Origin of the sequence: Salinicola sp. MH3R3-1 (assembly GCF_001937155.1) — a bacterium.
Lineage (GTDB): Bacteria > Pseudomonadota > Gammaproteobacteria > Pseudomonadales > Halomonadaceae > Salinicola > Salinicola halophyticus.
The window spans coordinates 228,193-285,356 of record NZ_MSDP01000001.1; the positions used below are offsets into that span (position 1 = coordinate 228,193).

At 61.6% G+C, this 57,164-nt stretch carries 52 protein-coding genes, 1 tRNA gene and 1 pseudogene (1 of these 54 running past the window's edge); 15 read left to right on the forward strand and 39 right to left on the reverse strand.

Annotated features, from left to right (window positions below; genetic code table 11):
• The first annotated feature begins 635 nt into the window (after positions 1-635).
• The 3 genes from betT (at position 636) to BTW08_RS01065 (ending at position 5,098) form a co-directional block, all read left to right on the forward strand.
• Complete coding sequence (betT, locus tag BTW08_RS01055) at positions 636-2,699, forward strand: choline BCCT transporter BetT (protein ID WP_075560646.1); 2,064 nt, start codon at positions 636-638, stop codon at positions 2,697-2,699.
• 160 nt (positions 2,700-2,859) lie between these two features.
• Positions 2,860-4,485 (forward strand): sodium:solute symporter, encoded by a 1,626-nt coding sequence (locus tag BTW08_RS01060; RefSeq protein WP_075560647.1) that lies wholly within the window; start codon positions 2,860-2,862, stop codon positions 4,483-4,485.
• Positions 4,478-5,098 (forward strand): hypothetical protein, encoded by a 621-nt coding sequence (locus tag BTW08_RS01065; protein WP_075560648.1) that lies wholly within the window; start codon positions 4,478-4,480, stop codon positions 5,096-5,098. Before BTW08_RS01060 ends, BTW08_RS01065 begins: the two co-directional genes overlap by 8 nt.
• A gap of 18 nt (positions 5,099-5,116) precedes the next feature.
• Here BTW08_RS01065 and BTW08_RS01070 read toward each other — a convergent pair whose 3' ends face one another.
• From BTW08_RS01070 to BTW08_RS01080, 3 genes are all read right to left on the reverse strand, one after another.
• A complete protein-coding gene (locus BTW08_RS01070) occupies positions 5,117-6,091 on the reverse strand; it encodes a sugar kinase (protein WP_075560649.1) in 975 nt (324 codons plus the stop codon).
• 98 nt (positions 6,092-6,189) lie between these two features.
• Positions 6,190-7,104: a nuclease-related domain-containing protein gene (locus BTW08_RS01075; RefSeq protein WP_075560650.1), complete on the reverse strand. Its 915-nt coding sequence runs from the start codon at positions 7,102-7,104 to the stop codon at positions 6,190-6,192.
• Between the two features lie 43 nt (positions 7,105-7,147).
• The gene (locus BTW08_RS01080) at positions 7,148-8,233 is read right to left on the reverse strand and encodes a diguanylate cyclase (protein ID WP_075560651.1); all 1,086 of its coding nucleotides are present in this window, start codon (positions 8,231-8,233) and stop codon (positions 7,148-7,150) included.
• An 85-nt stretch (positions 8,234-8,318) separates the two neighbouring features.
• Here BTW08_RS01080 and BTW08_RS01085 point away from each other — a divergent pair, with 85 nt between their 5' ends.
• Positions 8,319-9,236 carry an NAD-dependent protein deacetylase gene (locus tag BTW08_RS01085; RefSeq protein ID WP_075560652.1) on the forward strand — a complete coding sequence of 306 codons (918 nt, stop codon included), beginning with the start codon at positions 8,319-8,321 and terminating at the stop codon, positions 9,234-9,236.
• Between the two features lie 25 nt (positions 9,237-9,261).
• On the opposite strand, the gene BTW08_RS01090 is transcribed toward BTW08_RS01085, so the two are convergent.
• The 9 genes from BTW08_RS01090 to BTW08_RS01135 all read right to left on the reverse strand — a co-directional run bounded on the left by BTW08_RS01090 (position 9,262) and on the right by BTW08_RS01135 (position 18,393).
• Entirely contained in the window at positions 9,262-10,254 is a 993-nt protein-coding gene (locus BTW08_RS01090; RefSeq protein WP_075560653.1) for an aldo/keto reductase, read from the reverse strand.
• Positions 10,255-10,442: 188 nt separating this feature from the next.
• Positions 10,443-10,826 (reverse strand): YbaY family lipoprotein, encoded by a 384-nt coding sequence (locus tag BTW08_RS01095; RefSeq protein WP_168170619.1) that lies wholly within the window; start codon positions 10,824-10,826, stop codon positions 10,443-10,445.
• 159 nt (positions 10,827-10,985) lie between these two features.
• The gene (locus tag BTW08_RS01100) at positions 10,986-11,360 is read right to left on the reverse strand and encodes a translation initiation factor Sui1 (RefSeq protein ID WP_075560655.1); all 375 of its coding nucleotides are present in this window, start codon (positions 11,358-11,360) and stop codon (positions 10,986-10,988) included.
• 179 nt (positions 11,361-11,539) lie between these two features.
• Entirely contained in the window at positions 11,540-12,220 is a 681-nt protein-coding gene (locus BTW08_RS01105; protein ID WP_075560656.1) for an HAD family hydrolase, read from the reverse strand.
• A gap of 774 nt (positions 12,221-12,994) precedes the next feature.
• Positions 12,995-13,981 carry a D-glycerate dehydrogenase gene (locus BTW08_RS01115; RefSeq protein WP_075560658.1) on the reverse strand — a complete coding sequence of 329 codons (987 nt, stop codon included), beginning with the start codon at positions 13,979-13,981 and terminating at the stop codon, positions 12,995-12,997.
• A gap of 250 nt (positions 13,982-14,231) precedes the next feature.
• The gene (gene msrQ, locus BTW08_RS01120; protein WP_075560659.1) at positions 14,232-14,870 is read right to left on the reverse strand and encodes a protein-methionine-sulfoxide reductase heme-binding subunit MsrQ; all 639 of its coding nucleotides are present in this window, start codon (positions 14,868-14,870) and stop codon (positions 14,232-14,234) included.
• Positions 14,870-15,901 (reverse strand): protein-methionine-sulfoxide reductase catalytic subunit MsrP, encoded by a 1,032-nt coding sequence (gene msrP / locus BTW08_RS01125; protein ID WP_075560660.1) that lies wholly within the window; start codon positions 15,899-15,901, stop codon positions 14,870-14,872. The genes msrQ and msrP overlap by 1 nt, the downstream gene beginning before the upstream one ends.
• 167 nt (positions 15,902-16,068) lie before the next feature.
• A complete protein-coding gene (locus BTW08_RS01130) occupies positions 16,069-17,448 on the reverse strand; it encodes an SLC13 family permease (RefSeq protein WP_075560661.1) in 1,380 nt (459 codons plus the stop codon).
• A 75-nt stretch (positions 17,449-17,523) separates the two neighbouring features.
• Positions 17,524-18,393, reverse strand: a complete 870-nt coding sequence (locus BTW08_RS01135) for an EamA family transporter (protein WP_075560662.1) — start codon at positions 18,391-18,393, stop codon at positions 17,524-17,526.
• A 185-nt stretch (positions 18,394-18,578) separates the two neighbouring features.
• Here BTW08_RS01135 and BTW08_RS01140 point away from each other — a divergent pair, with 185 nt between their 5' ends.
• Complete coding sequence (locus BTW08_RS01140; protein WP_139313550.1) at positions 18,579-19,403, forward strand: sugar phosphate isomerase/epimerase family protein; 825 nt, start codon at positions 18,579-18,581, stop codon at positions 19,401-19,403.
• Between the two features lie 39 nt (positions 19,404-19,442).
• Here the strand turns inward: BTW08_RS01140 and BTW08_RS01145 are convergent, their stop codons facing one another.
• From BTW08_RS01145 to BTW08_RS01175, 7 genes are all read right to left on the reverse strand, one after another.
• Positions 19,443-20,384, reverse strand: coding sequence for an AEC family transporter (locus BTW08_RS01145; RefSeq protein WP_075560664.1), 942 nt, complete (start codon positions 20,382-20,384; stop codon positions 19,443-19,445).
• A gap of 138 nt (positions 20,385-20,522) precedes the next feature.
• Positions 20,523-22,022: a sodium:solute symporter family protein gene (locus BTW08_RS01150; protein WP_075560665.1), complete on the reverse strand. Its 1,500-nt coding sequence runs from the start codon at positions 22,020-22,022 to the stop codon at positions 20,523-20,525.
• A gap of 2 nt (positions 22,023-22,024) precedes the next feature.
• Entirely contained in the window at positions 22,025-22,261 is a 237-nt protein-coding gene (locus BTW08_RS01155; RefSeq protein WP_075560666.1) for a hypothetical protein, read from the reverse strand.
• Between the two features lie 228 nt (positions 22,262-22,489).
• The gene (gene shiA / locus BTW08_RS01160) at positions 22,490-23,791 is read right to left on the reverse strand and encodes a shikimate transporter (protein WP_075560667.1); all 1,302 of its coding nucleotides are present in this window, start codon (positions 23,789-23,791) and stop codon (positions 22,490-22,492) included.
• Between the two features lie 191 nt (positions 23,792-23,982).
• Positions 23,983-25,029, reverse strand: coding sequence for an ABC transporter substrate-binding protein (locus tag BTW08_RS01165; RefSeq protein WP_075560668.1), 1,047 nt, complete (start codon positions 25,027-25,029; stop codon positions 23,983-23,985).
• On the reverse strand, positions 25,026-26,459 hold the full coding sequence (locus BTW08_RS01170; protein WP_083627614.1) for a sensor histidine kinase: 1,434 nt from the start codon (positions 26,457-26,459) through the stop codon (positions 25,026-25,028). The genes BTW08_RS01165 and BTW08_RS01170 overlap by 4 nt, the downstream gene beginning before the upstream one ends.
• Entirely contained in the window at positions 26,456-27,148 is a 693-nt protein-coding gene (locus BTW08_RS01175; RefSeq protein ID WP_075560669.1) for a response regulator transcription factor, read from the reverse strand. Before BTW08_RS01175 ends, BTW08_RS01170 begins: the two co-directional genes overlap by 4 nt.
• Positions 27,149-27,334: 186 nt before the next feature.
• Between BTW08_RS01175 and BTW08_RS01180 the strand changes: the two genes are divergently transcribed.
• Genes BTW08_RS01180 through BTW08_RS01190 form a run of 3 tightly spaced genes read left to right on the forward strand, consistent with a single transcriptional unit; the run spans position 27,335 to position 30,288 of the window.
• On the forward strand, positions 27,335-28,324 hold the full coding sequence (locus BTW08_RS01180; protein WP_075560670.1) for a tripartite tricarboxylate transporter substrate binding protein: 990 nt from the start codon (positions 27,335-27,337) through the stop codon (positions 28,322-28,324).
• Complete coding sequence (locus tag BTW08_RS01185; RefSeq protein WP_075560671.1) at positions 28,321-28,779, forward strand: tripartite tricarboxylate transporter TctB family protein; 459 nt, start codon at positions 28,321-28,323, stop codon at positions 28,777-28,779. The genes BTW08_RS01180 and BTW08_RS01185 overlap by 4 nt, the downstream gene beginning before the upstream one ends.
• Complete coding sequence (locus tag BTW08_RS01190) at positions 28,780-30,288, forward strand: tripartite tricarboxylate transporter permease (RefSeq protein ID WP_075560672.1); 1,509 nt, start codon at positions 28,780-28,782, stop codon at positions 30,286-30,288.
• A gap of 205 nt (positions 30,289-30,493) precedes the next feature.
• Here the strand turns inward: BTW08_RS01190 and BTW08_RS01195 are convergent, their stop codons facing one another.
• From BTW08_RS01195 to BTW08_RS01205, 3 genes are read right to left on the reverse strand one after another with little or no spacing between them, the layout of a single operon-like run.
• Positions 30,494-31,618: an ABC transporter permease gene (locus BTW08_RS01195; protein WP_075560673.1), complete on the reverse strand. Its 1,125-nt coding sequence runs from the start codon at positions 31,616-31,618 to the stop codon at positions 30,494-30,496.
• Between the two features lies 1 nt (position 31,619).
• Positions 31,620-34,355, reverse strand: a complete 2,736-nt coding sequence (rbbA, locus tag BTW08_RS01200; RefSeq protein WP_075560674.1) for a ribosome-associated ATPase/putative transporter RbbA — start codon at positions 34,353-34,355, stop codon at positions 31,620-31,622.
• Positions 34,352-35,422: an HlyD family efflux transporter periplasmic adaptor subunit gene (locus BTW08_RS01205; RefSeq protein WP_075560675.1), complete on the reverse strand. Its 1,071-nt coding sequence runs from the start codon at positions 35,420-35,422 to the stop codon at positions 34,352-34,354. The genes rbbA and BTW08_RS01205 overlap by 4 nt, the downstream gene beginning before the upstream one ends.
• Positions 35,423-35,760: 338 nt before the next feature.
• On the opposite strand from BTW08_RS01205, the pseudogene BTW08_RS19310 reads away from it, so the two are divergent.
• The 3 genes and pseudogenes from BTW08_RS19310 to BTW08_RS01215 form a co-directional block, all read left to right on the forward strand.
• A pseudogene (locus BTW08_RS19310) lies at positions 35,761-35,903 on the forward strand (transposase); the annotation flags it as partial.
• Between the two features lie 16 nt (positions 35,904-35,919).
• On the forward strand, positions 35,920-36,087 hold the full coding sequence (locus tag BTW08_RS01210; protein ID WP_210403165.1) for a hypothetical protein: 168 nt from the start codon (positions 35,920-35,922) through the stop codon (positions 36,085-36,087).
• Positions 36,088-36,283: 196 nt separating this feature from the next.
• The gene (locus BTW08_RS01215) at positions 36,284-37,015 is read left to right on the forward strand and encodes a transporter substrate-binding domain-containing protein (RefSeq protein WP_075560677.1); all 732 of its coding nucleotides are present in this window, start codon (positions 36,284-36,286) and stop codon (positions 37,013-37,015) included.
• Between the two features lie 196 nt (positions 37,016-37,211).
• On the opposite strand, the gene adhP is transcribed toward BTW08_RS01215, so the two are convergent.
• The 14 genes from adhP to atpD form a co-directional block, all read right to left on the reverse strand.
• Complete coding sequence (gene adhP, locus BTW08_RS01220; protein ID WP_075560678.1) at positions 37,212-38,258, reverse strand: alcohol dehydrogenase AdhP; 1,047 nt, start codon at positions 38,256-38,258, stop codon at positions 37,212-37,214.
• Between the two features lie 220 nt (positions 38,259-38,478).
• Positions 38,479-39,408: a carbamate kinase gene (gene arcC, locus BTW08_RS01225; protein ID WP_075560679.1), complete on the reverse strand. Its 930-nt coding sequence runs from the start codon at positions 39,406-39,408 to the stop codon at positions 38,479-38,481.
• Between the two features lie 19 nt (positions 39,409-39,427).
• Positions 39,428-40,426, reverse strand: a complete 999-nt coding sequence (gene argF, locus BTW08_RS01230) for an ornithine carbamoyltransferase (protein ID WP_075560680.1) — start codon at positions 40,424-40,426, stop codon at positions 39,428-39,430.
• Positions 40,427-40,451: 25 nt separating this feature from the next.
• Positions 40,452-41,672: an arginine deiminase gene (gene arcA, locus BTW08_RS01235; RefSeq protein ID WP_075560681.1), complete on the reverse strand. Its 1,221-nt coding sequence runs from the start codon at positions 41,670-41,672 to the stop codon at positions 40,452-40,454.
• 49 nt (positions 41,673-41,721) lie between these two features.
• The gene (gene arcD / locus BTW08_RS01240; protein WP_075560682.1) at positions 41,722-43,215 is read right to left on the reverse strand and encodes an arginine-ornithine antiporter; all 1,494 of its coding nucleotides are present in this window, start codon (positions 43,213-43,215) and stop codon (positions 41,722-41,724) included.
• A 309-nt stretch (positions 43,216-43,524) separates the two neighbouring features.
• Positions 43,525-44,442, reverse strand: a complete 918-nt coding sequence (locus tag BTW08_RS01250; protein ID WP_075560684.1) for a F0F1 ATP synthase subunit gamma — start codon at positions 44,440-44,442, stop codon at positions 43,525-43,527.
• Positions 44,442-46,094, reverse strand: a complete 1,653-nt coding sequence (locus BTW08_RS01255; protein ID WP_075560685.1) for an alternate F1F0 ATPase, F1 subunit alpha — start codon at positions 46,092-46,094, stop codon at positions 44,442-44,444. Before BTW08_RS01255 ends, BTW08_RS01250 begins: the two co-directional genes overlap by 1 nt.
• Entirely contained in the window at positions 46,091-46,870 is a 780-nt protein-coding gene (locus BTW08_RS01260) for a F0F1 ATP synthase subunit delta (protein ID WP_075560686.1), read from the reverse strand. The genes BTW08_RS01255 and BTW08_RS01260 overlap by 4 nt, the downstream gene beginning before the upstream one ends.
• A gap of 3 nt (positions 46,871-46,873) precedes the next feature.
• Positions 46,874-47,164 (reverse strand): F0F1 ATP synthase subunit C, encoded by a 291-nt coding sequence (locus BTW08_RS01265; RefSeq protein WP_075560687.1) that lies wholly within the window; start codon positions 47,162-47,164, stop codon positions 46,874-46,876.
• Positions 47,165-47,207: 43 nt separating this feature from the next.
• A complete protein-coding gene (locus BTW08_RS01270; RefSeq protein WP_075560688.1) occupies positions 47,208-47,909 on the reverse strand; it encodes a F0F1 ATP synthase subunit A in 702 nt (233 codons plus the stop codon).
• A complete protein-coding gene (locus BTW08_RS01275) occupies positions 47,900-48,235 on the reverse strand; it encodes an ATP synthase subunit I (RefSeq protein WP_075560689.1) in 336 nt (111 codons plus the stop codon). The genes BTW08_RS01270 and BTW08_RS01275 overlap by 10 nt, the downstream gene beginning before the upstream one ends.
• A complete protein-coding gene (locus BTW08_RS01280) occupies positions 48,228-48,575 on the reverse strand; it encodes an AtpZ/AtpI family protein (protein ID WP_075560690.1) in 348 nt (115 codons plus the stop codon). Before BTW08_RS01280 ends, BTW08_RS01275 begins: the two co-directional genes overlap by 8 nt.
• Positions 48,572-48,976, reverse strand: a complete 405-nt coding sequence (locus BTW08_RS01285) for a F0F1 ATP synthase subunit epsilon (protein WP_246837615.1) — start codon at positions 48,974-48,976, stop codon at positions 48,572-48,574. The genes BTW08_RS01280 and BTW08_RS01285 overlap by 4 nt, the downstream gene beginning before the upstream one ends.
• Positions 48,957-50,426 (reverse strand): F0F1 ATP synthase subunit beta, encoded by a 1,470-nt coding sequence (atpD, locus tag BTW08_RS01290; protein ID WP_075560691.1) that lies wholly within the window; start codon positions 50,424-50,426, stop codon positions 48,957-48,959. Before atpD ends, BTW08_RS01285 begins: the two co-directional genes overlap by 20 nt.
• Before the next feature lie 366 nt (positions 50,427-50,792).
• Here atpD and BTW08_RS01295 point away from each other — a divergent pair, with 366 nt between their 5' ends.
• The 3 genes from BTW08_RS01295 (at position 50,793) to BTW08_RS01305 (ending at position 52,869) form a co-directional block, all read left to right on the forward strand.
• Entirely contained in the window at positions 50,793-51,506 is a 714-nt protein-coding gene (locus tag BTW08_RS01295) for a Crp/Fnr family transcriptional regulator (RefSeq protein ID WP_075560692.1), read from the forward strand.
• A 349-nt stretch (positions 51,507-51,855) separates the two neighbouring features.
• Positions 51,856-52,635, forward strand: a complete 780-nt coding sequence (locus BTW08_RS01300) for a Crp/Fnr family transcriptional regulator (protein WP_075560693.1) — start codon at positions 51,856-51,858, stop codon at positions 52,633-52,635.
• A gap of 144 nt (positions 52,636-52,779) precedes the next feature.
• Positions 52,780-52,869 (forward strand) — tRNA-Ser (locus BTW08_RS01305).
• 68 nt (positions 52,870-52,937) lie between these two features.
• Here the strand turns inward: BTW08_RS01305 and BTW08_RS01310 are convergent.
• Genes BTW08_RS01310 through BTW08_RS01320 form a run of 3 tightly spaced genes read right to left on the reverse strand, consistent with a single transcriptional unit; the run spans position 52,938 to position 56,144 of the window.
• On the reverse strand, positions 52,938-53,891 hold the full coding sequence (locus tag BTW08_RS01310; protein ID WP_083627615.1) for a DMT family transporter: 954 nt from the start codon (positions 53,889-53,891) through the stop codon (positions 52,938-52,940).
• Between the two features lie 13 nt (positions 53,892-53,904).
• Complete coding sequence (locus BTW08_RS01315) at positions 53,905-55,083, reverse strand: phosphoglycerate kinase (protein ID WP_075560695.1); 1,179 nt, start codon at positions 55,081-55,083, stop codon at positions 53,905-53,907.
• The gene (locus BTW08_RS01320) at positions 55,080-56,144 is read right to left on the reverse strand and encodes a glyceraldehyde 3-phosphate dehydrogenase NAD-binding domain-containing protein (RefSeq protein WP_075560696.1); all 1,065 of its coding nucleotides are present in this window, start codon (positions 56,142-56,144) and stop codon (positions 55,080-55,082) included. The genes BTW08_RS01315 and BTW08_RS01320 overlap by 4 nt, the downstream gene beginning before the upstream one ends.
• 264 nt (positions 56,145-56,408) lie before the next feature.
• Here BTW08_RS01320 and BTW08_RS01325 point away from each other — a divergent pair, with 264 nt between their 5' ends.
• On the forward strand, positions 56,409-57,164 hold the 5' portion of the coding sequence (locus BTW08_RS01325; protein WP_075560697.1) for an aconitase X. 213 nt of this gene lie beyond the right edge of the window; 756 of the gene's 969 nt are visible here — the first part of the coding sequence; its start codon is at positions 56,409-56,411; the stop codon falls past the right edge of the window.

Here is a 57,164-nt window from a genome sequence, read left to right on the forward strand (position 1 = left end):
CCCGATGATACTCACGTCGGGCTAAGGTTCCGCATGGTCGCTCTCGATGCGCCGGCGGTCGTGGCGGCGTGAGAGTCTGAGCACGGCTGTTGAAAGATGATCCATAACGCCGTATTTTAATTGAACGCTCAATCAATAAAAAATTGCGCCATCGGTAGTGTCGTCGATACCGATTGGCGTCGACGCGATAGTGCGTCGAAACCGCTTGCCGAACCAAAGGCGTGTCGAGCGTGTGACGTCGATGATCATGGCGTCGGCAGCACGGGATCGACCGGCATCAAATAGCGCTCGCTTTTGCGTAACAATGGACCATAGTTCAAGCGTTGGGCCGCTGCAGGTTTGGCCCGCAGCGGGTGCTCGAGGAATCGGCAAGCTTAAGGCTCTCTTCTAGAATTGCTTGGCACGGCATCACGAGGTGTCGGAGAAGAGAGAAGGATCGAGGCTTCCGTTGAAGGCATGACTGGATTCAACGGCCGAAGTCGATTTAACTCGATCAGAGGTCTCGCGACCTCGCGGCGGGAACACGGAAACGAGTGAAGAGCCATTATCGCTCAGCGACCCCTGGCGGCAGCTTTGTCGATCAGGGCGCTCTGCTCACTCGTCAACGAAAACTATCTACGATTGATGGGAGCCGCATGAGTACAAGCCCCGATAATAATTCCAGTACCCAAGATAGACTGAATCCGGTCGTCTTCTATGGGTCGGTCATTGGCATCGTCGCCTTTTCGCTGTGGGCGATGATCGCTACCGAGCAGGCAAACGGCATCATCAACGCGCTGCTGGGCTGGATCGCCAACACCTTCGGTTGGTACTACTTTCTGACCGTCGTCATCTATCTCGCCTTTGTGCTGTTCGTAGGTTTCTCTCGCTTCGGCAAGATTCGCCTCGGGCCCGAGCATTCGAGGCCTGATTTCAATATCTTTTCCTGGTCAGCGATGCTGTTTTCCGCCGGTATCGGGATCGGGGTCATCTTCTTCGCCCTGGCCGAACCGCTGACCCAGTTCTACAACGCGCCCAACGCGCCCGAGGATCAGGTCGCGGCCGCGCGTTATGCGATGCAGCTGACCTTCCTGCACTGGGGCCTGTCGGGTTGGGGGATCTATACCTTGGTCGGGATGTCGCTGGCCTTCTTCAGCTATCGCCACAACCTGCCGCTGACCATTAGTAGTGCGCTTTACCCGATTTTCGGCAAGAAGATCTACGGGCCCATCGGCCACGTCGTCGACATCGCCGCCGTGCTGGGCACGGTGTTCGGGATCGCGGCCAGCCTGGGTATCGGCGTCATCCAGCTCAACTACGGTCTGAACTTCATGTTCGGGATCGCGGAGAGTGCCTGGACCCAGACCATTCTGGTGCTGATGATCGTTCTCTTCGCCACGATTTCCGCAGTGACGGGCGTCGAGAAGGGCATCCGTCGCCTTTCCGAGTTCAACATTCTGCTGGCGATCGCGCTGCTGCTGTTCGTGCTGTTTGCCGGCAAGACGGTGTTCCTGCTCAATGCGCTGGTAATGAACATCGGGGATTATCTGTCCAGCTTCATCTCGATGTCGTTCAATACCTATGCCTTCGATCGCCCGACCGAGTGGCTGAACGGCTGGACCCTGTTCTTCTGGGCCTGGTGGATCGCCTGGGGCCCGTTCGTCGGTCTGTTCCTGGCGCGTATTTCCCGCGGTCGCACCATTCGTACTTTCGTTGCCGGCACGCTGACGCTGCCCATCGCCTTCATGATGATCTGGATGTCGATTCTGGGTAACAGCGCCCTCGATATGGCGATGAACGGTGCGACGGACTTCGGCCAGCAGGTCATGGATACGCCGCCGGCAGGGATCTACCTGTTCCTGCAGCAGTATCCGTTCCCGGTGTTCTCGACCATTGCCGTCAGCATCCTGGCGATCGTGTTCTTCGTCACCTCCGGTGACTCGGGCGCGCTGGTACTGTCGAACTTCACGTCCAAGCTCAAGGACGTCAACAGCGATGCGCCTATCTGGATGCGAATCCTGTGGTCGGCGGTGATCGGGGTTCTGACCTTGTCGCTCTTGCTGGCCGGAGGGTTGTCGACACTGCAGAGTGCCGTTGTCATTACCGGTTTGCCGTTCTCGATCGTGCTGTTTTTCATGATTGCCGGTCTTTACAAGGCGTTGAAGGTCGAAGCCTTCAAGGAAGATAGCCACCGCCTGAGTCTTTCCGGTTCGCTTTCGGGTCGCATGTCCTCAGGTAATCGCGACAGCAATCACGACTGGAAGACACGTCTCAAGCGTGCCATGTCGTTCCCCAATCGTCAGCAGGCGCAGCAGTTCCTGGAGGAGACGGGCCGACCCGCGATGGAAGCGGTGCGCGAGGAGCTGTTGAAGCAGGGTGTGCAGGTCGATATCAACGACGGCACACAGAACGACGACAACTATCTGTCGCTCTACGTCGACCTTGGCAGCGAGCAGAATTTCGCTTACCAGATATGGACGCATCCGTTCTCCACGCCGTCCTTCGCCATGCGCACGCCGCGTAGCAGCAGTCGCTACTATCGGTTGGAGGTATATCTGCTGGAGGGTAGCCAAGGCTACGACCTGATGGGCTATACCCGTGAACAGGTCATCGACGACATTCTCGACCAGTACGAGCGTCATCTACAGTTCCTGCATCTCAATCGTGAGGAACCGGGCAGCATCAATATGCCCGATAGCCCGGAACAGCCGCCAGGCTGATCTGACGCCAGACGCATTTTGCTCTGTCATTTTGCTCTACCTTGCCCCGGCCTCTGGCCGGGGTTTTTCGTTTTGGCACGCCAAAAGCTCGCTCAGAGGCATCCCGGGGACGACGTGCTACGCTCAATTTTGTCGATAACAAAAAAGAGAGGGCACGGATGTGGGAGCTTTCACGTGGTGGGACACCGCTGTTCTGATCGTCTACGTCGTGGGGATTGCCTGGGTGGGCGCCCGTTTCGGCAAGGATCAGGAGAACACGCAGGACTACTTTCTGGGCGGTCGCAAGATCCCTGGCTGGGCCATCGGTCTTTCGGTCATGGCGACCCAGGCCAGTGCGATCACCTTCATCGGCGCGCCCGGCTGGGGGTTCGAGGGCGGCCTGGAACGCCTGGCGACCTTCATCAACGTGCCGCTAGCGATGGCAGTGCTGATCGTGGTGCTGGTGCCGATCTTTCACCGCGCCGGTATCTACAGCATCTACGAGCTGCTCGAACGCCGCTTCGGCGCACTGACGCGGTCGCTGGCGGCGCTGCTGTTTCTGGTTGCTCGCGGCCTCGCCACCGGGGTCGTGCTCTATGCGCCGGCACTGGTGCTGTCCGTGGTCACCGGCTGGGACGTCAACCTGACCATCGTGCTGATGGCGGTGATCGCGGTGAGTTATACCGTGCTCGGCGGCATCAGTGCGGTGATTTGGACCGATGTGATCCAGATGTTCGTGCTGTGGCTGGGCGCTATCCTGAGCATGGTGCTGATGGTCTCGAGCCTGCCTGGCGGCTGGGGCGACGTGTTCGCCTACGGCGCCGCCAACGGCATGTTCGATACCATCGATCTGTCGCTCGATCCCACCGTGACCTACTCGCTGTGGGCCGGGTTGATCGGCGGCATGGTGATGCATGTCGCCTACTTCGGTACCGATCAGAGCCAGATCCAGCGGGTGCTGACCAGCCCGTCGATCGCCGAGGGCCAGCGCTCGCTGCTGATCGGCGGTTATCTGCTGGTGCCACAGATGCTGCTGTTCCTGTTCATCGGCGTGATGCTGGCGGCCTACTATCAGCAGCACGGCCTGACCGCGCCGGAGAACCTCAACGAGTTGTTCCCGCGCTACGTGGTCAATGCGTTCCCGGTCGGCGTCACCGGGCTGGTGATCGCCGGGGTCTTCGCGGCCGCGATGTCGAGCCTGGATTCGGCGCTCAACTCGCTATCCGCGGTGACGGTACGCGATTTCTACGCCCGTTACGTCAAGCCCGAGGCCGACGAAAAGCACTACCTGAAGGCGTCGCGCTGGGCGACTATTTTCTGGGGGCTCTACGCCACGGCGTTCGCGTTTTTCGCGGGCAATCTTGGGCCGGTCATCGAAGCGGTCAATCGTATCGGCTCCTGGTTCTACGGCGCACTGCTGGGCACGTTCCTGCTGGCAGTTCTCAGCCACCGCAGCAACGGCCGCGGGGCCGTCGCCGGTATTGTGCTCGGTATGGCGTCGGTGTGGGCCGTGTCGCAGACCGATGTCTCCTGGCTTTATCAGAACTTCGTGGGGCTGGTGGTTTCGGTGGTCGTCGGCTACGTGGTGAGTCTGACGGCGCCTGCGCCAACCCCGGAGCAGCTGTCGGACGTGGTGATCGACGAGACGGCGCCCGATATGCAGGCGATCCTCAAGGGGCGCAGTGGCAATGCCACCGAGATCGGCCGCGATGCCCGGCTGACGCGGCGTCGTTGTCTCGGCCTGATCCTCTGGTTCTTTGTTTCGCTCGCCGCGCTGGCGCTGCTGCAAGGATGGGCCAATGGCTGAGCGACAGGGAATAGGAGAGCCAAGGTTCGAGAGGGAACGCCAGGATGACGCGCAGGCATCGATATCTTGGCTGCCGCGGCGGCTGGATGCTGACGCCGCCGAACCCAAGCTGCGTCGGTTCGGCGCCGAGCGCTTCGAACCGGCGAGGCTGTCGCTGTGGGCCATGGCGATCGGGCGCGACCCGGAAAGACCGCTGGCCTGGCTGCTGGCTGCCGATCATCTGCCGCGGGCACTGCTGATAGCGGGGGCGCTGGATCCCCGACCGAGGCAGGATGAAGAGGCCCTCGTGCTCGACGGCGGGCGTCAGCCAACGCAGGCGCAGTTCGAGCGCTGGTGGCTGTGGGAACGGCTGGCACGGCCCAAACGCTGGTCGCTACGCGTACAGCCAGCGACGTTGCGGGCCGTCGCACTGCCACTGTGGCTGGGATATTCGCGGGGACGGTCGGGCGCGGGTCAGGAGCGCAAGACACGGCTCATCGTACTCAGCGGGCTCTCTGGCGAGGCGCTGGGGGCGCTGAAACCGGCGGTGCTGGCGGGGCTTCGCGAGCGGACGAAGGCGCAAACGGATGCCTTTCGTTCAGGGGTACCCGAGGGAACCCCTGAACCGGGTTAGATCGCCTTGCCGTCGGGTTTAAATCGGGTCACCGCTGCGCTCCATGGCGACCAGCTGTTCCCGACTGGGCAGGCCTTCCATGTCGCCGATCACCTGGACCTGGCGGGCGCCGATCAGATTGCCGCGGTGCAGCGCCGCCGGCCAGTCCAGGCCGTCCAGATAGGCGCTGACGATGCCCACCGCGAAGCCGTCGCCGGCGCCCACGGTATCGATGACCTGCTTGACGGGCGAGCCATTGACGGTGCCTTCACGGTCGGCGGTGCGGAAGTAGCTGCCTTCCGGCCCGAGCTTGATCACCACGGCCCTGGCGCCGCGGTCGAGATAGTCACCGGCGATATCGTAGGCCGTTTCGCGGCCGGTCAGCAGGCGGCCTTCGCTCAGACCCGGCATCACGATATCGGCCTCGGCGGCCAGCGCATTGAGAGTCTCGATCATCACCGCTTCGCTCGGCCACAGGCCGGGGCGCAGGTTGGGATCGAACGAGATCGACAGACCGGCGCTACGAGCTCCGCGCAGCAGATGGAACGACAGCTCGCGCGCCGAGTCGGAAATGGCCGGCGGGATGCCGGTGGCGTGCAGATGGCGAGCGGACTCGAGTTCCACGGCCTCGCTGTCGGCGACGCTCAGGTAGCTGGCGGCGCTGCCCCGGCGAACGTACTCTACGTGGGGGTCGGCACCGTCGACGGCACGCTCCTTGAATACCAGCCCGGTGGCGTGGGTGTCGTCGCGCTGCACGTGGCGGCAGTCGAGGCCCTCGGCTTCCAGCGCTCGCTGCAGGAAGTTGCCGTTATGATCCGCGCCCACGCGGCTCAGCCAGCGAACGTCGAAACCCAGTCGGGACAGCCCGATCGCCACGTTGGTATCGGCACCGGCGGTACGACGGTGGAATCGCGCGACCTGATCCAGCGGGCCTTGATCGTCGGCGACGAACAGCGCCATCGCCTCGCCGAAGGTGAGAACATCGTAAGCATAACGGGAGTCGGAACGGGGCATGGCGGGTCCTGGGGCGTGTGAAGTTGATGGGGTGATGACTGACATCGGGCGATCGTCGTCAGGAATCCGATGGCAACATCGGATGCCGGTGGGGCAACTCAGCGGATCGGCGGCTTGCTCTCCAGATGCTGGTAACGCGCGTTCAGCGTATCGACCAGGTGCTGGCGCTGGGTGTCATCGATGACCTCCTCCTGGGCACCGCCCAACTGCGTGGCAAGATCGATGCCGTCGACCACGCGGACATCGCGACTATCGCCGAGATGCGCGGTTTCGTCATCGATGACCCAGCCCGGCAGCACCAGAATGCCGCTCACCGGGACGCTCAGGTTGGCATGCCGGCTCAGCCAGTGGCGTAGCCATACCGTCGAGAGACGTACCTTGCGCAGCACCGTCCGCTCGCTCCAGCCGCGAAAGCGCAGACGTTCGCTCTCCACCGATACGGTGTTGAGGGCGCGGCCTTCGAGATCGAGCGGGAATTCGCGCGCCACGGTCTGAATCACGAAAACGCCCTGCGGCGTCACCAGCACGTTGTCGATGCTATAGGAGTCGGCCGGAAAATCATGGAAGACGAAATAGGGCTTGGCCAGCGGACGAATCAGATGATCCAGCGCCTGGCCCACCGCCAGCTCGCAGGCGAGACTGCGGGTCAGCCGGCGCACGCGCTGCACATCGCGCAGAATCAGAAAGCAGAACAGCATCGCCAGCAGGGTGCTGACGACGCCATACAGCGACCACTCCAGCCAGCTCTGCTCCTCGGCGAAGAGCATCCGGCCCATGCCGTAGACGATCGGTATCAGGGTCAGGGTCGGTGCCAGCGTGGCATCGAGAAAGAACACCATGCGCGCCTTTTCCAGGCGATCGCGGTGCGCCTGGGCGATCTCGCGGATCGGCTCGCCGTCATGCGGGGAGCGCAGGCCCACGGTCTGCACGTCACGCAGGGTGATCGCCACCATGGCAGCGGCACCCAGCGGGGCGAGAAAGATCAGCGGCAGCACATACTCCAACCAGGCCATGAGCGATTGTCCTTGCAGTGGCGTGGGCGGGAAGACGACCATTCTAGCCGAGGTGCGGCCCCGTCTGCGATGTCGATGCGTCGTGGATGCAGATTCGATTTCGCCCGGCGTGCTTTGCTGCATAAAGCGCCTGGTCCGCGCGCAGCAGCCATTGCTCGTGATTCATCATCAATGGATCTTTGGCGGCCAGACCGATACTGCAGGTGGGCATTCTGGAAAGAGAAAAGGGCGGCGCATGGTTCCGCAGCCGTTGCTGGAACTGATGGATCGCGACGGTCGCCTGATCCAGCGTGGTCGATGGCATCAGTAGACCAAACTCTTCGCCGCCGTAACGCCCGAGCAAGACATCATCGCCAAATGACTGGCGAAGCAGTGAAGCCAGCTTGCGCAGGGTCTGGTCGCCGACACCGTGACCATGCTCATCATTGATGCGCTTGAAATGGTCGAGATCGAGCAGCGCGATCGTTGCCGAGGAACCGCTCAGAAGATTGGAGGCTACCTGAGCTTCCCAGAACCGTCTATTGAACAGCCCGGTGAGCCCATCGGAACGGCTCAACTCCATCAATGTATTTTTCTGGCGATTGAGTCGGCGAGCCTGGAGATACGTGATGTAGCCCACCGCCAGCGGGTAGACGACGATCATCGGTAAGCTGCCAAGCAGGACCGAGGCCGACGGCACTATGTCGGGCACGCCGGGAACGATCAGCCACATGCCGATCAGCGCTCCCGCGGCCAGCAGGCCCAGGCCGCGTAGTGCCATGGATTTCCCGCCCACCGCGATGTTGTCGAGGCTGATCATCGTCAATACCACGACGGTCGGGAGGATGTTGAAATGCATGGCCGCCATCCAGAAGCCGCCCAGCAGACTATCGGCGCCGAGATTCTGGCGTTCGGCATGGTAGGGTGAAACGTGATATCTCGCCCGCCAGTAGGCGAGATGGGACCAGAACAGAATCTGAATTGCCCATAGCGCCCAAGCCCAGGTCGGGGTCGGCAATTCATGGAGCGCGCTCCCGATACATAACCCGCCGACCAGGAGTCCCAGTGTTCGAGGTACGTAGATGCGTCTGGCCAGACGAATGCCTCTCAGACGCTTTTCGACCACGGGATCCAGCGGCGTATCGGGCATATTGCATTCATCCGGCGTCCAGGACGCCCATATAGTGTCAACGTATTGTATCTTTCATATCTAACATCGATCGACGGAAAATAGTATGTCCAACGAATCGATTCCGCATGTCGGAGCGCTTGTCGAGTTCGTCTTGCGTCATCCGCGGTTGTTCGTGTTGACCGGCGCAGGCGTCAGTACCGACTGCGGTATCCCGGACTATCGCGATGCACGAGGTGGCTGGAAGCGCCCGCCCCCGGTCAGCCATCAAGCCTTCATGGGGAGTCATGGTGTGCGGCAACGCTATTGGGCGCGCAGTCTCGTAGGGTTTCGTGTGTTGGCAGCTGCGCACCCGGGCGAGGCCCATGCCGCCTTGGCAACGCTCGAGCGCCAGTGCCGGATCACCTCGCTGGTGACGCAGAACGTCGACGGCCTGCATCAGAAAGCCGGTTCCCGACGGGTCATCGACCTGCACGGTCAGGCCGACATGGTGAAGTGCATGAACTGTGGCGCGACTCGGATGCGCCACGCGCTGCATGACGAACTGGCGCGACGCAATCCCGAGTGGCTGTCGTTGAGCGCCGAGGTGGGGCCGGATGGAGACGCCGATCTCGACGGTTACGATTTTTCCACCTTCGAAGTGCCCGGCTGTGATCGCTGCCGAACCGGCATCCTCAAACCGGATGTGGTGTTCTTCGGCGACAACGTGCCCAGGCTTCGCGTCGATCAGGCCTTCACTGCTCTCGAGGAAGCGTCGGGGATGCTGGTGGTGGGGTCATCGCTGATGGTCTATTCGGGATTTCGCTTCGCCCGCCAGGCGTCGAAAGCGGGAAAGCCCATCGCCTGCGTCAATCTGGGCGCAACGCGAGCCGACGCCCTGTTCGATCTCAAACTCACGGCGTCTATCGGGCCGACGCTGACGGCGCTGGTCGAGGCGCTGGCATCCGGACGGGAGCCGGCGCAACCTGAACACGCGCCGAAAACGACAGAACCCGGCGTCGGCCGGGTTCTGACAGGGAGGTGACGTCGAGATCACCGACGTGGGGTGATCATTTACGTGTCGGCGGCGCCATGAATTCGGGCCCGACCGGATCCTTGACGTGCTGGCTCAGGATGGCGTCGATGTCGGCCATGTCCTCGTCGCTCAGCTTCCAGCCGGTGATGTCGCCCAGCGGCTCGACCTGCTCCGGCTTGCGCGCGCCCCATAGCGCGACAATGTTGGGGGAACGATCGAGAATCCAGCGCACGGCCAGTGCCAGCACGCTCTTGTCGTGGCGGCTGCGAGCCAGCTCGGTTAGTGCCTCGACCGCAGCCAGATACTGCGCGAAGCGCGGTGGCAGGAATTTCGGGTCCTTGTTGCGCAGGTCGTCGCCGTTGAACGCGTAGCCTTCTTGCATCTTGCCGGTGAGCAGGCCGCGGCACAGCGCACCGTAGGTCAGCAGCGTCAGGTCGTTGTTCTCGGCATAGGGCAGAATTTCGCCGTCGATATCGCGCTCGAACAGGTTATAGGGCGGCTGCAGGGTATGTAGCGGTGCCGATTTGCGGAACGTTTCGCACTGCTCGGGCGAGAAGTTGCTCACCCCGATCGCCCGAATCTTGCCCGCGCGATGGAAACGCGCCATCGCTTCGGCGGTCTCCTCGATGTCGACCAGCGGATCCGGCCAGTGGATCTGATAGAGATCGATGTGATCGGTGTTCAGCCGACGCAGCGAGTCATCGAGCTCCTTCTCCAGGCGCTTGGCCGTGGCGTTGCGTGCCACGGTGGCATCGTCGTACCACTCGAGGCCGGCCTTGGTCGCCAGAACCAGCCTGTCACGCTGATCCGACTGCGCGACGGCCTTGCCGACGACCTCTTCCGAGTGACCGAAACCGTAGGCCGGTGCGGTATCGATCAAGGTGACGCCGCGGTCGATGGCGGCATGGATGGTACGAATGGCGTTGGGGTCGTCGGTGCCGCCCCACTGGCGGCCGCCCATGGCCCAGGTGCCAAGACCAATGCGCGACGTGACGATATCGGTGCCGGGTAATGTCAGTGTTTCCATTCTTCCCTCCATGGTGATGAATCGAATCCGTGCAGAGTGAATCGATAGCCTGCTTTCCACAAGACGACTTTGGGTGGTCCACGTCTTCGCAGGGTGGCCCAGGGAGCCAGACTTCAGTGAGGCAGTCCTCAGTTAGACAGACTTCAGTTCGACAGACTTCAGTTCGACAGACATTAGTCAGATAGACATTAGTGAGACGTGGCGGCGCCGGTGGGTGTCAGCGGAATATCCGGCTCGGGGGCGTCGTCATCGCTGAAGACCGATACGGGCTCGGGATTAAGATAGAGAATGCCGCCATCATCGCGAATCTGCGCGCTGAGACGATAGAGGTCGTCACCATTGATCGCTTCCGGCGCGTACTGCAGCGTGATCGGAATGGGCAGTTGGCCGAGCTGCTCGTAGCGGCTGCTAGCCAGCACGTCGCCGGTGGATACGTCCTTCAGCTGAACCTCGAGCACCGCGGACTCCGGCAGCGTCACCGGCTTCTCGGAGACCACGCGGGCGGCGAGTGTCTCGAATTGGGGGCCGCCGGCACAGCCCGTCAGCGCACCCAGTGCCAGTAGCGCAGTCATGAAGAGAGCCGGTCGCAGTGCATTGAGTGAAAACATCGAGATCCTTGCTGGAATGAAGGCGAAAGCAGAAGCGCGAGAGGTGTGACACGCGCCGGCGTCGGAAATTCCCGGGGTCGATGGCGATACTCAAGTCAGGCGACAGTCGTAATCGCGGTGGCCTCAGCCGCCGGCCAGCTTGACCTTGAAGCCGCGCGACTCCAGCTCGCGCTTGATCACCTCGCGATGATCACCCTGGATCTCGATTACGCCATCCTTGACCGCGCCGCCGGTGCCGCAGCGCTTTTTCAACGTCTTGGCCAGCGCACCCAGCTCGTCGCCACCCAGCGGCACGCCTTGGATCGTGGTCACGCCCTTGCCTTTGCGGCCGCTGGTCTCGCGGCGGATACGCACGACACCGTCGAGCGCCGCGATCCGCTCGGCTTCCTCGCGATCGCGACATTGGCACTCGGCCACGGGCTGACGACACTCGGGGCAAGTCTCGCCATGCTCGGTGGAGTAGACCAGACCGCGTAGCTGATCCTGGATCGAGGGCATGGGAACTCCGAAAAACGTGAAAGGCGCATGATAACGCAGCGATCAGCCCGAAAACGAGCCATCTGAAACGGTCGCGGCCCGAGCGATTGCCGCGGGCCGCGATGGGGCTCTACCGCGTTCAGACGTCGTGTGAATCGTCGGTGCGGATCGAGAGCCGGCTTCAAGTCTGGAAAAGGCGACTAGTAATTTCCGACGGCAAGCGACGGTATCAGCCTATCGATCACGGCCGGCAGTTCGCGCATGTCGTTGATGCCGATGGCGCCGGCAGGCGTGGGTTCATGATCGGCGAAGCGATTGATATGGACGACCCGCATGCCCGCTGCCAGCGCGGCACGCACACCGACCTGAGCATCGTCGATCACGATGCAATCGGCGGGGGCGAAGCCCATGTCGCGCCCGGCGTGTAGGAACAGGCCCGGCGCCGGTTTCCAGCTGCCCACGGTATAGGCGCTGTAGATATGGTCGCCGAAGAAGCCGAGCAGGCCGGTGCTATCGAGCGCCCGGCGGATCTTGGCTTCGGGGCCGTTGGAGGCGACGCAGCGAGGCAGCGAGCCCAGAGCATCCAGCGCTTCGGGCACCCCGGCGATCGGTTCGAGCTCATCCAGCATGCGCTCGTGCATCTCCTGGCGCATCGCCGTCTCGATACGCTGGCGAACGGGCTCGTCGAGTTGCCCATGCAGACGCTCCAGATGGGAAACGATGCTGGCAAATCGCGCGCCGCGAAAGTCGGTCATGTAGTCGTTGGCCTGGAAGGGCAGGCCGGCCTGATTCAGATATTTCGCCATGACTTCGGCGAGCAGAGGTTCACTGTCGACCAGAGTACCGTCGCAGTCGAATAGCAGGCAGAGGGGATCGGGCATGATGGGTCGCCTCGAGGGCGCTGTCGGTGGATAAGAACGCGGGCCGCCGATGAAGCGGTCTACCGCTGAGTAGCTCCAGTTCTGTCATTATCGGCGCCGTAATCGAAAGTTGAAGGATTACGGAACACTGTTTTTAATCTATGTTGCAACTTTAGTCGCCTCGCTCGGTATTGACAAGCCAGAGTGAGAAGCTCCCCAGAAATTGCACACTTTTTGAGCGACCGGCCTGATTTCGCGTCAGGGCCGAAAGTCTGAGGCAGATTGAGAATTTGCTCGCGAAGGCGATCAGTGGGCCGATGACTACCAGCATCTCACTGAAGACCGGCATCATCACGAGAGCCTGATCGAGATCGTCTGGCTCGCGCAAAGCCGGGTGTGCCAGTTACCGGGCGGGTTACTTGGGGTGGGAAAGATCTGGTGTGAGGGCGATACCAGCGCGAGACGGGCGACAAGTTGCCGCCCACTCGTTTGGCTGCCTGCTACCTACTCCGTCTGGCATTCCACGTTGGCCTTGGCAGAATCGCCACAGTCATCCGTTTCTCCCCAGTGAGAGATCATGTAGATGCAACCTGCCAAACCCAGTACTACGATCACGATGGCTATTTTCATCACGTCCCCTTGGTGGCCATGGAAAAGACTCGATCAGCATAGCTTGAGTTCGCCGGAAGCCACTCGATAACTTGCCGCTCGGGGATACTATTCCTGAATCAGGAAGCCCGCGCTTCATGCTCGATCAATGGCGAAGTGCCGCTTTCGGGAAATAGAAAGGGCGCCTCAATTCAGTTTGTCGCCCCAGGCTTCCTCGTTGACCGGACTTAGCGGGCGCTTGCCATCCAGCGCCAGCATCATGTTGTCCACGGCACGCTGCGCCATGGCGGTACGGGTCTCATGCGTTGCCGAACCGATGTGCGGCAAGGCCACCACGTTGGGCATCCTGGGTAGCGGCGAATCGGACTGCAGCGGTTCCTGCTCGAACACATCGAGACCGGCGCCGCGAATCTGGCCGCTTTCGAGCGCCTTGATCATCGCCTGTTCGTCGACCACCTGGCCGCGGGAGATATTGATGAAGATGGCGCTTGCGCGCATCAGCTCGAATTCACGGGCGCCGATCAGCTGACGGGTTTCCGGGGTCAGCGGGACGATGGCGCAGACGAAGTCGGACTGTTGCAGCAGTTCGTCCAGTTCGCAGTGGCGGGCGCCCAGCTCCGCTTCCAGGTCCGGTTTGGGCGAGGCCTTGGCATAGAGGATCTTCATGCCGAAACCTAGCGCGCCGCGGCGGGCGATCGCCTGGCCGATACGCCCGAACCCGACCATGCCGAGCGTCTTGCCGTGCACGTCGCTGCCGAACTGTTCAGGGCCGATGCTCGACTTCCAGTCGCCACGTCTGACGTAGTCGGCCAGCTCCACCACTCGTCTGGCGCTCGCCATGATCAGCGAAAAACCGGTGTCGGCAGTGGTCTCGGTGAGTACGTCCGGCGTATTGCAGAGCAGAATGCCGCGGGTCGTCAGCTCATCCACCGGGTAGTTGTCCACACCTACCGAGATGCTGGCGATCGCTTCAAGATTGGGGGCGGCATCGAGCAGTTCCGGCGTCATGGTGACGCCCGCGCCGATCAGGCCGTGAGCTTGGCTCAGGGCTTCACGAAACGCCGGATCGTCTGGTGACTCGAGCTTGTCGAAGTAGTCGACATGAAATTGGCTGCGTAGCTGATCGAGCTGCTGGTCGTTGAGGCGACGATACGCCAGGATGCGCTTGTTCATGAAAGACTCTCCGGCTGAAGATCGTAATACCGCCGACGATGGCGCATCGCCAGCAAGGTAGGGGACGCACGAGCTTACCGACAAACCCGGCCTCCTGAGGCAATGATTCGACGAAAGTCTAGCGAAATACCCGACCCACCCCCGAGGCGTGAGGCGGTTTCGAGTCCAGGCCGCAATCGCTCAGGTCACAAGAGTGCAGGCCGCAAGCGCGCAGGCTGCAAGAGAGTGAAAGCCGCAAGAAAGTACGGGCTCAGGCGTGCGCGCGCCCGGGCCGCTTGAGCCGCTGGCGGAATTTCGGCAGCTGTCGGGCAATGGGCGGCAGGCGCAGAATCATCAGCAGGGCGCCGACAGCGGCATAGAGGCTCCACTGCTCCAGATCGGCACGGACCACCCACAGGAAGTGCAGCAGACCCAGACCCAGCACCAGATAGACGATCTTGTGCAGCGTCTTCCAGCGCTTGCCCAGCTTGCGCATCGACCATTTATTGGATGTCACGCCCATGATGATCAGCCCGGTGAGCGCCAGCATGCCGACGATGATGTAGGGGCGACGGACGATCTCGCTGCCGAGCCGGGACAGATCCAGCCCCAGAATGAAGACGGCATAGCAGAACAGGTGCAGCAACGCATAGGCCAGCGTCCACAGGCCGAGCTGACGGCGGATCAGATTGAAACCCTTCCAGCGCGTCAGCTTGGTCAGCGGGGTCAGGCTGAGCGTCAACAGCAGCATCCATAAAATGCCCTGGCCGATATTGAGCAACAGGTATTTGCCGGGTTCCGGCCCGGCGGCGTTGATCGCGACCTGCGAGCTCCACCAGGCCAGCGGCACCAGCGCAGCGATGAACACCGCGATGCGCCAGAGCGTCAGCGTATAGCGCGGCATCGACATTAAAAGTTCTTCCTCAGATCCATGCCCTGATAGAGGCTCGCGACCTCGTCGGCGTAGCCGTTGAACATTCGCGTATCGATGATGTTGGGATTGAACAGGCTGTTGGGCAGCCGGCGCTCGGTGGCCTGGCTCCAGCGCGGGTGGTCGACCTCGGGATTGACGTTGGCATAGAAGCCGTATTCGTCCGGGGCGATCGCCTGCCACGAGTTGACCGGCTGCTCTTCGACCAGCGAGATGCGCACGATCGACTTGATGCTCTTGAAGCCGTATTTCCACGGCACGATCAGCCGGAACGGAGCGCCGTTTTGGTTGGGCAGCTCGCGCCCGTACATGCCGAGCCCGAGAATCGCCAGCGGGTGCATCGCCTCGTCCATGCGCAGGCCTTCGGTGTAGGGCCAGTCGATCAGCGCGAACGAGGAGTCCTGCCCCGGCATCTGATCCGGTGCGACCAGCGTCTCGAACTTGACGTACTTGGCCTTCGAGGTCGGCTCGGCACGCTTGATGACGTCTCCCAGCGGGATCCCCAGCCACGGAATCACCATCGACCAGGCCTCGACGCAGCGCAGCCGATAGATGCGCTCCTGCAGTCGAGAGGGCTTGGCGATATCCTCGAGGTCGAATCGCCCGCCATTGTTGACCTCGCCGTCGATCACCACGCTCCACGGCTGGGTCTTGAGCGAGTCGGCGTTGCGCGCCGGGTCGCCCTTGCCGGTGCCGAATTCGTAGAAGTTGTTGTAGTGGGTGGCGTCATCGAACGGCGTCAGCTTGTCCAGCTGACGATCGGCTGGAACCACGCTGTCCCAATCGGCCTCTTTGAGCTTGGAGTCGAACCAGCCCGGCGGATTGCCTGCCGGTACGTCCTGATAGTCGGAAGCGGCGGCCTGGGCTCGCCCGGCCAGCGCCAGGCTAATACCCAGGCCCGCGCCGACGCCGGCCATACCACCCATGAAGCGACGGCGCGAGAGATAGACCGACTCCGGGGTGACGTCCGATTCGCGCAGGTCGCTGGGTTTGGCAATCTTGATCAACATGATGAGTCTCCAACCGCCCATAGTGGCATGTCGTGGATACGCTGGCAGCGCGCGGCTGGATGCGTGTTGCTCCGTCCGGTGCGTGCTGAGTCTTGCTATCTGAAACCCGTATGACGCTCAGTCTAGGTGATCTATTCCCTCGCCCTGTCAAAAAATCCGGGTCGCGCTCAGATCACGCCCAGCCACCGCCACCAGACGAAGTCCAACGGCCACAGCAGCAAGATGGTGATCAACGCCAGCGGCAACGTGATCCGCATGGCCTGGCGGATGCTCACGCCGGAGGTGATCAAGCCGATGATCAGCGGTGGCGACTGATAGGGAAACACCACGGTCGAGAAGCCGATGACCTGGGACATCACCACGGCCGACGGCGACCATCCGGTGACATCGGCCAGCTGTGGCGCCAGCGGCGTCATCACGGCGGGGACACCGGGCAGCGTGACCAGCATGCCCAGCACTGTGGCGATCACCGAGAGCCAGGCGAAGTTGCCGGCGGGCGCATCCGGCGACAGCGGCAGCACGTCGAGCAGCCGGCCGGCGATCGCCTCGCCCAATCCGCTCTCATGCGCCAGCGCGCCCAGGCTGACGATGCCGGCCACGTAGATGAATGGCTCGAGATTCATCTGCTGCAATGGCCGGGCCGGCAGCAGGCCGCTGCCGGGGAACAGGCAAGCCAACGCCACCACCATGCCGATCCAGGCCGGCGAGATGCCGTGCCAGGCATCGGTCATCCACATCAGCACAGCGAAAGCCAGCAGTGCTCCCATCATGGCGCCACCGCGGCCAAGCTTCGAGGGCGGCTCCGTCGAGAACGGCGATGGCGCCGCAGCGCGGAACTGCCACAGGATCATTCCCATGATCAGCACCCACTTGAGCAGCCCTAGAATCGGAAAGTGCAGCAGCAGATATTCGCCGTAGCTGGGCGAGAAGCCGAGCACGGCTTCGCTGGCGCCCATCAACACGTTGTTGGGCACGTTGGCCGGCAGGATCGTGAAAGTGGGCAAGAAGCTCGACATGATGCCGCTGAGCAGCACGCCGGTACGTCCGGGATTGTCGGCGGCGTAGCCGAACCGGTCGGCCAGCGTCAGCAGGATCGGCACCAGCAGCACGATCCGGCCCATCGCCGACGGCATGAAGAACGAAGCGATCAACCCCAGCAGACCTACGCCGACGACCGCCTGTGGATAACCTGACGCGAGATGAGGCCCGACTCTGGCGGCAACGCGCTCGCCCAGGCCGGTGTAATTGATCGCGGCGCCGATCACCATGCCCGAGAACACCAGCCAGGTCGCCGCCGATTCGAAGCCGGCGAACGCCGTCGACGCCGGCGCAACTTTCGCCACGGTGCACAGGGTGAAGAAGATCAGCGCGGTCAGCCATTGCGGCAGCCAGCCGGTCGCCCACAGGCCGATGCAGAGCACCACGACGATACCGGCCTGCAACACCGAGCCGTCGGCGCTGCCGAGCAACAGCCAGCCGAGAGCGCCCAGCAAGGCCAGCAGTGAAACCCCGTGGCGCCAGGGAAGAGCGGTAAGCGAAAATGACATCGCGACGAATCCAGAGACGAGCGAGACGGGAGTATACCAGCGCGTGATCCAGCCGCTGGTCCATCTCTTTCGGCGTCAGCGCTGCAGGCTCAGTAAGGTAATGGTAATCAGAATGATCGCCATGCCCGTCAGCTGCAGCGGAGCGAGCGTCTGCCCCAGCACGACGAAGCCGAACAGAGATGCCGTGACAGGCTCCACCATGGCGACCATCGAAGCCGCCGAGGGCGAAGTTCGTCTCAGCCCGGGCAAGTAGAGGTAAAAGGAGATACCCGCGCCGAACAGTCCCAATAACAGGAAACCATAGGCATCGTCGGTAAACGGCACTTTCTGCATCTGTCCGAAGTCGACAAACGCCAGCAACAGTAGCGTCAGTACCAGGAAGGCGATCGACAGCACCGCCTGAGCCGGCCCCTGGGCCCTGGCGTAGCGAAAGCCGAAGATGAACAGTGCATAGGACAGCCCCGAGAGCAGGCCGCAGGCGATGCCCCAGACCGAAACCTGGCCCGTGCCGCTGCGCAGGATATCGGTCAGCAGCACGATACCGACCATCACTGCGGCGATCGAGGCCCATTTCTTCCCTGTCGGTTTTTCCAGCCCACAGGCGAAGGACACCAGAAAAACGAACAGCGGTGCGGTGTACATCAAGGTGGCGGCAATCGCCACGTTGGCGTTCGAGATGCTCAGGAAGTAGAAGGTGAAGTTGCCGGCCACGCCAAGGCCCGCGACCACCGACCAGGCGACGAGTCGCCAGCCGAAACGCAGGTTGCGCAATGGATGGACGACGAACCAGGCCAGCATGCAGACCAGGCCGATCGCGCCGCGGTAGAACGATATCAGGTAAGGGTCCCAACCTTGCTGCATTAACAGACTCGCCAGGCCGCCGGATATCCCCCAGAACATCGCTGCCAACGTGATAAAGAGCGTTCCCTTCAGTGATCCTGACATAATGCAGCGGCCTCCCTGGCCAAGATCGGTATCTGTCGTTGTCGTTCCAGGCCATCCGGACCCGACCAACGACCGTGCGGTCAGCGTAGATGATGTATCGAATGCATGGCCTCGTTATCGTTTTCTTCTAGGCTAAAGACTCGGGCGAATAGTGCGATGGCGCGCATCGAAAGGGAGGGACGTGTGTGAAACCGGTGACGAAGACTTCGATGGCGACGCTGTGCCTGAGCGGCGAGATGATGAACAAGCTCGAGGCGATCGCACGAGCCGGGTTCGAGGGCGTGGAGATATTCGTCGACGATCTGCAGTCGAGTGGCTTGTCGCCGCGAGCCGTCGGCGATCGCTGCCGCGAGCTAGGCTTGACCGTGGTGGCGCTACAACCGTTTCGCGACGCCGAGGCGCTGCCGTCAGATCTGCACCGAAAAATGCTCGACGACGCCAACCGTCAGTTCGATACGCTGGCCGATCTCGGTGGGAGCTTTCTGCTTGCCTGCAGCACGACGCGGGAGGACGCCTCGAACGATCCTTCACGCGCTGCCGAGACCCTGAACGATCTGGCGATGCTGGCCGCCGAGCGGGAGATGCGCGTGGGCTATGAAGCGCTGGCGTGGGGGCGCCACGTCTTCGATTATCGCGATGCCTGGCAGATCGTTCAGCAGGCCGATCATCCCGCGCTCTCCCTCGTGCTGGACAGCTATCACATCCTCGCTCGCGAGCTCGAACTGGAAACCCTCGCCACCATCCCCGGCGACAGGATCGGTCTGGTACAGCTCGCCGATTCGCCCCTGCCGCGGGGGCAGGATCTGCAATCGCTGAGCCGGCATCGGCGGGCGTTTCCCGGCGACGGCGAATTACCCCTCGAACGCTTTCTGACGGCGCTCGATCAGACCGGATATCAGGGGCCGCTGTCGCTTGAGATCTTCAGCGATGCACTCGCCGTCATGCCAACGGGAATGGCCGCGCTTCAGGGCAAGCACGCGCTGGAGTCGTTGCGGACATCGAAAAAATAGAAAAATGGACAAACGGAAGAACACAGAAACTGGCGCGCTTTACATCAGCCACAGATGGCTGAGCCAGATTCCCAATGCCAGTGTCAGCGCCGACAGTATCGTCGCCATCACCATCGCCGCCGTGCCCAGCTCGCCGAAACCGTAGCGCTGGCCGAGCAGCGGATACATGGAGAGCATCGGGGCGCAGGCAAAGATGATGGCGGCGGTGGCGAACACCGGATCGAGCCCGGGGATCAGCAGTACCATCAGCAGTATGCAGAGCGGGTGCAGGGAGAGCTTGGCGAGCGCGATCCGGGTCACACGCCTGACCATGCCACGCACGCGCAGACCGCACAGCGTGCCGCCGATGACGAACAGTGCCACCGGCGAGGATGAAGCGGCGAGCATTTCCAGCACCCGGGCAATCGGGGCCGGTGGATGCAGCTCCAGCGCGGCGAGCAGCGTGCCCACGGCGATGGCGATGATCAGCGGATGGCGCAGGATGCGTAGCGCGACCGGTTTCGCCGTCTTCCACACGCCGCCCTGGGCCTGGCGGCCGAGCTCGGCGAGTATCAGCGCCGTGGGAATCACCAGCAGATTCTCGATCAGCATGTTGAGCGCCAAGGCAATGCCTGCCGTGGGGCCGACCACCAGCACCGCCACCGGATAGCCGATGAAGCCGCTGTTGGAGGCCGACGTGCCGAGCGCATACATCGCCCGTCGCTCCAGCGGCGCGTTGCCGCGCAGCGTTACCATGCTGAAGGTGATGGCGAAGGCGAGCCCGGAACCCAGTCCGTAGACCAGCAGATAGGGCACGTTGAAGACCTCGCCCAGCGGGCGCTGGAGCAGTGCCTGGATGACCAGTGCGGGCAGGGCGATATTGATCACGTATCGCCCCATCCCCTGGATATGGGCCTTGTCGACGACACGTTTGAGCACGGCCAGATAGCCGATGCCCAGCAGGATGAAGATGGGAACGATGGCGCCAAAGATGGTATTCACGAAGCTCGGATCACTGCGAATTAGACTTATGCCTAATAGCATGAGCCCCGGACGGGCCTCCGGCAAGTGGATTCACTCGCACGGTGCCCGCCATCCGCGATCAGCCATCCGCCATCGGCGATTAGCGGAGTTCCTTGCTCAGCGCTGCCAGCCGATGACCTCGATCGCGCGCTGGCGATGCGCTTCCGTTACCTGACTGACCAGACTTCCACCGACGCACAGCACCAGATTCAGCAACAGCCCCCATAGACCGCTGTAGACGCCCAGCGGGCGCAAGCCAGCGAAGGTAAAGGCGGCGGCGAGTACGGTGCCGGCGAGCATGCCGATGAACACTGCCTGGGTATTGAGCCGGCTCCAGTAGAGGCCGAGAATCAACGCTGGCGCGGTCTGGATCAACACCTCGAACTTGAGCACGAAGATCTGATACAGCGTGCCCGGCGGATACCAGGCGATCAGCACCAGCACGATGACCGCGGCGACCCCGACCAGCTTGCCCACCAGGATCTTGCGTGATTCCTCGGCGTTCGGCGCGATGTAACGTCCGTAAAGATCGTTGGAGATGATCGAGGAGAACGTCAGCAGTACCGAATCGGCGGTCGACACGATCGCGGCGATCACGCCACCGAACAGCAGCACCATCGCCCAGTAGAAAAAGTCGTTCTGGTTGGCGAGCGCGTTGGCCATCATTCCCACCAGCTGTTCGGATTCTGCGGTGGTCAGATCGGGGAAGGCGGAGATGCCGATGATCCCGACCATGAACACCACCCCGGCAGTCAGAAACGGCATATAGGCCATGCGAATGAAAGAGCGCTTGAGCGTGCGCTCGCTGCGTGCCGCGAAAATTCGTTGGAAGGCATGCGGATAGATCGCCGCACCGATACCGACCAGCACCAGCAGGCAGAACCAGGTGGTGAGGCTTCCTCCGGTCGGCGCGCCGAGTTTCTGCGGGGCCTCGGCGATCATTGTCTCGGCCGCCGTGGGTAGCCCGCCGAGGTAGATCAGCGATCCGATCAGCAAGGTGAACACGCCGAACAGCAGGGCGATGCCCTGGATCGTGTCGGTGTAGGCCACCGAGCGCATCCCACCCAGCCAGCTGTAGGCGACCATGATCACGATGAAGAACACCACGCCGACCTGATAGGGAATCGTGCCGCCGGTCAGACCGGAGACGCCCTGGCCGATGGCGACGAACTGTTCGAGCAGATAATTGCCCAGCCCGTAAAGCATCAGGATCGCGGCCAGGATCGTGACCTTTTTCGAGCGGAAGCGCAGATCGATCCAGTCCACCGGCGTCAGCAGGTTGAAGCGTCGGCCCAGCGCATAGAGCCTGGGCGCGAACAGCAGATAGACCATGATGATCATGATGAAAAACGGCACCGAGACCAGATACTGATAGCCGAGTCGATAGGCCGTCGGGGGATAGCCGACCACGGTATTGCCGCTGTACTGGGTGGCGAAAAAGGTGAAGAACAGCACCATGACGCCGAGGCCGCGCCCGCCCAGATAGTACTCGTCGAGACTCTCGCGAACGCCTCGATTGCGCAGGAAGGCATAGACGCCAACGGCCAGCATCAGACCGCCGTAAAGCGCCAGCACCAGAATGCCGGACCACCCGCTGAAGGCCAGTTCCACTTCCATCGTCACAGCTCCTCGTCTTCGTCGGCGCCGGTTTCCCACTGGGTCATCACTACCCAGGTAATGAAGATCGACAAGGCAAGCGAGGCCAGCAGGATGATCAGCGCCCAGTAGGGAACGCCGAAGACCAGCGGCGACCAGGAACCGGCGGGGAAATACCAGGGATTGATCAAGGCAAAGAGAATGACGAAGCCGATCCAGACCAGCGGTTTCCTGACCGGCTCACTGATGTTTTTCTTCATGGAGGCACCTCGGTAGCGTGCGCGATGGCAGGACGAATTCGGCACAATAGACCGAAAAATGCCACAGGCGGCGAGCGAGGAGACTATAGCCATCCGTGGCGACGGATGGCCATTATCGTTTGGCAAAGCGGGGCTTCGTCTATGGCGAAGATGTGCGACATTGGTCGCAAATAATGTCGTTTGAAAAGACCGTGCTGCCCGAGCAACGGACGATCGATCGCCGTACCGCTATCGACTTCTCAGCATCCAGGCGGCGCCCACGGCAGAAATCAGGCAGCCGGCGGCCAGATAGATCGCGACGGGAGTCCAGCTGCCGTCATAGAGATCGACCAGGGCGGCGGCAATGAACGGGGTGAAGCCGCCGCCGATCACGCTGGCGACCTGATAGCCGACTCCGGCACCGCTGTAACGGTAGGCGGTGCCGAACAGCTCGGCGAAAATCGGCTGCTGTACGCTGACTACCATGTCGTGAGCGAGGTTGGCGAGCGCCACGGCGAAGATCACGATCCACAGGATCGAACCGGCCTGCAGCGCCATGAAGAACGGGAAGGCGGCCAGCACGCCGACGATGGCGCCGGTGATGTAGACGCGCCGACGCCCCAGCGTATCCGCCAGGAACGCGAACAACGGGATGGTGACGCAGCTGATCGCGCCGACCAGCAGCCCGATATGCAGAAACAGATCCCGCGACAGATCGAGATAGCCGGTGGAGTAGCTCAACGCGAAAGTGGTCACGATATACATCGTGAACAGTTCGGCCAGACGCATGGCGATGATGGTCCCGAAGGCGCCGGGATGGCGTTTGAGCGCCTCGATGATCGGTGGCCTGGCCGGCTTCTGGTCATTGCGTTCGACCGCTTCGACGAACTCCGGTGACTCCTCCAGGCTGGAACGGATCTTCAGCGCCACCAGCACCAGCACCACGCTGAACAGAAACGGCAGGCGCCAGCCCCAGGCCGTGAAGTCGGCATCGCTCAGCCAGTAGCTGAGCAGCGAAATGCTGCCGGTGGCCAGAATCAGGCCCACGCCGTAACCCACCTGCACGCCGCTGGAGTAGAACGCGCGTCGGCCTTTGGGTGCACTTTCCACGGCCATCAACGCCGCGCCGCCCCATTCGCCGCCGACGGCAAACCCCTGGATCGCGCGCAACGTCACCAGCAGAATCGGCGCCCACACGCCGATCTGGGCGTAGGTCGGGAGCAGGCCGATCAGCGCCGTCGCGCCGCCCATCAGAATGACCGTCAGGATCAGCATGCGCTTGCGACCCAGTCGATCGCCGTAATGACCGAAAACTAGCCCGCCCAGCGGGCGAAACAGAAAGCCGACGCCGAAGGTTGCCAGCGCCGCCAGCGTGCCGGCCGCCGGGCTGACATTGGGAAAGAACTGCGAATTGAAGACCAGCGCGGCGACGATGCCGTAGAGCAGGAAGTCGTACCAGTCGACCACGGCACCCACGAAGCTGCCGATGGCGGCGCGTCGGGCCTGGCTTGTCGAGTGGGCTGGGGTGGTGGTCGTTGCGTCTACGCTCATCCGGAACTCTCGGTCGTCGGTGTCTTTATATCGAGGCGTGTCGACAGGGTGTGGCATCGACACGTTGGTGGCGCCGTATCTTACGTCATTGAAGGAAGAGACACAGGTTCAAACCTGAACCGTGATGCCCGCGTGCTCGTTAGCTTCCCTTCCGACGTCTCTGATTCCGACATCTCTTATTCCGCCAGCTTTCATTCCGACAGGATCTGAATCTCCCGATCCCAACGGCGTAGGAACGCCTGCCGGCGCAGCGGATCGACGAAGGCGAGCAGCGTGGCGTTGATCGGAATCGGGTAGAGATGGTCGCCGACCTGATCGCGCAGCCGCTGGGCGGTGTAGGGGCCGATGACGTCGTCGCGGACGCTGAACAGCGGGGTCTGGCCGGCGAGAATGTGCTGGCCGCGTCGGCTCAGCAGAAAGCGGACGAAACGCTTGGCCGCCGCCGGATGTGGCGCGTCGCGATGGATGAATGCCATGCGCATCAGTACCAGCGAGTAGTCGTTGGGGACCTGGACGATGATGTCGGGATGGGTCTGGGCCCAGAGCAGTGCATAGGAGCCCAGCAGGTTGTAGCCGAGCCAGTAGCGGCCGTCGCTGAGCCCTTCCAGCATGCGCTGGGTGGTGGTTTCGAGCTGTACGTCGGCCGCGCCCATGGCGGCGATCAGATCCCACATTCGCGGCGTGTAGCGGGCGTCCTGTTGAAGCAGTGTGTAGCCGACCCCGCTGTCGCGCGGCGAATAGCTGACCACGCGACCATCGAGCCACTGGCGATAGTGGGTCAGCAGGTCGAGCAGGTCGCGGTGGGTCTCTGGTGGCGGCATGTGCGAGGCCAGTTCGAGGCGATAGGCCATCACCACGGGTTCGAATGTGAAGCCGAAGACTTCGTTGCGCCATTTCGCCCAGGCAGGCCATTGATCGACCTCCGGCGCCTCTAGCGGCTGGGCCATGCCTTCGTTGCTCAGCGCCAGTTGCCACGGCATCGCCGAGCTGATCACCACGTCCGGCGGCGAATCGTGATCCCGGGCGCGCTGGTCGACTTCCAGCGTCGAGCGGTCGCGATAGTCGAGATCGATCTGCGGATTCTCGGCGGCGAAGGCGGCCAGCACCGGTTCGACGATCTGACGATCCAGCGCGGCTTCGATGATCAGCCTTTCATCCGCCTGGGCTATGTCAACGCCGCCGACAACGAGCCATAGCCACAGGCATGAACCCAGGCCAACGTGAAGGCGTCTGTTCATGTCACGCTCCCCTCGGGTGGCCGACAGCGCGGCAATGTCAGAGAAACCTTGAGTCCTCGAGGCTCGCGGTTGGTGACCGTCAACCGGCTGCCATGGCGTAACCCGATGGAATCGGCGATGGCCAGGCCGAGCCCGGAGCCGCGGGTATCCTGGCGTCTTCCGCGCTCGAACGGCTGAGTCAGACGGGCGAGTGATTCGGGATCGACGCCGGGACCATCGTCCTCGATGGCCAGCGTCACCCGCTTGGCGGCGCCGTTGGGGCCATCATCTTCATCGTTGCTGAGCCTCAGCGTGATTTCGCTGCCGGGCGGCGTATAGCGACAGGCGTTGTCGATCAGGTTGTTGAGCAGTTCGTGCAGCGCCCAGCGTTCCCCTTCGACCCAGATCGGGGTGGGCAGGTCGATGGCCAGCCCGAGGTCATGCTCGCGACTGTCCTGACGATCGGCCCAGTCGGTGGCGACTTCCCGCAGCAGTTGATCCAGTGCCAGCGGTTCACGCTCGTGCCCGGGGCCCAGATGTTGCAGTCGGGTCAGGCTCAGCATCTGGCCGGCCAGGCGGCTGGTGCGCTCGGCGCTGTCGTGGACGGTATTCAACGCCTGATACCAGCTGTCCGGGTCACGGCTGGTCAGCGCCAGCTCACTGGTGCTCTGGAGTCCCGCCAGCGGCGTCTTGAGCTGATGCGAGGCATCGGCGATGAAGCGCAGCAGGGCATCGCGCTGATCGCGCTGATCGGCGAATAGCCGGTTGAGGGTTTCGACCAGCTCCTGCATCTCGCGGGGCACGCCGAGGGTCAACGGGCTGATGTCATCGGCGCGCCGGCTACGCAGCGCCTGACGGAGACGACGCAGCGGCGCCAGCATGGTGCGCATGGCGATGGCCACCAGCGCCGCGGTGATCAGCACCATCGCGGCGAAGCGGGTGGCACTCTTGCGAAACAGCTCCTGCGCCAGCAGGTCGCGGCCGCGCCGGGTATGACCCACCCACAGCTGCACCGGCTCCTGGGTGTCCCAGCCGGCGGAATCCACCTTGCGGCCACTGAGACGAATCGGCCGGCCATCGTAGACGGCATCGAGATAGACCGGCTGATGGCGGGCCTGCTCCTGCATGGCGGCGGTGATGGGCAGATCGGCGTTTTGTGTAATCGAGACCCCGTTATCCGCCTGCAGCCAGTAGAACACCCGCTCCTGCCAGCGGGTGGCGAGGATCTGCAGCGCCGACGCCGGCATTTCCAGGGTCGGCTTCCCTTCCGGCCACTGCAGCGACTCGGCGATGGTCAGGCTGGCGGCCTCCAGTTGGCCGTCCAATGCGCGATCCGCGGCCTTGCGGGCGCTGGTGTAGGCCTCGATCAACAACAGCGTGCCGAGGCCGGCGATGATCACGATCAGCCAGAGCGTCAGACGTCGCTTGAGCGAGGTGCGCGGTGAAATCACTCGCGCCGCGCCTCGTCGAACGTCTCCCGAGAGGCTTCGAGCCGATAGCCCAGCCCGCGCAGCGTGCGGATCGACAGGCCGGACCCCGCCAGACGCTTGCGCAGCCGGCTGACGTAAACGTCCAGGGCGTTGGCGCCCACCGCATCGAAGCCGAACAGCCGGTTTTCCAGCGCCTCGCGCTGAACGATTCGCCCGGCATTGAGCATCAGCGCTTCCAGCAGGCTGAATTCCCGCCTTGGCAGGTCCAGCGAAGTGTCGTTCAACCAGGTGCTGGCCGAGCGGGTATCCAGCACCAGCGCACCGAAGCGCACGCTGTTATCGAGCCGCTGCTGGCTGCGACGCAGCAGGGCGCGAACCCGCGCTTCCAGCTCGGTGATCGAGAACGGCTTGGCAAGATAGTCGTCGGCGCCGAGGTCCAGCCCGCGCACGCGATCCTCGAGGGCGTCCCGTGCCGTCAAGATCATCACCGGCGTGGGGTCGGCATGGGCACGTAACCATTCGAGCACGCCGAGACCGCTGCCATCCGGCAGGCCCAGGTCGAGCAGGACCAGATCGAAGCGACCCTGGCGCAGCGCCTGGATGGCATCGTCGACGCGAGACAGGGCATCGACGGTGTAGCCGTGGCGGGTCATCGCCTGGGTCAGCGAGCGCGACAGCAGCGGGTCATCCTCGATCACGAGCAGGTGCATGGCGGTGTCTCGGCGTCATCGAGCTCTTGTCGTATGCGACTAATGTCCTATGCGACAAAGGTTTAGATGACAGGTTGATGAAAGGTTAGCGCTCTAGCATCGCGCTGTCGGTAGGCAAAGCCGGCCCGAGTCCGGTGCCCGCCATGAGCTTTGCGAGCATAACAACCCAGGTAGGAGACGCACAGCATGCCAAACTCTCGAATCATTCCTCGCTGGCTGGTCGCCGTCGTGACTGGCGGCGCGCTGCTGGCCGGCGCCGTCCAGGCCCAGGCCAAGCCCCCCGAATGTATCGCACCGGCCAAGCCGGGCGGCGGTTACGATCTGACCTGTCGTCTGGCTGCCAATGGCCTGCAGGAGGCCAAGCTGATCGACGAGCCGATGATGGTCAGCTACATGCCCGGCGGCATCGGTGCCGTGGCCTATAACCATTTGACCGGCGTGCGCGACGACGATCCCAACCTGATCGTGGCCGCCAGCACCGGCGCCGCACTCAATCTGGCGCTGGGCAAGTTCGGTCAGCAGCACAAGGTCGACGACGTGCGCTGGCTGGGCGCGCTGGGTGTCGACTACGGCGCCGTGGTGGTGCGCAAGGATGCGCCGTGGAACAACCTCGACGAGCTGATGAAGGCGATGAAGAAGGATCCCTCCAGCGTGGTGATCGGCGCCGGCGGCACGATCGGTAGCCAGGACTGGATGAAGGCCGCGCTGATGGCCAAGGCCGACAATGTCGATCCGCGCAAGCTGCGTTACGTCTCCTTCGAGGGCGGCGGCGAAGCGCTGGCGGCACTGCTGGGCGAGCACATCCAGGTCTTCACCGGCGATCTGGCCGAGCTCAAGCCGCAGCTCGACAGCGGCGAGATCCGGATTCTGGCGGCGCTGTCCGAAGAGCGCATGGGCGGACCTTACGCCGATATCCCGACTGCCAAGGAGCAGGGTTACGACGTCGAATGGCCGATCTGGCGCGGTTACTACATGGGCCCCAATGTCAGCGACGAAGCCTATCAGCAGTGGGCTGATCGTCTGCGCGAACTGAATGACACCGACAGCTTCAAGAAGCTGCGCGAGGGTCGCGGACTGTTCCCGATGTCCAAGTTCGGTGACGACTTCCATCAGTATGTGAAGCAGCAAGTCAGCGACTTCGAACAGCTCGCCAAGGAAGTGGGTCTGACCCAATGAAACTCGCCGCCGACCGAATCCTGAGTTTGCTGTTGCTCGGTCTGGCGGCGTTCGTCGCCGTCCAGGCCTGGCAGCTGCAGGTGCCTTTCAGCTACGACCCGCTGGGGCCGAAGGCCGTCCCGCTGATGTTGGCGGGGCTGCTGGCGATTCTGGCCGTCGTGCTGTTCGTTCGCCCCGGCGCCAGTGGTGAATGGCCGACCGGCGCGCTGCTGCTGCGCCTCGTGTTCACCATGGCGGTGCTGGGCTTCTACGCGGCGCTGTTCATCAATCTGGGCTTTTTAGTGACGACGGCGCTGGTCAGCATCGTCATCGCCTGGCTGTTCGGGGCGACGCCGGTGAAGGCGGTCGTCGGCGGTCTGCTGCTGGCGTTGGGCAGTTATCTGCTATTTACCTACGGACTGGGAATCTCGCTGCCGACCGGTAGCTGGATCGAGCCGCTGCTGGGGAGCGACTGAATGTTCGATTTTCTGATCCAGGGCTTCGGTGTCGCCCTGACGCCGCTCAATCTGGGGCTGGCGTTCCTGGGCGCGCTGCTGGGGACGCTGTTCGGCGCGCTGCCGGGCATCGGCCCGATCAACGGCATCGCCATTCTGATGCCGCTGGCCTACACGCTGGGTCTGCCGGCCGAATCTGCGCTCATCCTGCTGGCCGGTATCTACACCGGTTCCGAGTACGGCGGGCGGATGTCGAGCATCCTGCTCAACGTGCCCGGCGATGCCGGTGCGGTGATGACCACGCTGGACGGCCATCCGCTGGCCAAGAAGGGCCTGGCTGGGCCGGCGCTGGGCCTGTCGGCGGTCAGCTCGTTCATCGGCGCGACCGTGGCGATCGTCGGTTTGACCCTGTTCGCGCCGCTGCTGGCGGTCGTCGCGGTCAAGTTCGGGCCCGCGGAATTCTTCGCGCTGATGATCTTCGCCTTCGCTTCGATGTCCGCGATGATGGGCAAGGATCCGCTCAAGACCCTGATCGGTGCCGTGCTCGGCGTGCTGATCTCCACCGTCGGCGTCGACTCCGGCACCGGCGTGCTGCGCTTCACCTTCGACATGCCCGAGCTCTACGACGGCATCGATTTCGTGGTGATGATCATCGGCCTGTTCGCGGTCAGCGAGATACTGCTGATGCTCGAGCACGCCTTCCGCCATGACCAGGACGGCGAAATGGCGCCGATCGGCCGAGTCATGGTCAAGATGAGCGAAGTGATGTACTGCAAGTGGGCGATCCTGCGTTCCAGCGTGATCGGCTTCGTCATTGGCGTGCTGCCGGGCACCGGCGCCTCGGTCGCCAGCGCCGTGGCCTACACCACCGAAAAACGCATCAGTGACCGCGACAATACGTTCGGCACCGGGGACATGCGCGGTCTGGCCGCGCCGGAAGCCGCCAACAACGCCTCCGCCGCCGGCTCTTTCGTGCCGATGCTGACGTTGGGCATTCCCGGCTCGGGCACCACGGCGATCCTGTTGGGCGCGCTGATGCTCTACAACATCAACCCCGGCCCGATGATGTTCCGCGAACAACCGGTGGTGGTGGGCTGTCTGATCGCCTCGCTCTATATCGGCAACGTCATGCTGCTGCTGTTGAACCTGCCGCTGGCCGGCGTGTTCGCCCGCGTGTTGCAGGTGCCGCGCTGGATCCTGGTGCCCAGCGTGGCGATCCTCGCCTTCGTCGGCGTCTATCAGCTGCATTCCGACCTGATGGCGATCTACCTGATGCTGGTCATCGGCGTATTCGGCTATCTACTTCGCAAGTTCGGCTTCTCGCTGGCGCCGGTAGTGCTGGGCTTCGTGCTGGGCGGGCTGATGGAAGAGAACCTGCGCCGGGCGCTGTCGATCAGCGGCGGCGATGTCGCGATCCTGTTCCAGTCGAGCCTGTCGATCGGGCTATGGATCGCCGCCGCGCTGGTGGTATTGGTGCCGATGTTCGCGGGTAAGCTCAAGGCGAAATTGCTGCCGGCGAAAGTTGCCTGACGTGAACTGCACTCTGAAAGTTGGATACCCATCCAACCTTCGGGGTGTTTTTCATAGAGAAATACGACGCGAGCTTCAATGCAGGTTGTTCAGCAATGTTTGCGCAAGGACACCAGTCAAGCCGTCATCTAGTGCCTAGAGAGTCCGGATCGATTCTGTATTGTTATCCACCGCTTGCAGCGGTGGGGCTTAATACAGATAACTCTCAGGACATCTGCGCCAGCGTCTTGCGAAAGCGCAGCAGCGCGCCGGTAAAAAACAACCCACCGATGGCGATGATTGCCAAGAACTGTGGCCACACGGTGGCGAACCCCGCACCGCGGTAGAGAATCGCCTGGGCCAGATCGACAAAGTGGGTAGTGGGCGCCACCAGCATGATCTGCTGCACCAGCTCAGGCATGCTCTCACGCGGTGTGGTCCCCCCCGAGAGGATCTGTAGCGGGATCAGCACCAGAATGATCAATAGGCCCAGTTGCGGCATCGAGCGGGCGATGGTGCCAAAGAAGATGCCCATCGACGTGGTGGCGAACAGGTGCAGCAGTGCACCACAGAGAAACAGCGGCAGTGAGCCGGCAATCGGCACCTGCAGCCAGCCTTGCACCACCAGCAGCAGCGAAAGCGCGGTGGCCAGCAGCACGACCAGGCCCATCGACCAGACCTTGGCCAGCATAATTTCGGGTGGTGTCACCGGCATGACCAGCAGGTGCTCGATGGTGCCATGCTCGCGCTCGCGGATAAGCGCGGCGCCAGTGAGAATGATCGACAGCATGGTGATCTGGTTGATCACCTCCATCACCGAGCCGAACCAGCTGCGCGTCAAGTTTGGGTTGAATGCTACGCGGATGGCCACCTCCGCCTGCTGCGGCAGGTCTGCGCGATAGCGCCGTAAGAATGCACTGACCTCCTCGGCACCAATCACCTGGATATAGCCGGCACCAGTGAAGGCCATGCTCACCTGCGTGGCATCGACATTGAGCTGGATCGCCGGGCTGTGCCCGGCGAGTACGTCGCGCTGGAAGTCCGGCGGAATATTGAGGGTAAAGGTGTACTGCCCGGAGTCCATGCCGTGATCCATCTGGTCCAGCTCAATAAGCTGCGGAGGTCGAAAGAACGGTGGCTGGAAGGCATCGATCAACCGTGCAGAGAGTGGTGAACGGTCTTCGTCAACCACCGCAATCGAGGCGTTGTGCAGGCTTTCCGGCATGCTGGTGGCCGCGGTAACGATCCCCAGGCTAAAGGCCCAGATTATCAACAGCAGCAGTGCGGGGTCGCGCTGCAGGCTGCGCAGCTCCTTGAGCCCCAGGTGAAAGATGTTCGCCAGTTGCTCCATGTCAGGCCTCCTGCTTTTTCAGCAAGCTGGTACACAATGCCAACAGAACGGGAATGGTCACCAGCAAGGCAATGAAGTAGCTGTACAGCTCAGCGAAACCAAGTGCCTTGGAAAACACCCCGCGGCTGATGGTGAGAAAGTGCGACGTGGGATACACCTGGCCGACCACAGCGCCAAAGCCCTCCAGTGACGCTACTGGGTAGATCAATCCGGAGAACTGGATGGCCGGGATCAGGGTAACGATGGCCGTACCGAAAACCGCGGCGATCTGGCTGCGGGTGAAGGTCGACATCAACAATCCCATGGCTGTGGCGCAGCTGATGTACAGCAGACCGCCAACCATCAAGGCCAGTAGGCTGCCCTTGAGCGGCACATCGAATACCCACACCGCGGCTATCACCAGCAGAACGAAATTGAGCATGCCCAGGGCGATATACGGCAGTTGCTTGCCAAGTAGGAACTCCAGGCGAGTGACCGGCGTGACATACAGGTTGATGATCGACCCCAACTCTTTTTCGCGCACCACGCCGAGGGCTGTGAGCATCGCCGGAATCAGCATCAGCAACAGCGGGATTACGGCCGGCACCATGGCATTCAGGCTTTCCACGTCCGGGTTGTAGCGGTAGCGCACTTCCAGGGTTGGCAGGGTGCTCGCAGTTGCCGCGCTGTCCTGCCGGGCCATCTCCTGCAAGTAGCCGGCATGCAAGCCCGTCACATAACCCCGGATGGTTTCAGCGCGCATCGGCATGGCGCCATCGAGCCACATACCCACCTGGGGTACAGCGCCACGTTTGAGGTCGCGACCAAAGTTGGGCGGGATTTCCACCGCCAGGCTGATCTCGCCACTGCGCATGCGGCGGTCCAACTCATCGTAATCGTGCAGCGGCGCTTGCTCGATGAAATAGCGAGAACCGGCCAGATTGAGCGCGTAAGCCTGGCTGGTGGTGGTCTGGTCGCGGTCGAGCACGGCGTAGGTCAGGTTCTCGACGTCCAGGCTGATGCCATAGCCGATGATAAACAGCAGCAGCAGAGTACCAAGCAACGCCATGCCGCCGCGAATCGGGTCACGGCGCAGCTCCAGGGTTTCGCGGCGGGTGTAGCTAAACAGGCGTAACAGGCTGAACCGTTTACGCTTTAGCGTTTTCGCCGCTGTCCCTGGCGTAGCCTCTGTTGCTTCGGGGGCTGGTACTTGCGCCTGTTCGCCAACGGCATCCTGTAAGTAGGCAATAAAGGTGGCTTCCAGGCTGGGCAGGCCGCGCTTGGTCATCAGTGCCTTAGGCGTGTCGCTGGCGAGCACTTTGCCGGCGTGCATCAAGGAGATACGGTCGCAGCGCAATGCCTCATTCATAAAGTGGGTGGAGATGAAAATGGTCACCCCGTCATTGCGTGAGAGATCGAGCATCAGCTGCCAGAACAGGTCACGGGCAATCGGATCGACACCTGATGTGGGTTCGTCGAGGATGAGTATTTCTGGCTTGTGGATGACCGCTACAGCCAGTGAGAGACGCTGGCGAATGCCCAGTGGTAGGCGCTCGGGCAGCTCCTCCATGACGCCACCCAGGCTGAAACGCTCAGCCATGGCCGTCACCCGCGCCGCGATCTCCGTGGCCGGTACGTGAAACAGCTGCGCGTGCAGAACCAGGTTCTGTCGCACGCTCAACTCGGCGTACAGCGAGAATGACTGCGACATATAGCCAACCCGCTTGCGTGTCGCCATGTCATTGGCGTCTACGGTTTGGCCGAACAACAGGGCTTCACCCGAGCTGGCCTGCAGCAAGCCGGTGAGCATCTTCATGGTGGTGGTTTTGCCGCAGCCATTGGAGCCGAGAAAGCCGAAAATCTCCCCGCGCTCGATGCGAAAGTCGACGCTGTCGACCGCGACAAAATCGCCGAAGCGCATGGTCAGGCCACGGGTTTCGATGGCGATTTCCTGATTACCACTGGGCCGCGGCAAGACCACCAACTGCTTATGCGCGCTGCGCTTGGCTTCCGGCAACAGCGCGATAAAGGCCTGTTCCAGGCTTTCGCAGCCAGTCGAGGCCAGCAGCTCCTCCGGGCTGCCGGTGGCCAGCACAGCGCCGTCGTCCATGGCCAGTAGATGATCGAAGCGCTCGGCTTCCTCCATGTAAGCAGTGGCGACCAACACACTCATCTGTGGGCGCTGCTGGCGAATGCGTTCGATCAGCTCCCAGAACTGGTTGCGCGACAGCGGATCGACGCCGGTGGTCGGTTCGTCGAGGATCAGCAAGTCAGGATCGTGGATCAGTGCGCAACACAGCCCAAGCTTTTGCTTCATGCCGCCGGACAGCTTGCCCGCTGGCCGCTCGCCAAACTCGCTGAGCCCGGTGCTACGCAGCAGTTCGGTAATGCGGGTTTTGCGCTCCGATTCAGCCTGGCCGAACAGGCGGGCGAAGAAGTCCAGGTTCTCGATCACCGAGAGCGTCGGGTAGAGGTTCTTGCCCAACCCCTGGGGCATATAGGCGATGAGCGGGCAGACTTGCCGGCGATGGTCACGGCTGGCCATGTCGCCGCCAAGCACTTCGATTTGCCCGCTCTGGATTTTACGGGCGCCGGCAATCAAGGCGAGCAGGCTGGATTTACCCACCCCGTCGGGGCCGATCAAACCGACCATGCTACGCGCGGGAATTTCCAGGCTGACGGCGTTGAGCGCGCAGGTTTTACCGTACTGCAGGCTGACCTCATGCAACTGCGCGACGGGTGCTGCAGGCGCGCTCACTGCGGAACCTTGATCGCCAGGTGTTCAGGCCACTCGACCTGTGGGTCGAGGCGCAGGTATGCGACTCCAGGCACCCCGGTTTTGACCTGGGTAAGATGCTGCTGCAATAGCTGAGGATCCAGTCGCGCCTTGACCCGGAACATCAGCTTTTCGCGCTCGCTGGCGGTTTCCACAGTTTTCGGGGTGAACTGGGCGACGCTGGCCACATAGCTGACCTCGGCCGGGATCACATACTGGGGTATGGCATCAATCACCAGACGCACCTCTGCTCCCAAGGCGACCCGGCCGGCCTGCTGCTCGGGCAGGAAAAAGGTCATGTAGACATCACTCAGATCGACCAGATTGAGCACCTTGCCGCCCGCCCCTATCACTTCACCCGGCTCGGCGATGCGGTATTGCACTCGCCCCGTGCGTGGTGCCTTGAGTTGGCTGTCCTCGATATCGATCTGTAAACGCTCGACACTGGCCTCGGCTGCCTCCACGGCGGACAACGCTTCAATCACCTGGGACTGAGCAGCGGCAATCCCCGCTTCAGCCGAAATAACCTGGGACTGGGCAGCGGCCAGCGCCGCCTGGGTGCTTTGCAGGTGGGCAAGATCATCATCCAGCTGTTGCTGCGCCATGACATTGCGCTTGACCAGAATGGCGCTGCGGGCATGACGCTTTTGCGCGGCAGAGACTTCCGCCTGCCGTTGGCGAACGATGGCCTCAGCGGTCACTTTCTCGCTCTCACGCAGGCGTACCTGGGCACTGGCTGTCAGTTGGCTGTTCTGGGCCTGGCGCATTTGCGCCTGAGCCTGAAGTACTTGCGCCTGCAGCACCTGGGTGTCCATGCGCGCAATCACCTGCCCGGCCCTAACGAACTCGCCCTCCTCGACCTCGATACTGGCGATACGCCCTGCCAGCTTGCTGGCCGCATCGACATCGGTGGCTTCGATCCGGCCATTGCCGCTGGCAAAACCGTCGCCCAAGCCCGTGGGGCGCAAGGTGTACCAGAGACCGGCAGCGATAATGGCCACAATGGCGACGCTGACGGCGGGGAAGATCCATTTACGGCTGACTGACATAATGACATTGAGTCTCTAAACAGAGGAGTTGGGTTCCGCGGTACTCCGCGTCTGACCGCTCGAGCTACGTTTGCTTGAAGCGGCTCAAACGTTGCCGCATGTTGCTGTTTTCGGCGCACACTCCAGCTTTGCCCTCGCCATTCCGCGCCACCGTGACATCACCGCCGCCGGCCGCAGTGACCAGCGGAACAGTGTTACAACGATTGTTTGGGCAGTCGGTTCGCTAGCGCACCTACACCGGCTGGCAACGCAGTTGCACATAGTGTTTGTCTGTAGTGGTTCACTAAAACCGGACACCCATTTAGGTAGTATCGACGCCACCCAAGTAGAGGTGATCCATGGCAAGACAACGTCTTTCCTTTTCTACCGAGTTCAAACGAGCAGCGGCCGGGCTCGTATCGACCAGGGATACTCGGTCGCTGAAGCATCCCGCGCCGTCGATGTCGGCAAAACGCCTTTGAGACGCTGGATAGATCAGCTCCTTGGTGGGCGGGCTGATGGAAGAGAACCTTCGCCGGGCGCTGTCGATCAGCGGTGGCGACGTCGCCATCCTGTTCCAGTCGAGCCTGTCGATCGGGCTATGGATCGCCGCCGCGCTGGTGGTGCTGGTGCCGATGTTCGCCGGCAAGCTCAAGGCGGAGTTTCTGCCGGCCAAGGTCTCCTGATACCGATACCCAGGATAGTGCGGCAAGTATTCGACGGCCCCGCCATGGCGGGGCCGTCGTCATTGAACCGGAGGTGTTGCCGTCGGAGACGCCTTCAAAAGCCGATGTCACGAGATTCAGTGCTCGCGCTGGCACCGACTCCGGCTATAGTCCGGATAGCCCAACTTGCGGCGATGCTGATCACTGGGAGCAACCGATGAGCGATGACAGGTCTGCGGTAATCGAAGCGCTGGCACCGCATGGGCGACTGCTTGTCGCCATCAACTACGGCAATATCGTACTCGCGCAGCGCGGCGAGGACGGCGAGCCTTCCGGCGTCTCGGTGGCGCTGGCGCGAGCGCTGGCATCGGAGCTCGACGTGGCGATCGAGTTCGCCACCTTCGAGGGTGCGGGCGACGTGTTCGCGGCGATCGATGACGACGCCTGGCGAATCGGCTTTCTCGCCCGTGATCCGGTGCGCGCCGAGAAAATCCACTTTACAGCTCCTTACGTGATCATCGAAGGCACCTACCTGGTGCCGGAAACCGCGCCGTTTCAGGCAGTCGAAGAGCTGGACCAGGATGGCATTAGGATCGCGGTGGGCAAGGGGGCGGCCTACGATCTTTACCTGACTCGCGCATTGCAGAAGGCCAGTTTGGTACGTTCCGCTACCTCGGCGGCGGCGATCGAGCTATTCGTCGAGAGCCAACTGGATGCCGCCGCCGGTGTGCGTCAGCCACTCGCGGCCTATGCCGCGTCGAATCCCGGTTATCGTGTTTTGCCAGGGCGCTTCACCGCCATCGAGCAATGCATGGCGGTGCCCAAGCCGCAGGCTTCGGACGCCGTCATCCGCTACGTCGAGGATTTTCTCACTCGCATGAAGCAGCAGGGAGTAGTGAAGCACGCGTTGGCGGAAAGCGGTCAGGACGAGACGCAGGCGGCGGATTGAGCTAAACGCCGTCATGGAAACAAATGACACCAAATAGAGTCGTGGTGTCGACCTTGATGAATTGATACAGAGTTGGCGTTAGTCTGCGTTCTTCTCGGCAAGGCTCCAGTAAAAATGACAGCTGTGCGCAACATTCTGAATGGAACGAAGACCACAGGTGGTGCCATGGGGGGCCGCAAAGCCCCTTTCGACCATATCAACTCATTGACGCCGATTTCGAAAAGTCGATCACGACTCTTGACGGTACATCTCCATTTTCCAATCGTTTAAAGACGTCATTGATGGCGGATAAAGGCTGTAATTCGACATCCGCCCTGACTTTACCTTCAGCCGCGAAAGCCAGTGTCTCGGCCATGTCTTGGCGTGTGCCAACAAACGATCCCCGGATGGTGATGCAGTTAGCGACAACATCGAACAGAGGGGTTGGAAAGTCACCGGGTGGCAAACCGACTAGCACGCAAGTGCCACGTTTGCGTGTCATGGCGATGCCTTGGTTAAAGGCGGTCAACGATGGGGCAGTAATCAATACGCCATGTGCGCCGCCGCCGGTTGCCTTTATCACGGCTTCGACGGCATCTGGTTGCTTGGCGTTGACCACGGCATCGGCGCCGAGCTGGGTAGCATGTTCCAGCTTCTTGTCGTCGATATCGACCGCACAAACATGTAAACCAAGTGCCTTGGCGTATTGCACGCCGAGATGACCGAGACCGCCAATACCCGAGATGGCAATCCACTCACCGGGCTTCGCATCCGTTTCCTTGATGCCCTTGTAGGTGGTGACACCGGCGCAGATGAGAGGGGCGGCCTCTATGGCTGACAGGCCGGCAGGAATATGGGCCACATAATTGGGGTCTGCAAGAATGTATTCGGCGAAGCCGCCATTCCTGGTATAGCCACCAAATTCGGCTTCTCCACACACGGTTTCCCACGCGGCCAAGCAATGCTCGCAGTGTCCGCAGGCGGAATAGAGCCATGGGACGCCAACGCGATCCCCCTCTTTCACTGCGCTGACGCCAGTCCCCAGTGCAACCACAATGCCGATGCCTTCGTGACCAGGGATGAAGGGCGGAGTGGGTTTCAGCGGCCAGTCGCCGCGAGCGGCATGTAGATCGGTGTGGCAAACACCGCAGGCCTCTGTCTTGACCAGAATCTGTCCGGGGCCCGGCGCAGGGATTTCGATATTTTGAACGACGAGGTCCTGGCCGAATTGTTCGACAATGGCTGCTCGCATTTTTTTAGTCATGATCTAGTTCCTTGGTGAAGATGTATTTTGGACTGAATTACTTGGTCGTTCTTATGAGTCCCGATGCTTCACTCAGTTGCTGTAATTACTCTGCATTCTTTTGGGAGCATGATTAATTTTGGGAGGCTATAACTCTCGATATAGGTGCCGCAGAAGCCACTTCTATTTTTCTTGCCTCACCCGAACTGACACGCTTTCTGGACAGCGATAACAGGCGTTACTAGATATTGAGATCACTTTGCGTTTCCGGGCAGACCTGCGTTCCGGCGCTGCCTTCGAGCATATCTTCGATCTGCTCAAGTGAACCGATCATCGCAGGTTGACCGGTAGCGCAAACAAAAGCCTGAGCGGCCTCGACTTTTGGCCCCATCGAACCCGCCGCGAAGTCGTAGTTGCTTAAATCTTGAGGTGTCACCTTTCCGAGGGGGCGCTGCGTCGCTTTCCCCCAGTCAAGGAAGACGGCGGGTACGTCAGTGGCAATCACTAATAGATCTGCCTGCAATGCGCGTGCAAGCAGGCTACTGCAGAGATCCTTATCGATTACTGCCTCCACACCCTGCAGATATTTTTCCCCATTGCGTGCCACTGGTATGCCCCCGCCTCCGGCGGCGATGACCAGTGCGCCCCGTTCCAGCAACCAGCGAATTGCCTGTAGACCGAGCACACGCAGGGGTTTTGGGGATGCAACGACGCGCCTAAATGCGCTGCCATCTGCAGCCATGCTCCAGCCCTTGGCGCTGGCGACCTGTTCGGATTCGGCCTTGCTGTAGATCGGGCCGATTGGCTTGCTGGGATGTTTGAAGGCGGGATCCTGTGGATCCACCTCAACTCGAGTGATGAGCGTCGCCACCTCCCGAGTGGCAGGTAGCCGATTGGCCAGCTCCTGTTCCAGCAGGTAGCCGATCATGCCGTCGGTCTGCGCGCCCAATACGTCCAGTGGGTAGGCATCCACCTTTACATAGGCATCAGCCTGCAGTGCCAATAACCCAACCTGTGGGCCGTTGCCATGTGTCAGTACCAGGTCGTGCTTTTCAGCCACGCGCGCCAGTTGAGAGGCAGCACTACAGATGTTCTCCAACTGGTTCTCCGCAGTGGGGGGTTGATCGCGGCGCAGGAGCGCATTGCCGCCCAGCGCAACGACAATCCTCATGATTCAGCTCCGTTAAGTATCATCCGAGGGTCGCTACCAGCACGGCCTTGATGGTGTGCATACGGTTCTCTGCCTGGGTGAAAACAATCGATGCGTCTGACTCGAATACTTCATCGGTGACTTCTATCTCGCTGAGGCCGTACTTCTCATGTACCTGGCGACCGACCTCGGTTTCTAAACTGTGGAATGCCGGCAGACAGTGCATGAAGCGACTATTTGGCTTGCCAGTTGCCTGCATCAAGGCGGTATTGACCTGATAAGGCAGTAATTGATCGATGCGCTTTTGCCACACCTCGTCGTCCTGGCCCATCGAGACCCAGACATCGGTGTAGAGAAAGTCAGCACCGGCCACAGCCTTCAATGGATCGGTTTCCAGTGTGATACGAGCGCCGGTCGTGCTTGCCAGTTCGCGCATCTGTGCCACTAGCTCGGCGGGTGGCTGCAGATCCGTGGGCGAACAAATGCGGACATCCATGCCCATCAGCGTGCCGCCGACCAAAAGTGAACTGCCCATATTGAAGCTGGCGTCACCGAGATAGCAGAAACACAGTTCGTGCAATGGCTTTTCGCCAAATTCCTGCATCGTCATCAGGTCGGCCAGTATCTGGGTGGGATGCATCTCGTCAGTCAGGCCGTTCCATACCGGCACCCCGGCATACTGCGCCAGCTCTTCGACTACGCTTTGGTGAAATCCGCGGTATTCGATGCCGTCGTAGTAGCGCCCGAGTACGCGCGCGGTGTCTTTCAGCGATTCCTTGTGGCCCAGTTGCGAGGTGCCGGAATCGAGGCAGGTGACGTGACCACCTTGATCGTGCACAGCGACTTCGAATGCGCAGCGGGTGCGCGTCGACGGCTTCTCGAAGATCAAGGCGACATTCTTGCCTTTCAAGTGTGGCACTTCGTTGCCCACAGCCTTGGAGCGTTTTAGTTCGGCAGCTAGATCCAGCAGGAAGCGGATTTCATCCGGAGTGAAGTCCTTGAGCGCCAATAGGCTGCGATTGTGTAGATTAAAACTCATGGTGTTTTCTCATCTGGAGTTGGGGTTAGAGCGCGTCGCGCTCGATGGGACAGGACATGCAGTGACTGCCCCCGCGCCCACGTCCCAGCTCGGAACCCGGGACCGTAATGACTTCAACGCCAGCCTTACGCAGGAGAGTGTTGGTGTGAGTATTGCGGGCATAGCCCATCACCACCCCAGGCGCCAGTGCCAGCAGGTTGTTGCCGTCGTCCCACTGCTCTCGTTCGGATTGCCAGGAGTTTCCCCCAGTGGCTACCGAGCGTAGCCGGGTCACCCCGATCGCCTCGGCTACCACGTCGAGGAAAGGCTTGGTTTCAGTACGTACATCAAGACTGCCTTCCAGTTCACCTGGTCGCAGACTATGCACGCGGATCGCATCAACCATTTCCGGGAAACGGGTTACCAGGTCCACATCGCAGAAGGTAAATACCGTATCCAGGTGCATGGCGCCGCGGGACTTTGGTATTTGTGCGGCAAGCACGCGGGTGGCAGCGCCTTTGGCAAACAGGGCACGGGCAAGTTGGCTAACAGCCTGTGGAGATGTTCGTTCACCCATGCCTATCAACACCACGCCATTGCCCAGGGGCATCACATCGCCACCTTCCATCGTTGCGCCACCGTGATCTTCATCGGGGTCACCCCACCAGGTTGTCACCTGATCGCCGAACATCGGATGGAAACGATAGACCGCCGCGGTGAGTAGCGTTTCCTGTCGCCGCGCGGGCCAGTACATCGGGCAGAGCACCACGCCCTTCCCGACCCAGCAACTGCTGTCACGGCTGAACAGGGTGTTGGGTAGCGGCGGCAGCAAAAAGTCATTTGCGGACGTGTAGTGTGCCAGCAGGCCCTCTGGTTCGAACGTCAGCTCGGCGCGCGCCAAACCGCCGATCAGGTGCTCAGCCAGACGTTGCGGTGCCAGCTCCTCCAGCCAGGGGCGTAGCTGCTGCGCTAGCTCGGCGTCGATGGTGCCGGGGGCTAGCTTATGGTCGAGCAGCCAGGCCCGGGCGGCCGGATCGGCCACGGTCGTGGTCAGTAGATCATGTAACTCCAGCACCTCGACGTCATGGCTCACCATTGCGTTGGTGAAAGCGTCGTGGTCATTGCGCGCCTGCTCGACCCAGATGACGTCATCGAACAACAAGTCGTGGCAATTGGCCGGTGTCAGGCGCTGCTGCGCCAGGCCGGGACGGCATACCAGTACGCGACGCAGCCTGCCAACTTCAGAATGCACACCTTGGGGCGTCATGGCGTTGTACTCCTGATGATGTCGATGGGGTGTGAAAACAGGGAAGGTCTCACAGACTGAGTCGCCCCATGGCCAGAAGCGTGGCGGCCACGCTGGCCAGCACGACCAGGGCAGCAAAGACTGCCCATTCCCAGGCATTGAAAACCCGTTCCTGTCGCTGGCGCTTGGCCCAGGTGTATAGCAACACGCCTGGCGCATAGAGCATGGCGCTCAGCAACAGGTACTTGAATCCGGCGGCGTACAGCAGCCACAGACAGTACAGAGTTGCCAGGGCGGCTACGGGCACGTCAGCGCGCTGAATGGCCGCTTTGACACCCTCCTTACGCCATGCCAGTGCCAGGCCATAAGTCGCGCTGAACAGGTAGGGAAGAAGGATCATCGCGGTAGACAGCGAGATCAGTGCCAGGTAGGAAGCTTCGGAGAACAGTGTCAGTATCAGAAACAGCTGCACCATGCCGTTGGTAAGCCAAAGGGCGTTGGCAGGCACGTGTTTTGTATTTGTCTGTCCCAGCCATTTTGGCATTACGCCACCACCGGCAGGGGTGAACAGCGACTCCGCGGCTAGCAGCATCCAGGCGAGGAAACCACCGCCCACGGAGACGATCAGGCCCACGTAGATCAGTATGGCCCCCCAGGTGCCGACAGCGTTCTCCAGTACGCCGGCCATTGACGGGTTTTTCAAACCGGCCAGCGAGGGCTGGTTGAGTACGCCCAACGACAACAGCGACACCGCCATCAGCAGCAGCAGGCAAATCAGGAAGCCGAGAATAGTGGCCCGACCTACGTCCTCACGCTTGCGTGCTCTTGCCGAGTAGACACTGGCACCTTCGATGCCTATGAATACCCAGACGGTCACCAGCATGGTGCTCTTGACCTGATCGAGTATCGAACCCAGGCCCGCGTCTCCCCAAAAATCGAGACGGAAAGTGTCTATCTGGAAGGCCATTGCTACCAGTGCGATGAACAGCAGCAGCGGCACTATCTTGGCTAACGTAATCACCGCATTGAGTACCGCCGCGCCTTGTATGCCGCGCAGTACCAATAGATGGATGACCCACAAGACGATTGAGGCACCAGCGATGGCCGCCGGCGAGTTGCCATCGCCAAACATGGGGAAGAAGTAGCCAAGCGCACTGAAGGCAGCGACCAGATAACCGACATTGCCAATCCAGGCGCTTACCCAGTATCCCCAGGCAGAGTTGAAGCCGACGTATTCACCCGACAGCGCGCGGGCATAGGCATAGACGCCATTGTTAAGCTCGGGTTTGCGCAGTGAGAGCATTTGATAAACCCTGACGAGCAGGAGCATACCGATACCGGTAATGGTCCAGCCGATCAGGATGGCACCAGCGCCAGCACCCGCTGCCATATTCTGTGGCAGACCGAAGATGCCGCTGCCGATAATGGAGCCAACTACCAGTGCTACCAGCAGGCCAAGATTGAGCTTGGCAGGGGTTGCAGCGGCTTGAGCTGATGGCGTGGCTTCGATCGCGCCGGTAGCCGCTACGAGCTTGTCGGGTGGCACAGTGCCGGACTTATTCATGTGGACGCATCCGCCGGGGGCTGCAGACGACGGAGTCGCTTGTTATTGGTGTGCAATGTGTTTGGCATTTGCTGCGCACCCTTTGCAGCGGTGTCCGTTGGCAGGTTCAGGGTGATGGGCGCCTGGTCGGGTATGTCTTCAAAGGATGGGAGGTCCCTGACGATGTAGCTGTAGACGTCGAGATGTGACTGGATCATCGCAATTACCTGTGTAGGGTGTTGCCAGTCACAGCGTCTGAGCCGTAAGTGGTTACTGCTCAGTCTCTTCCTTCTCTAAAAGGCGGTCTGTACGACAGCGCACGCAGGATTATCAGCGCGTGGTGTGGGTGTCTTGCAGAGCGTCGAAGCCGGAGATCACGTCGAAAAGCTCCTCGTCGATGCCGGCCTGTCGCAATTGGTGGAAACGGGCGTGCAGGTCCTGTAGTAGCTCACCGATATTGCGATCAGCGCGCTGCATGGCGGCCAGACGACTGGCATTTTCACTGGCAAGGGACTCGGCGCTGGCTCGAAACAGCGAGACGAACAGATGCTCGCGGATAAAGGCGCGCAGAGTCAGCGAGCTCATGTCCAGCACTTCGGGTATCTGTGCGGTGGGCCATGGCTGGTTGACCAATCCACGCTGCCAATGGGTATCCAGCGGCAGCAGGCGCTGGCTCACGGGCGTATAGCCGGCAGCATTCGGTCGGTTGTAGAAAAGCGTCAGCGCTGTATCATGAATGGCGATAGGCCCTTCATCTTCCGCGGCAGCATTCGGTGCCTGAACTTCCTGCAGAATGTCGCCCACCAGGCGGGTGATCAGTTCCACCGATCCAGGAACCGGAAAGCATCCTTCGGGCTCAATGCCGGCATCGATGAGACGTGCGTGCGTGCGCTCACCAACCGCCCAGACTCGGGACTCGGTCTGCGCCAGTGCCGCCACCGCATGTTCGACCGCTACCTCGTTGAATCGGCCTACCAGCCCCTGGTCGGAGCCGAACACCACGGCCCGCATCCGGGTGTTGACGCGTGGAGGTGGCAAGGCGAGAGACTGCGCACTGCGTTGCTCGGCTGAGCGCAGGCACACGCCGAGTCCAAGTTCGACCGTCTGTGCGTAATCGGCCAGGGCGGACACCGAACGTTCATATTGCCCAATGGCTGATGCTGCGGATGCTTTCATGGTACTGACCACGGACTTGAGGTCTCCCGCACTGTCCATTTTCCGGCGCAGGGCAATCAGGGTGGTGGCCATCAGAGTTGCGCTTCGTTGGTGTTGCTATGGCTGCCGGTTTTGAGCTGAATTGCCATAGGTTTCTCGTCGGTGTCAGTGTGGCCAGCCGTCTCTTGAGATGGCCGGGTCTCTGTCTGGGGCAGGAGAGCCTCGAGTACCTCGCGCGCGGCTTCGGTGACCTGCCGACGATCCGTATCGGCCAGCTTGCCGCCCGCGGTCAGCCGTTCGATCAGGTCATCAGGCAGATCATTGGCCATCTTTTCCACTGTCTGCTGTGCCGCCGCCATGCGCTCAAGCGGTACGAGATCAAACAAGGCTGCGTTCAGCGCCAGCAGAATGGCGAGCTGTGCGGGGACTGAAACCGGTGAGAATTCGGCCTGGCCCAGACAGGCGCGGATGCGTTTGCCGTGATCGATGGACTGCCGCGTATCCTCGTCCAGCCGGGCACCGAAACGGGCAAAGGATTCCAGCTCCTCGAACTGGGCATAGGCGAGCTTGAGATCGCCCGCCACCGCACGATAGGCCGCGCGCTGTGCCTTGCCGCCGACCCTGGAAACTGACTGACCCACGTCGATGGCGGGTAGAACGCCGAGTTCGAACAGTGACGGTGACAGCACTATCTGCCCATCGGTGATGGAGATCAGGTTGGTCGGGATGTAGGCCGAGATATTCTGCGCCTCGGTCTCGATGATCGGCAGGGCGGTCAACGAACCGCCGCCGCGCTCTTTGGTCAGGTGGGTGGCGCGTTCCAGCATGCGTGAGTGGATGTAGAAGATGTCACCGGGAAAGGCCTCTCGTCCCGGTGGGCGACGCAGTAGCAGTGACAACTCGCGGTAGGCGCGGGCGTGGTGGGTCAGATCGTCGTAGACGATCAGCACGTCGCGGCCCTGTTCCATGAAGTGCTCGGCGATACTGGTGGCGACATAGGGCGCGATGTAGGCCAGGCCTGGCGCTTCGTTGCCCTCGGCGACCACGACCACGGTATAGGCAAGCGCATCCTTTTCGTGCAGGTTGGCGACCGCCTTGGCGACTGCAGATGCGCGTTGTCCAATGGCGCAATAGACGCAAAGCACGTTCCTGCCGCGCTGGTTGAAGATGGTATCGAGGGCGATCGCCGTTTTACCGGTCTGGCGGTCGCCCAGGATCAGTTCACGCTGCCCCCGGCCGATGGGGATCAATGCGTCCATGACCTTCAACCCGGTCTGCAGCGGCTCCGTGACTGGCGCTCGATCCATGATGGGCGTTGCAGGTCGTTCGATAGGCAGGCGCTGATGTGTCACTACCGGCCCCCTGCCGTCCAGCGGCCGCCCGAGCGGGTCGATCATCCGGCCCAGTAAGGCGTCGCCTACGGCCACGTCCATTACCCGGCCGGTGCGCTGAACTTCCTGGCCGGCATGAAGATGCGCGTAGTCTCCCAGCAGTACGACATCGATGCTGTCTTCATTGAGATTGAAGGCGATACCGAAGAGGCCGCCGGGAAATGCCAGTAGCTCCTCGGAGCTGACTTGCCGCAAGCCGTGAACACGCACAATACCGGTGGAAACACTGGTGATCGTGCCCACTTCGCGTAGCTGTAGTTGCGGTCTGAAGGCCTGCAGGCGTTGCTGGATGTCTACGAACGCGCCGTCAAGGACGGATTTCAGGTCAGGGCTATCGGGTGTTGCGGTGATCATGCTGCCACCGTCGCATCGGACTCGTGCGCCGTGTGAGGGGCCGAGGACAAGGCACTCAGGTAGTCCTCGATACTCCAGGCCAGTTTCTGCCCTTGAGCACTGATTTCGATGCCGGCAACGAGATCAGGCTCCGTCTCGAACTTTAGCGCTATTGTCTGTCCGGCCGTCTCGTCTATCGCGGCCTGGATCGCCGTTTGTTGGGCGGCAGGTAGCTCGAAAGCACTGCGCAACACGGCAGGAGTCGCCTCTGAGGTGTCCCTGAGTGCCTTGCCAAGCGCAGACAGTGCCTCGTCATCGGCGGCCTGCAGCCGCTGAATGAATACCTCGCAGACCCGTTGCTCCAGATTGGTATCGGCAAGGTCATCCAGCACCTGGCGCGCGATAGCGAATACCTGCTGCTGGGCACGACGGACGATCTCGGCATGCAGATGTTCGGTGTCGGTCGCCAGGGCCCTGGCGCGCATGGCGCTTGCCTTGTCGGCAACCTGGGCTGCCTCGGTGCGTAGACGTTCGCCTTCGGCCGTTGCCGCATTCGTGGCTTGCTGCAGCAAGTCTGCGCGCTGTTGTTCGAAGGCCTGGTTCTTTTGTTCGAATTCCCGTTGCTGCCTGTGCGCTTCCGCCTCGGTCGCGGCGGCGTCCGCCAGCGTTGCCGCAATTCTCTGTTCACGCGCAGCGATGGCATTCAGCACCGGCTGATACAGAAATCGTTTCATCAACCACACCAGAACAATGAAGTTCAGCAACTGTGCGCCGACGGTGAACCAGTCGATTAGCATGATCTATTGGCCCGATGCCTGACTGGCCACAGCCAGTGCGGCATTCCAGAATGGATTGGCAAAGATGAGAATCATCGACACCACGAAACAGTAAATCGCGGTGGACTCGATCATCGCCAGGCCGACGAATAGCGTGCGGGTAATGGTCGCGGAAGCATCGGGCTGTTGCGCAAGCGAGGTAAGTGCAACGGCTACTGCACGGCCCTCGGCGAGAGCCGGCCCCATTGTGCCGAAGCCCGTGGTCACGCCAGCCATGATGATGGAAGCGACGGCAATCCAGGTGAGAGCGTCCATAAAGTGTGCCTTTGTGAGGGTCGATGGGAGATAGGGCTTTGATTCATGCGGCTGGCGCCGGAGAGGGGACCTTGACCGCCTTGCTGCTGCGTGTGGCCGCAGCGATGTAAACCGCTGCCAGAATGGTGAAGATGTAGGCCTGCACCATGCCGGTGAGTAGACCCAGTAGCGTCATCACAATGGGAAAGAAAAAAGGCGTAATGGACAACAGAATGGCGATGATCATGGCGCCACTCATCATGTTGCCGAACAGGCGCACGGCCAGCGCCATGGTGCGTGAGACTTCGCTGATCAGGTTGAAGGGCAACATGATGGGTGTGGGTTGAAGGTAGGATTTCAGATAGCCCATTAGCCCTTGACTGGAGATGCCAAACAGCGGCACGGCGACCAGCACGCTCAGGGCAAGTGCCGCTGTCGTCGACAGCGACGCGGTCGGCGGCTCGTAGCCGGGAATGACGGTGGCCAGCGCCGCGATGGCGACGAATAGAAACAGGGTGCCGAGGAAGCCGAGGTAGTGGTGCGGGTTCTTCAGACCGACATCCTTTATCTGACTCATGATCGTGGTTACCACGATCTCCAGCAGATTCTGCCAGCGTGAACGTTCGTGACTGGTGGTCAGCCGGCGCGTGATCAACGCGGCGCCCAGAACGAGTACCGCCATCAGCATCCAGGTGAACACGATGGTGGCGTTCAGCGAGATAAAGCCGTATTGCCAGAAGATCCAGGCATCGGGGGTCAAGCGCATGGTGGCCTTCCCGTCGTATGTTCCATGCCTGGCGCAATGGGGGCTGGCAGGCCGCGTGTCACACGCAGGATGAACGCGCGCGCCAACAGAAAGCTCAGCAGGCACAAACCCAGACGCAAAGGCTGCCCCGTCCCAATGAGATAGAAGCCCACGAGTACGATCCCCGTGCGCAGAAACAGGCTGCCGAAGAACCACCGTGCCGGGCGCTTTGATACGGCACCACGCTGCACGGTCCACCAGAGACCACCGAAGAAAATCGTTCCCAATGTGAAACCGGCGATCAGCGCAACTGCACAGCCCAGTATCCAGCTGATATTGTCAGGCATTGTCGTCCTCCTGTTCTTGATGCATTGCCCGGTCCTCCTGAGAGACCCAATACCATGCGTTCAGGCAGCCGACGGTCAGCCCGGCCATCAGTAGTGCCAGCGTCAGTGAACGACCGCCGGGGTAGCGTTGATCGAGCCATAGGCCGAGTCCGGTCCCCAGCAGTGTGGGTACGACCACCGACCAGCCGATCAGGCCCATCATGCCGAGCCCGAACCAGACCTTCGGCGTGCCGTTGCGGCGTGCCTTGAGCTTACGCGTCGCCTTGATGCCAACCTGCCGCGCCAGGGTCGGTTCGGCTGGCGTTGAATCCGGAGATTGGCGCTTGGGGTCCTGACTCATGGCGAGCGATCCTGCAACGCTGCGAACCGCTGCATGAATCCGGTTTCCAGCTTGGCCATTGCTGCCCGCATGGATTCTTCCTGCGCATCCTGGGTGATGAACTGCTCTTTCACGGCTTCGTGCAGGCAAGCCAGGTCATTGCCACGTAGCGCTTGCCGCACGGAAATCGTCACGTCGAGACCGGTCTTGACCAGTACGCCGGCATCCAGTGCCACGAACGCTTCATTCTGCTCGTCATCGGTGAAAACCAGGATGCCCGGTACCAGTGCCGCGACACAGTCCAGACGCTGTGGCAGCAGGCCAAATGAACCGTGTACCGTCTCGACCACAATGCGTGAGACGCGAGCTTCGTTGACGAAAACCTCATAGGGCAGCAGCACCTTAAGCGTCATCATCGGCATGCGTGGTCTCCTCTAACGATCGCCCTTCTGCCTCGGCGCTGGATGGGGCTTTTATTCGGGCCTCGCCAATCGCGCCGATCATGTAGAGCGCGCTCTCGGGTAAGTCCTTGAATTCGTCAGCGAGAATGCGCTCGCAACCGTCCAGCGCGTCTTCCAGACTGACCAGCTTGCCGCTCAGGTTGGTGAACTGCTTGGTGGTGAAGAACGGTTGGGTGAGAAAGCGCTCCAGGCGGCGTGCTCGCGCCACGACCTTGCGGTCCTCGGGCGACAACTGCTCCAGCCCGAGCATGGCGATGATGTCCTTCAGCTCGGCATACTGTGCCAGCGTGCGCCGAATGGCTTGCGCTATCCGGTAGTGATATTCGCCGACGATACCCGGGGTGATCATCTTCGAGCTGGATTGCAGCGGGTCGATGGCCGGGAACAGCCCTTCGCTGGCGCGTTTGCGCGACAGCACGATGGATGCCGACAGATGCGAAAAAGTATGTACGGCAGCAGGATCGGTAAAGTCGTCCGCGGGTACGTAGACCGCTTGCAGGGAAGTAATGGCGCCGTTGTTGGTGTTGGCGATACGCTCTTCCAGCGCTGCCAGTTCGGTCCCCATGGTCGGTTGATACCCAAGGCGCGATGGCATCTGCCCCATTAGCCCTGAAACTTCCGAACCGGCCTGAATGAAACGGAAGATATTGTCGATCAGCAGTAGTACGTCGCGATGCTCGTCATCCCGGAAGTACTCGGCCATGGTCAGCGCCGCGTGTCCTACGCGAAAGCGCGCGCCGGGTGGCTCGTTCATCTGCGCGAAGATCATCACCATGTTGGGCAATACCCCGGCAGCCTCCATTTCGCGGTACAGCTCTTCGCCTTCACGCGAACGTTCGCCAATGCCGCAGAAGATACTGGCGCCCTGTTGATTGCCGACCATGTTATGAATCATCTCGGTCAGAAGTACTGTCTTGCCCACGCCGGCGCCGCCGAACAGTCCCGCCTTGCCGCCATGCTCCAACGGTGTGAGTACATCAATCGCCTTGATGCCGGTCTCGAATACCTCGGAGCGGGTCGAGCGGCGAATCAAGGGGGGCGGATCGTTATGTACCGAACGCCATTCCACGCCTTCCAGCGGTGGGCCGCGATCGATGGTGTTACCGAAAACATCGAACATGCGCGACAGTATGGGTTTGCCAACCGGTGCCTTCAGCGGCCCACCGCTATCCGTCACAGGCATTCCACGTGACAGGCCTTGGGTCGGGGTAAGGGCGATTCCTCGAACGTGGCGCTCATCGCGTTGAGCCAGCACCTCGATAGTGACCCGATCACCGTCGCCCGCATGCAGTAGGCTATTGACCGGCGGTAGTTGGCCTTCGAAGCGAATGTCGATGACGCTGCCACGGACGGTGACGATGGTGCCGAGATTGCCCACGCCGGACTTGGGACCAGATTCAGACGCTGTCATTCCGGGCCCTCCTGTCAGTTGTCGCTCATCCACCCCGAACAGGTGATGCTTATGCATGCCAGATCATGAGCAGTGGTCATCATGCCTGTAGGCAGAGATATCCACCGTGCGCTAGCGAACACAAGAGTTCCCAGCGGGATCTGGGCTTCTACTTTTAGAGAGTTGCGCCCCTGCTCACCTGATTTACCTGGATCAACCTTTTTCGGCACTACCCATGCTTGGAGCACAGGGGGATCGCATAACCGACTCCGGGGGTCCACTATTGGCTCTCGTTATGTACGCCATCGAACAGAATATGGGCGCTTCAGCCCTGTGTTTTTCCATCAGGTTTTCCCATCAGGCCGATCTCCTCGGCTGGAGGCTGCCATGCCTGAGTTACCGCGACCGCAGCAGAATCTCTTATTGGCTGCCTTGCCTCATGAGTCGAAGAAACGCCTGGTCGATCATCTCGAGCTGGTTTCACTGCCATTGGGCAAGGTGATGTACGAATCCGGAGAAACCATGCGATATGTGTATTTCCCCACTGATTCAATCATTTCGCTGCTCTATGTGATGGAAAGTGGTGCCTCTGCGGAGATATCCGTCGTCGGTAATGAAGGAGTCGTCGGTATCGCTTTGTTCATGGGTGGGGAAAGCACCCCGAGCCGCGCCATAGTGCAAAGCGGCGGCTATGCATTTCGATTACTCGGGCAGCGGCTCAAGGATGAGTTCAATCGTCACGGCGAGATGCTGGTACTGATGTTGCGCTACACCCAGGCATTGATTACCCAGATGTCGCAGACAGCGGTGTGCAACCGTCATCATTCTATCGATCAGCAGCTGTGTCGCTGGCTACTACTGTCGTTGGATCGTCTGCCAGACAATCAGATAACCATGACACAAGAGTTGATCGCCAACATGCTGGGGGTTCGTCGGGAGGGCGTCACCGAGGCCGCGGGAAAGTTGCAAAAGCTGGGCGTTATCGAATACCGGCGTGGTCACATCACGGTATTGAATCGGCCCAGGCTCGAGCAGCTAAGTTGTGAGTGCTATGCCGTGGTGAAAAAGGAAACCGATCGATTGTTGTCAGATCACTTTTGAGTCCGATCGCGTCATTCTTTTGCGACTCATAAACGCCAAGGTTCACGAATCGATAGGTGATATCCAGCCAAAGCCGGATTTCATCCTGTAGCTTTGAGCCAAGGAGAAACCTGGAAAGTATTGGGAAAGCCAGAAAAAAATGGCATCGATGTCAGGTCGAGGTGGCTCAGGAAAAAATCTCATCGGCTCTAGATTGTATCAATGCACTAAAAGCGCTAGTGCAACTTGACGCTGCGTGCTGTAACGAACAGACCGATTTCCTTGAGACATGCAGTCTGGGTGAGGCGGGATCGTTCAAGCACCTTTCTCACGCCGAAATCTTCTACTCTTGTGCTGCTGGAAATACTCCATGTCAGTTGCACCTCCAACGTCGATTACCAACCACTTGCTTGGCTGCCTTCCAAATAACGAGCGAAGCAGTGTACTGGAGCAATGCGAAGCGGTAGAGCTGGCGTTTGGTAGCGTTCTCTGCGAAAGCGATTGCTCTTTCCGGTATCTATATTTTCCGACGACTTGTTTCATCTCTCTGGTCACCACCCTCGGTGGCAACCATCCATTGGAGCTGGGATTGATTGGTAACGAAGGTATGCTTGGCGCCACGTTGGCACTCGGCGTCAATACCGCCTCGTGTCGGGCAGTGGTTCAGGGGCCGGGCACGGCTCTGCGTATGCGTGCAACCAGACTGCGCCGTATTCTATGCGATAACCAGATGCTGAAACGGATTCTCAAACACTATCTTTATGTGCAGCTCACTCAGTTGGCGCAGAATGCTGCCTGCGCCCATTTTCACGAAATCGAGCCACGTTTGGCGCGCTGGTTACTGATGACTCAGGACCGCGCTCACGCCGACCACTTCCATCTGACCCACGAGTTTCTCGCGGACATGCTTGGCGTGCGTAGAAGTGGGATCACCCTTGCAGCGGGCGCGTTACAGTCGCGAAAGCTCATTCGTTATCGCCGTGGGAATATCACTGTTCTCGACCGCCGAGGGTTGGAAATGGCCGCCTGCGAATGTTACGACGCCCTGCTAAAAGATCATGCCCGACTATTTCCATCGCACACACCGTTGCCTGCGCGTGAGGGAAGCCGCTTGAAGCGCGGCCAGGATGAGACGCAGGCGGCGGATTGAGCCGGTGGCGGTCGGCGAGCACGAGAATTTGGGCTGCTAATATTAACGTTTGGATCCGATTCTGTTATTTTTGCGCCGCGAGATCGTTCGACCGAGTATCCGATGCCTTGGCATGGGGCATACGGTTGGGTGCCGTCTCGCCAAGGAGAGGTGGCAGAGTGGTCGAATGCACCGCACTCGAAATGCGGCATACCTTCGCGGGTATCGAGGGTTCAAATCCCTCCCTCTCCGCCACGAATGATGAATCAGCCGGCCCCATGGGGCCGGCTTTTTCGTTGCTGGACGTCCCGCAATGGAGGCGTTCAGCCGCTTGCTCTCGCCGGCAGCACTTCCAGGACCGCGGCGGCAATCACCAGAACGGCACCGACAATCTGGATTGGCGCCAGCGGTTCGTCAGCCAGCAGCGCCGCGGAGAAGACGCCAACCAGCACCTCGCTCATCATCAGGATGCCGAGGCGCGCCGGCGACAGATACCTCGCTGCCCATACCAGAATCGCCAACGATGCTGACCACCACAGGCCGGCGGCGGCCAGGATCCAGGCGATAACCTGCCACCCGTTCCCCGCCGGCGGGAGTCCGGGCCAGGCCGAGAGGAACGGCGCCAGTAGTGCCGCGGCGACCAGGGCGCCGACGGCGAACAGGAAACTGCCTTCCCCGGGCCCGAGCGTGTTATGGGAACGCATGCCGCTGGAGGCAATTGCCCACAGCAGGCCGGAAGCCAGCCCCAGCCAGTCGCCGATGCCATGGGGCAGCGGTGAACCGTTGGCGCCGAGCACCAGTCCCAGCCCGGCGACACCGACAATGATGACCGCGATACGCCGTCCGGTCAGCGGCCAGCGCCACCACAGCCGTTCGATCAGCGTGCTCCAGATCGGCGTCAGGTAGAACAGCAGAATGACCACGGCGACCTGGCCGTGAACCAGGCCGACGGAATAGAGCATGAAGGCTGCGCCGCCCAGGGTGACCGAGGCGATCCCCAGCCCGGATGAGCGGGCGAGACGGCGGCGCTGGGCAATGGCCCAGGGAGAGAGCAACACGCACGCCGTGGCGGCGATGATCAACGACCCCCAGACGCCCCCGAGCTGGAGCGCTTCGAGCCGGCGAATGGGGAACCAGTAGAAGCCCCAGAGGGCGCCGGCCAGCAGAATGCCCAATGCCGGCCACGCAGAAGAGGCGTGGCCGGCATGATCGGGATTCGGGGACCGGGGTGACGCCGCGCCTCCCTTGACGCGCGAGCTCCTCGAACGTGAACGCAAGCCGTTGGCCTGATCAGCCAGCGGCTTTGTCCGATCCCGCTTTCTCCAGTGCCGCTACGGCGGGCAGGGTCTTGCCCTCGACGTATTCGAGGAAGGCGCCGCCGCCGGTGGAGATGTAGGAAACCTGATCGGCGATGCCGTACTTGTCGATCGCGGCCAGGGTGTCGCCGCCGCCGGCGATGGAGAATCCCGGGCTTGCGGCAATCGCCTTCGACAGCACTTCGGTGCCCTTGCCGAACTGATCGATCTCGAACACGCCGACCGGGCCGTTCCACAGGATCGTGCCGGCGTTTTCCAGCAGGCTGGCCAGATGCTTGGCGGTGTCCGGGCCGATATCCAGGATCATCTCGTCGTCGCCGACCTGATCCACCGGCTTGACGGTCGCCGTGGCGGATTCGGAAAACTCGGTGGCGACGACGACGTCGGTCGGTAGCGGAATCTTGACCTTGGCCATCAGCTCCTTGGCCTTGTCGACCAGATCCGCCTCATAGAGCGATTTGCCCACGCCGTAACCGGCCGCGGCGATGAAGGTGTTGGCAATGCCGCCACCGACGATCAACTGATCGCATTTCTCCGACAGCGAATAGAGCACGTCGAGCTTGGTCGACACCTTGGAGCCACCGACGATGGCGGCCATCGGGCGCTTGGGTGCGCTGAGCGCCTTTTCCAGGGCGTCGAGTTCGTTGGCCAGCAGCGGCCCGGCGCAGGACTGTGGCGCGAACCGGATCACGCCATGGGTGGAAGCCTGGGCGCGGTGGGCGGTACCGAAGGCGTCCATCACGTAGATATCGCAGAGCGCCGCATAGGCCTTGGCCAGCGCTTCGTCATCCTTCTTCTCGCCCTTGTTGTAGCGCACGTTCTCGAGCAGCACGACCTCGCCTTCGGCGATCTCGACCTTGCCATCGAGATAGTCCTTCTCCAGCCGCACCGGTTTGCCCAGCAGGTCGGCGAGATGCTCGGCCACCGGGGCGAGGGTGAACTCGTCTGCCGGCTCGCCTTCGGTCGGCCGCCCCAGGTGGCTCATCAGCATGACGCTGGCGCCGGCATCGAGCGCGGCCTGGATGGTCGGCAGGCAGGCGCGGATACGGGCGTCGCTGGTGACCTTGCCGCCCTTGACGGGCACGTTGAGATCCTCTCGAATCAGGACGCGTTTTCCGGAGAGATCCAGTTCAGACATCTTGAGTACGGTCATGAAATCCTTTCCTTACGCTGAAGAGAAGTGACGGGTTCGGAGACGGAAGATGACAGTCCGAGCCAGTGGTGAGCGACATCGAGCATCCGGTTGGCGAAGCCCCATTCGTTGTCGAACCAGCACAGCAGCTTGAGCAGGCGGCCACCAGCCACGCGTGTCTGAGTGGCATCCACGATACCCGAGCGCGGATCGTGGTTGAAGTCGACCGAGGCCATCGGCTCGTAGGTCACGCCGAGCAGACCCAGGTAGCGCTCACGGCTGGCGGCTTCCAGGCAGGCGTTGACGGCGGCGGCGTCGGTATCGCGTTCGAGCGAGATCGACAGGTCCATGGCCGAGACGTTGATGGTCGGCACGCGAACGTGGAGACATTCGAAACGCCCGGCCAGATGCGGCATCAGCCGGCCGATACCGCGGGCCAGGCCGGAATCCACCGGAATGATCGAGTGCATGGCCGAACGGGTCAGGCGCAGGTCGCTGTTGTGGTAGGCGTCGATCACCGGCTGATCGTTCATGGCCGAGTGGATGGTCGTGGTGACGCCATGGGAGACGCCGAAACTGGCTTCCAGCACGTTGAGAATCGGCACCAGACAGTTGGTGGTGCACGACGCCGCCGAGACAATGCGCATGTCGCTGGCGATCTCGTCTTGATTGACGCCATAGACGATCGTGGCATCGACGTCGGCTTCCGCCGGCTGGGAAAACAGCAGCCGTGGCGCGCCGGCCTGGAGGTGGCGCTCGGCGCTGGCGCGATCCTTGAAACTGCCGGAACACTCCAGCAGCAGGTCGATGCCGAGCTCGTCCCACGGCAGCGCTTCCGGTTCGGCTGCGCTGAGCACGCGAATGGCGCGGCCATTGACGATCAGGCAGCCGTCTCGCGCTTCGACACGGCCGGGGAAGCGTCCGTGAGTCGTGTCGTAGCGAGTCAGATAGGCGATCGTCTCGAGATCGGAGAGCTCGTTGATGGCAACGATCTCCAGCGGCAGATCGGGGCGTTCGATCAGCGCACGCAGCACGCTCTGGCCGATGCGGCCGTAGCCGTTGATGGCGACGCGATAGGTCATGGGCGATCGGGTAACCCAACGTTGAGGACGGTGTCGAGGTCGACCATCTTAGCGCATTCATTACCGACGAGCCGAGAAGGGGTAGATGTCAGTCTAAAGCACTGGACGAAACGGGGGCTGCCTCGTAGCTTGAAACGATCTCTCTCATGCCAGAGGCTCTTCCGCGATGGCTGATGCCAATGCCTTTTCTGTTTCACTTTCTGTTCGTTCTGTTCGTTCTGTTTCACCCGCGGTCTTGTCGATAAACGTTCGGACGACATCGCCATGATGCGCCGTCTCGAGTCTCTGGCATTCCATCTCTCCGCCACCGAATGTCCGGTCGAAGGCGAGGGCAGTGGGGTAGTCATGGCGAGTGCGGAGCCGCTGAGTCTGTGCGGCGGGGTGGAGCCGCAGGAGGGCGCGGTGATCGATCGCCAGCACCCGCTGTTTGGCGAACGTATCGCCGGTCGGGCGCTGGTCATACCCCTCGGAGGCGGGACTGCCGGCAGCGTGATGCTGTTGGAGGCGATTCATGCCGGACAGGCGCCGGCGTTGATCGTGCTCGATCGGATCGATGAGGTCAGCGTTCTGGCGGCCATCGTCGCCGAAGAGGCGCTGTCGCTGACGGTGCCGGTCATCGTGCTGGACCCCGCGCGCTTTGCCCTGGCGCAGGCGGCGCATCTCATCACCCTCCATCGTGGCCGGCAGCTGGTGGTCAGCGGCCCGCGTCTGGCGGGCCTGGCCAGCGTGACGGCCGGTGGGGCGCTCGGGCATGAGCCAGCGCCAACGACGGCGGCGAACGACGGCTTTGCCCTGTCGCCGGCGGATCGGCGCTGTCTTGCCGGTGAGACAGGCCCGGCAGCCCAGGTCGCCATGCGCATCGTGGTGCGACTGGCGCGACTGCAGGGCGCAGTCGAACTGCTCGATGTGACTCGCGTACACATCGATGGCTGCCTATACACGGGGGCGGCTGGGCTGGTCTTTGCTGAGCGTCTGGTCGAGTGGGGCGGGCATGTCTGCGTGCCGACGGCTGTCGAGACG

Coding starts and splice junctions, on each gene's coding strand:
- BTW08_RS01280 (WP_075560690.1), bottom strand. CDS start 48,575: ATGAGTCAGGACCCCAAGCGCCAATCTCCGGATTCAACGCCAGCCGAA.
- betT (WP_075560646.1), top strand. CDS start 636: ATGAGTACAAGCCCCGATAATAATTCCAGTACCCAAGATAGACTGAAT.
- BTW08_RS01320 (WP_075560696.1), bottom strand. CDS start 56,144: ATGACCTATCGCGTCGCCATCAACGGCTACGGCCGCATCGGCCAGAGC.
- BTW08_RS01095 (WP_168170619.1), bottom strand. CDS start 10,826: ATGACTGCGCTACTGGCACTGGGTGCGCTGACGGGCTGTGCCGGCGGC.
- BTW08_RS01210 (WP_210403165.1), top strand. CDS start 35,920: ATGGAAGAGAACCTTCGCCGGGCGCTGTCGATCAGCGGTGGCGACGTC.
- BTW08_RS01275 (WP_075560689.1), bottom strand. CDS start 48,235: ATGCCTGACAATATCAGCTGGATACTGGGCTGTGCAGTTGCGCTGATC.
- atpD (WP_075560691.1), bottom strand. CDS start 50,426: ATGACAGCGTCTGAATCTGGTCCCAAGTCCGGCGTGGGCAATCTCGGC.
- BTW08_RS01105 (WP_075560656.1), bottom strand. CDS start 12,220: ATGCCCGATCCCCTCTGCCTGCTATTCGACTGCGACGGTACTCTGGTC.
- msrP (WP_075560660.1), bottom strand. CDS start 15,901: ATGTTGATCAAGATTGCCAAACCCAGCGACCTGCGCGAATCGGACGTC.
- arcC (WP_075560679.1), bottom strand. CDS start 39,408: ATGAGGATTGTCGTTGCGCTGGGCGGCAATGCGCTCCTGCGCCGCGAT.
- BTW08_RS01075 (WP_075560650.1), bottom strand. CDS start 7,104: ATGGCCTGGTTGGAGTATGTGCTGCCGCTGATCTTTCTCGCCCCGCTG.
- BTW08_RS01150 (WP_075560665.1), bottom strand. CDS start 22,022: ATGGAAGTGGAACTGGCCTTCAGCGGGTGGTCCGGCATTCTGGTGCTG.
- BTW08_RS01185 (WP_075560671.1), top strand. CDS start 28,321: ATGAAACTCGCCGCCGACCGAATCCTGAGTTTGCTGTTGCTCGGTCTG.
- BTW08_RS01100 (WP_075560655.1), bottom strand. CDS start 11,360: ATGCCCTCGATCCAGGATCAGCTACGCGGTCTGGTCTACTCCACCGAG.
- BTW08_RS01255 (WP_075560685.1), bottom strand. CDS start 46,094: ATGATCACCGCAACACCCGATAGCCCTGACCTGAAATCCGTCCTTGAC.
- BTW08_RS01135 (WP_075560662.1), bottom strand. CDS start 18,393: ATGTCAGGATCACTGAAGGGAACGCTCTTTATCACGTTGGCAGCGATG.
- BTW08_RS01315 (WP_075560695.1), bottom strand. CDS start 55,083: ATGACCGTACTCAAGATGTCTGAACTGGATCTCTCCGGAAAACGCGTC.
- BTW08_RS01285 (WP_246837615.1), bottom strand. CDS start 48,976: ATGCCGATGATGACGCTTAAGGTGCTGCTGCCCTATGAGGTTTTCGTC.
- arcD (WP_075560682.1), bottom strand. CDS start 43,215: ATGAATAAGTCCGGCACTGTGCCACCCGACAAGCTCGTAGCGGCTACC.
- BTW08_RS01155 (WP_075560666.1), bottom strand. CDS start 22,261: ATGAAGAAAAACATCAGTGAGCCGGTCAGGAAACCGCTGGTCTGGATC.
- arcA (WP_075560681.1), bottom strand. CDS start 41,672: ATGACGCCCCAAGGTGTGCATTCTGAAGTTGGCAGGCTGCGTCGCGTA.
- BTW08_RS01190 (WP_075560672.1), top strand. CDS start 28,780: ATGTTCGATTTTCTGATCCAGGGCTTCGGTGTCGCCCTGACGCCGCTC.
- BTW08_RS01090 (WP_075560653.1), bottom strand. CDS start 10,254: ATGGAAACACTGACATTACCCGGCACCGATATCGTCACGTCGCGCATT.
- BTW08_RS01205 (WP_075560675.1), bottom strand. CDS start 35,422: ATGTCAGTCAGCCGTAAATGGATCTTCCCCGCCGTCAGCGTCGCCATT.
- BTW08_RS01165 (WP_075560668.1), bottom strand. CDS start 25,029: ATGAACAGACGCCTTCACGTTGGCCTGGGTTCATGCCTGTGGCTATGG.
- shiA (WP_075560667.1), bottom strand. CDS start 23,791: ATGAGCGTAGACGCAACGACCACCACCCCAGCCCACTCGACAAGCCAG.
- BTW08_RS01295 (WP_075560692.1), top strand. CDS start 50,793: ATGCCTGAGTTACCGCGACCGCAGCAGAATCTCTTATTGGCTGCCTTG.
- BTW08_RS01260 (WP_075560686.1), bottom strand. CDS start 46,870: ATGCTAATCGACTGGTTCACCGTCGGCGCACAGTTGCTGAACTTCATT.
- BTW08_RS01265 (WP_075560687.1), bottom strand. CDS start 47,164: ATGGACGCTCTCACCTGGATTGCCGTCGCTTCCATCATCATGGCTGGC.
- BTW08_RS01175 (WP_075560669.1), bottom strand. CDS start 27,148: ATGCACCTGCTCGTGATCGAGGATGACCCGCTGCTGTCGCGCTCGCTG.
- BTW08_RS01065 (WP_075560648.1), top strand. CDS start 4,478: ATGGCTGAGCGACAGGGAATAGGAGAGCCAAGGTTCGAGAGGGAACGC.
- BTW08_RS01115 (WP_075560658.1), bottom strand. CDS start 13,981: ATGAACAAGCGCATCCTGGCGTATCGTCGCCTCAACGACCAGCAGCTC.
- BTW08_RS01070 (WP_075560649.1), bottom strand. CDS start 6,091: ATGCCCCGTTCCGACTCCCGTTATGCTTACGATGTTCTCACCTTCGGC.
- BTW08_RS01195 (WP_075560673.1), bottom strand. CDS start 31,618: ATGGAGCAACTGGCGAACATCTTTCACCTGGGGCTCAAGGAGCTGCGC.
- BTW08_RS01300 (WP_075560693.1), top strand. CDS start 51,856: ATGTCAGTTGCACCTCCAACGTCGATTACCAACCACTTGCTTGGCTGC.
- BTW08_RS01250 (WP_075560684.1), bottom strand. CDS start 44,442: ATGGCCACCACCCTGATTGCCCTGCGCCGGAAAATGGACAGTGCGGGA.
- BTW08_RS01270 (WP_075560688.1), bottom strand. CDS start 47,909: ATGCGCTTGACCCCCGATGCCTGGATCTTCTGGCAATACGGCTTTATC.
- BTW08_RS01080 (WP_075560651.1), bottom strand. CDS start 8,233: ATGCCCGATACGCCGCTGGATCCCGTGGTCGAAAAGCGTCTGAGAGGC.
- BTW08_RS01085 (WP_075560652.1), top strand. CDS start 8,319: ATGTCCAACGAATCGATTCCGCATGTCGGAGCGCTTGTCGAGTTCGTC.
- msrQ (WP_075560659.1), bottom strand. CDS start 14,870: ATGTCGATGCCGCGCTATACGCTGACGCTCTGGCGCATCGCGGTGTTC.
- BTW08_RS01180 (WP_075560670.1), top strand. CDS start 27,335: ATGCCAAACTCTCGAATCATTCCTCGCTGGCTGGTCGCCGTCGTGACT.
- BTW08_RS01215 (WP_075560677.1), top strand. CDS start 36,284: ATGAGCGATGACAGGTCTGCGGTAATCGAAGCGCTGGCACCGCATGGG.
- argF (WP_075560680.1), bottom strand. CDS start 40,426: ATGAGTTTTAATCTACACAATCGCAGCCTATTGGCGCTCAAGGACTTC.
- BTW08_RS01130 (WP_075560661.1), bottom strand. CDS start 17,448: ATGTCATTTTCGCTTACCGCTCTTCCCTGGCGCCACGGGGTTTCACTG.
- adhP (WP_075560678.1), bottom strand. CDS start 38,258: ATGACTAAAAAAATGCGAGCAGCCATTGTCGAACAATTCGGCCAGGAC.